This is a genomic window from Nitrospira sp. ND1 (genome assembly GCF_900170025.1).
Lineage (GTDB): Bacteria > Nitrospirota > Nitrospiria > Nitrospirales > Nitrospiraceae > Nitrospira_A.
Map to the genome: position 1 here is coordinate 1,198,938 of NZ_FWEX01000006.1, position 57,671 is coordinate 1,256,608.

Annotated in this window: 60 protein-coding genes and 1 pseudogene (2 of these 61 cut by a window edge); 16 read left to right on the top strand and 45 right to left on the bottom strand. The window is 58.2% G+C overall.

The features are described from left to right. The 11 genes from NSND_RS10325 to NSND_RS10375 all read right to left on the bottom strand — a co-directional run. On the bottom strand, nt 1–618 hold the 5' portion of the coding sequence (locus tag NSND_RS10325; protein ID WP_159450742.1) for a glycosyltransferase family 4 protein. 588 nt of this gene lie to the left of the window's left edge; only the first 618 of its 1,206 coding nucleotides appear in the window; its start codon is at nt 616–618; its stop codon lies beyond the left edge, outside the window. A 20-nt stretch (nt 619–638) separates the two neighbouring features. Continuing rightward, complete coding sequence (locus NSND_RS10330; protein WP_080878925.1) at nt 639–1,550, bottom strand: glycosyltransferase family 2 protein; 912 nt, start codon at nt 1,548–1,550, stop codon at nt 639–641. Beyond that, on the bottom strand, nt 1,547–2,443 hold the full coding sequence (locus tag NSND_RS10335; protein WP_080878926.1) for a glycosyltransferase family 2 protein: 897 nt from the start codon (nt 2,441–2,443) through the stop codon (nt 1,547–1,549). Before NSND_RS10335 ends, NSND_RS10330 begins: the two co-directional genes overlap by 4 nt. 29 nt (nt 2,444–2,472) lie before the next feature. After that, nucleotides 2,473–3,387: a glycosyltransferase family 2 protein gene (locus NSND_RS10340; protein WP_080878927.1), complete on the bottom strand. Its 915-nt coding sequence runs from the start codon at nt 3,385–3,387 to the stop codon at nt 2,473–2,475. After that, nucleotides 3,384–4,298 (bottom strand): glycosyltransferase, encoded by a 915-nt coding sequence (locus NSND_RS10345; protein ID WP_080878928.1) that lies wholly within the window; start codon nt 4,296–4,298, stop codon nt 3,384–3,386. The genes NSND_RS10340 and NSND_RS10345 overlap by 4 nt, the downstream gene beginning before the upstream one ends. Continuing rightward, entirely contained in the window at nt 4,298–5,353 is a 1,056-nt protein-coding gene (locus NSND_RS10350; protein WP_159450744.1) for a Gfo/Idh/MocA family protein, read from the bottom strand. The genes NSND_RS10345 and NSND_RS10350 overlap by 1 nt, the downstream gene beginning before the upstream one ends. Before the next feature lie 40 nt (nt 5,354–5,393). Then, entirely contained in the window at nt 5,394–6,497 is a 1,104-nt protein-coding gene (locus tag NSND_RS10355; RefSeq protein WP_080878930.1) for a Gfo/Idh/MocA family protein, read from the bottom strand. After that, nucleotides 6,494–7,942 (bottom strand): glycoside hydrolase, encoded by a 1,449-nt coding sequence (locus tag NSND_RS10360; protein WP_159450745.1) that lies wholly within the window; start codon nt 7,940–7,942, stop codon nt 6,494–6,496. The genes NSND_RS10355 and NSND_RS10360 overlap by 4 nt, the downstream gene beginning before the upstream one ends. Nucleotides 7,943–8,277: 335 nt before the next feature. After that, complete coding sequence (locus NSND_RS10365; RefSeq protein ID WP_080878932.1) at nt 8,278–9,750, bottom strand: MATE family efflux transporter; 1,473 nt, start codon at nt 9,748–9,750, stop codon at nt 8,278–8,280. A gap of 52 nt (nt 9,751–9,802) precedes the next feature. Beyond that, the gene (locus tag NSND_RS10370) at nt 9,803–10,939 is read right to left on the bottom strand and encodes a glycosyltransferase family 4 protein (protein ID WP_080878933.1); all 1,137 of its coding nucleotides are present in this window, start codon (nt 10,937–10,939) and stop codon (nt 9,803–9,805) included. A gap of 253 nt (nt 10,940–11,192) precedes the next feature. Further along, a complete protein-coding gene (locus NSND_RS10375; protein ID WP_143833501.1) occupies nt 11,193–11,864 on the bottom strand; it encodes a hypothetical protein in 672 nt (223 codons plus the stop codon). 328 nt (nt 11,865–12,192) lie between these two features. On the opposite strand from NSND_RS10375, the pseudogene NSND_RS10385 reads away from it, so the two are divergent. Next, nucleotides 12,193–12,642: pseudogene (locus tag NSND_RS10385) on the top strand (IS5 family transposase); the annotation flags it as partial. A gap of 38 nt (nt 12,643–12,680) precedes the next feature. Here the strand turns inward: NSND_RS10385 and NSND_RS10390 are convergent. The 7 genes from NSND_RS10390 to NSND_RS10420 all read right to left on the bottom strand — a co-directional run bounded on the left by NSND_RS10390 (nt 12,681) and on the right by NSND_RS10420 (nt 18,386). After that, entirely contained in the window at nt 12,681–13,613 is a 933-nt protein-coding gene (locus tag NSND_RS10390; protein WP_080878937.1) for a class I SAM-dependent methyltransferase, read from the bottom strand. Between the two features lie 25 nt (nt 13,614–13,638). Continuing rightward, on the bottom strand, nt 13,639–14,682 hold the full coding sequence (locus tag NSND_RS10395) for a Gfo/Idh/MocA family protein (RefSeq protein ID WP_159450746.1): 1,044 nt from the start codon (nt 14,680–14,682) through the stop codon (nt 13,639–13,641). Nucleotides 14,683–14,690: 8 nt separating this feature from the next. Next, nucleotides 14,691–15,029, bottom strand: coding sequence for a hypothetical protein (locus NSND_RS10400; RefSeq protein WP_080878939.1), 339 nt, complete (start codon nt 15,027–15,029; stop codon nt 14,691–14,693). Nucleotides 15,030–15,056: 27 nt separating this feature from the next. Further along, entirely contained in the window at nt 15,057–16,916 is a 1,860-nt protein-coding gene (locus NSND_RS10405) for an NAD(P)/FAD-dependent oxidoreductase (protein WP_080878940.1), read from the bottom strand. A 31-nt stretch (nt 16,917–16,947) separates the two neighbouring features. Further along, nucleotides 16,948–17,484, bottom strand: a complete 537-nt coding sequence (locus tag NSND_RS22130) for a glycosyltransferase family A protein (protein WP_080878941.1) — start codon at nt 17,482–17,484, stop codon at nt 16,948–16,950. Between the two features lie 66 nt (nt 17,485–17,550). Next, entirely contained in the window at nt 17,551–18,141 is a 591-nt protein-coding gene (locus tag NSND_RS10415; RefSeq protein WP_080878942.1) for a transposase, read from the bottom strand. Further along, nucleotides 18,138–18,386 (bottom strand): hypothetical protein, encoded by a 249-nt coding sequence (locus NSND_RS10420; protein WP_080878943.1) that lies wholly within the window; start codon nt 18,384–18,386, stop codon nt 18,138–18,140. The genes NSND_RS10415 and NSND_RS10420 overlap by 4 nt, the downstream gene beginning before the upstream one ends. A gap of 96 nt (nt 18,387–18,482) precedes the next feature. On the opposite strand from NSND_RS10420, the gene NSND_RS10425 reads away from it, so the two are divergent. After that, a protein-coding gene (locus NSND_RS10425; protein ID WP_143833502.1) for an IS630 family transposase occupies nt 18,483–19,422 on the top strand; the annotation gives its coding sequence in 2 pieces (ribosomal slippage) (nt 18,483–18,824 and nt 18,826–19,422; 939 coding nt in all). Between the two features lie 556 nt (nt 19,423–19,978). Here NSND_RS10425 and NSND_RS10430 read toward each other — a convergent pair. The 6 genes from NSND_RS10430 to NSND_RS10455 form a co-directional block, all read right to left on the bottom strand. After that, entirely contained in the window at nt 19,979–20,986 is a 1,008-nt protein-coding gene (locus NSND_RS10430; RefSeq protein WP_080878944.1) for a lysylphosphatidylglycerol synthase transmembrane domain-containing protein, read from the bottom strand. Continuing rightward, nucleotides 20,979–22,430 (bottom strand): CDP-alcohol phosphatidyltransferase family protein, encoded by a 1,452-nt coding sequence (locus NSND_RS10435; RefSeq protein ID WP_080878945.1) that lies wholly within the window; start codon nt 22,428–22,430, stop codon nt 20,979–20,981. Before NSND_RS10435 ends, NSND_RS10430 begins: the two co-directional genes overlap by 8 nt. Before the next feature lie 114 nt (nt 22,431–22,544). After that, complete coding sequence (locus NSND_RS10440) at nt 22,545–23,264, bottom strand: phosphocholine cytidylyltransferase family protein (protein ID WP_080878946.1); 720 nt, start codon at nt 23,262–23,264, stop codon at nt 22,545–22,547. Then, nucleotides 23,261–24,355, bottom strand: a complete 1,095-nt coding sequence (locus NSND_RS10445) for a pyridoxal-phosphate-dependent aminotransferase family protein (protein ID WP_080878947.1) — start codon at nt 24,353–24,355, stop codon at nt 23,261–23,263. Before NSND_RS10445 ends, NSND_RS10440 begins: the two co-directional genes overlap by 4 nt. Before the next feature lie 69 nt (nt 24,356–24,424). After that, the gene (locus NSND_RS10450) at nt 24,425–25,003 is read right to left on the bottom strand and encodes a thiamine pyrophosphate-dependent enzyme (RefSeq protein WP_080878948.1); all 579 of its coding nucleotides are present in this window, start codon (nt 25,001–25,003) and stop codon (nt 24,425–24,427) included. After that, complete coding sequence (locus tag NSND_RS10455) at nt 25,000–25,497, bottom strand: thiamine pyrophosphate-binding protein (RefSeq protein ID WP_080878949.1); 498 nt, start codon at nt 25,495–25,497, stop codon at nt 25,000–25,002. Before NSND_RS10455 ends, NSND_RS10450 begins: the two co-directional genes overlap by 4 nt. Nucleotides 25,498–25,606: 109 nt before the next feature. Here NSND_RS10455 and NSND_RS10460 point away from each other — a divergent pair, with 109 nt between their 5' ends. From NSND_RS10460 to NSND_RS10480, 5 genes are all read left to right on the top strand, one after another. After that, nucleotides 25,607–26,182 (top strand): hypothetical protein, encoded by a 576-nt coding sequence (locus tag NSND_RS10460; protein ID WP_143833504.1) that lies wholly within the window; start codon nt 25,607–25,609, stop codon nt 26,180–26,182. A 1-nt stretch (nt 26,183) separates the two neighbouring features. Beyond that, the gene (locus NSND_RS10465; protein ID WP_080878951.1) at nt 26,184–26,723 is read left to right on the top strand and encodes a hypothetical protein; all 540 of its coding nucleotides are present in this window, start codon (nt 26,184–26,186) and stop codon (nt 26,721–26,723) included. 127 nt (nt 26,724–26,850) lie between these two features. Next, on the top strand, nt 26,851–27,498 hold the full coding sequence (locus tag NSND_RS10470) for a TetR/AcrR family transcriptional regulator (protein WP_080878952.1): 648 nt from the start codon (nt 26,851–26,853) through the stop codon (nt 27,496–27,498). After that, nucleotides 27,488–28,681 carry an efflux RND transporter periplasmic adaptor subunit gene (locus tag NSND_RS10475; protein ID WP_080878953.1) on the top strand — a complete coding sequence of 398 codons (1,194 nt, stop codon included), beginning with the start codon at nt 27,488–27,490 and terminating at the stop codon, nt 28,679–28,681. Before NSND_RS10470 ends, NSND_RS10475 begins: the two co-directional genes overlap by 11 nt. An 84-nt stretch (nt 28,682–28,765) precedes the next feature. Then, complete coding sequence (locus NSND_RS10480; RefSeq protein ID WP_080878954.1) at nt 28,766–31,945, top strand: efflux RND transporter permease subunit; 3,180 nt, start codon at nt 28,766–28,768, stop codon at nt 31,943–31,945. A gap of 313 nt (nt 31,946–32,258) precedes the next feature. On the opposite strand, the gene NSND_RS10485 is transcribed toward NSND_RS10480, so the two are convergent. Next, nucleotides 32,259–32,603: an SCP2 sterol-binding domain-containing protein gene (locus tag NSND_RS10485; RefSeq protein WP_080878955.1), complete on the bottom strand. Its 345-nt coding sequence runs from the start codon at nt 32,601–32,603 to the stop codon at nt 32,259–32,261. Nucleotides 32,604–32,665: 62 nt separating this feature from the next. Beyond that, nucleotides 32,666–33,109 (bottom strand): S-adenosylmethionine decarboxylase, encoded by a 444-nt coding sequence (gene speD, locus NSND_RS10490; protein ID WP_013247318.1) that lies wholly within the window; start codon nt 33,107–33,109, stop codon nt 32,666–32,668. Nucleotides 33,110–33,262: 153 nt separating this feature from the next. On the opposite strand from speD, the gene NSND_RS20960 reads away from it, so the two are divergent. Then, complete coding sequence (locus NSND_RS20960; protein ID WP_143833505.1) at nt 33,263–33,448, top strand: hypothetical protein; 186 nt, start codon at nt 33,263–33,265, stop codon at nt 33,446–33,448. 151 nt (nt 33,449–33,599) lie between these two features. Here NSND_RS20960 and NSND_RS10495 read toward each other — a convergent pair whose 3' ends face one another. The 17 genes from NSND_RS10495 to NSND_RS10575 all read right to left on the bottom strand — a co-directional run bounded on the left by NSND_RS10495 (nt 33,600) and on the right by NSND_RS10575 (nt 47,997). Next, a complete protein-coding gene (locus NSND_RS10495) occupies nt 33,600–34,307 on the bottom strand; it encodes an FAD-binding oxidoreductase (RefSeq protein WP_080878956.1) in 708 nt (235 codons plus the stop codon). Nucleotides 34,308–34,333: 26 nt separating this feature from the next. After that, complete coding sequence (locus NSND_RS10500; RefSeq protein WP_080878957.1) at nt 34,334–35,044, bottom strand: site-2 protease family protein; 711 nt, start codon at nt 35,042–35,044, stop codon at nt 34,334–34,336. Further along, a complete protein-coding gene (locus tag NSND_RS10505) occupies nt 35,041–35,910 on the bottom strand; it encodes a DUF2167 domain-containing protein (RefSeq protein WP_159450747.1) in 870 nt (289 codons plus the stop codon). Before NSND_RS10505 ends, NSND_RS10500 begins: the two co-directional genes overlap by 4 nt. Before the next feature lie 260 nt (nt 35,911–36,170). Further along, nucleotides 36,171–37,271: a DUF2914 domain-containing protein gene (locus NSND_RS10510; protein WP_235000225.1), complete on the bottom strand. Its 1,101-nt coding sequence runs from the start codon at nt 37,269–37,271 to the stop codon at nt 36,171–36,173. Between the two features lie 252 nt (nt 37,272–37,523). Beyond that, on the bottom strand, nt 37,524–38,585 hold the full coding sequence (locus tag NSND_RS10515; protein WP_080878960.1) for a hypothetical protein: 1,062 nt from the start codon (nt 38,583–38,585) through the stop codon (nt 37,524–37,526). A gap of 45 nt (nt 38,586–38,630) precedes the next feature. Continuing rightward, complete coding sequence (locus NSND_RS10520; RefSeq protein ID WP_143833506.1) at nt 38,631–39,281, bottom strand: hypothetical protein; 651 nt, start codon at nt 39,279–39,281, stop codon at nt 38,631–38,633. A gap of 169 nt (nt 39,282–39,450) precedes the next feature. Further along, nucleotides 39,451–40,080 carry a hypothetical protein gene (locus tag NSND_RS10525; protein ID WP_080878962.1) on the bottom strand — a complete coding sequence of 210 codons (630 nt, stop codon included), beginning with the start codon at nt 40,078–40,080 and terminating at the stop codon, nt 39,451–39,453. Nucleotides 40,081–40,371: 291 nt separating this feature from the next. After that, nucleotides 40,372–40,746, bottom strand: coding sequence for a hypothetical protein (locus NSND_RS10530; protein ID WP_080878963.1), 375 nt, complete (start codon nt 40,744–40,746; stop codon nt 40,372–40,374). 171 nt (nt 40,747–40,917) lie between these two features. Beyond that, the gene (locus NSND_RS10535; protein WP_080878964.1) at nt 40,918–41,253 is read right to left on the bottom strand and encodes a hypothetical protein; all 336 of its coding nucleotides are present in this window, start codon (nt 41,251–41,253) and stop codon (nt 40,918–40,920) included. Then, the gene (locus NSND_RS10540; protein ID WP_143833507.1) at nt 41,250–41,540 is read right to left on the bottom strand and encodes a hypothetical protein; all 291 of its coding nucleotides are present in this window, start codon (nt 41,538–41,540) and stop codon (nt 41,250–41,252) included. The genes NSND_RS10535 and NSND_RS10540 overlap by 4 nt, the downstream gene beginning before the upstream one ends. 51 nt (nt 41,541–41,591) lie before the next feature. Beyond that, complete coding sequence (locus NSND_RS10545) at nt 41,592–41,891, bottom strand: type II toxin-antitoxin system RelE/ParE family toxin (protein ID WP_080878966.1); 300 nt, start codon at nt 41,889–41,891, stop codon at nt 41,592–41,594. Beyond that, nucleotides 41,888–42,121, bottom strand: coding sequence for an addiction module protein (locus tag NSND_RS10550; RefSeq protein ID WP_080878967.1), 234 nt, complete (start codon nt 42,119–42,121; stop codon nt 41,888–41,890). Before NSND_RS10550 ends, NSND_RS10545 begins: the two co-directional genes overlap by 4 nt. 116 nt (nt 42,122–42,237) lie before the next feature. After that, nucleotides 42,238–44,916, bottom strand: a complete 2,679-nt coding sequence (locus tag NSND_RS10555; protein WP_080878968.1) for a DEAD/DEAH box helicase — start codon at nt 44,914–44,916, stop codon at nt 42,238–42,240. Then, the gene (locus tag NSND_RS10560) at nt 44,913–45,506 is read right to left on the bottom strand and encodes an ORF6N domain-containing protein (protein ID WP_080878969.1); all 594 of its coding nucleotides are present in this window, start codon (nt 45,504–45,506) and stop codon (nt 44,913–44,915) included. The genes NSND_RS10555 and NSND_RS10560 overlap by 4 nt, the downstream gene beginning before the upstream one ends. Before the next feature lie 3 nt (nt 45,507–45,509). After that, nucleotides 45,510–47,129, bottom strand: coding sequence for a site-specific DNA-methyltransferase (locus NSND_RS10565; protein ID WP_080878970.1), 1,620 nt, complete (start codon nt 47,127–47,129; stop codon nt 45,510–45,512). 219 nt (nt 47,130–47,348) lie between these two features. Continuing rightward, the gene (locus NSND_RS10570) at nt 47,349–47,690 is read right to left on the bottom strand and encodes a HepT-like ribonuclease domain-containing protein (RefSeq protein ID WP_080878971.1); all 342 of its coding nucleotides are present in this window, start codon (nt 47,688–47,690) and stop codon (nt 47,349–47,351) included. Beyond that, a complete protein-coding gene (locus NSND_RS10575; RefSeq protein ID WP_080878972.1) occupies nt 47,680–47,997 on the bottom strand; it encodes a nucleotidyltransferase family protein in 318 nt (105 codons plus the stop codon). Before NSND_RS10575 ends, NSND_RS10570 begins: the two co-directional genes overlap by 11 nt. A gap of 318 nt (nt 47,998–48,315) precedes the next feature. On the opposite strand from NSND_RS10575, the gene NSND_RS10580 reads away from it, so the two are divergent. From NSND_RS10580 to NSND_RS10615, 8 genes are all read left to right on the top strand, one after another. Beyond that, nucleotides 48,316–49,206, top strand: a complete 891-nt coding sequence (locus NSND_RS10580; protein WP_080880855.1) for a polyprenyl synthetase family protein — start codon at nt 48,316–48,318, stop codon at nt 49,204–49,206. A 106-nt stretch (nt 49,207–49,312) separates the two neighbouring features. After that, nucleotides 49,313–50,296 carry a hopanoid-associated sugar epimerase gene (hpnA, locus tag NSND_RS10585; protein WP_080878973.1) on the top strand — a complete coding sequence of 328 codons (984 nt, stop codon included), beginning with the start codon at nt 49,313–49,315 and terminating at the stop codon, nt 50,294–50,296. A 210-nt stretch (nt 50,297–50,506) separates the two neighbouring features. Further along, nucleotides 50,507–51,319, top strand: a complete 813-nt coding sequence (locus NSND_RS10590) for a carotenoid biosynthesis protein (protein ID WP_080878974.1) — start codon at nt 50,507–50,509, stop codon at nt 51,317–51,319. Between the two features lie 107 nt (nt 51,320–51,426). After that, nucleotides 51,427–52,044 (top strand): c-type cytochrome, encoded by a 618-nt coding sequence (locus tag NSND_RS10595; RefSeq protein WP_080878975.1) that lies wholly within the window; start codon nt 51,427–51,429, stop codon nt 52,042–52,044. Between the two features lie 22 nt (nt 52,045–52,066). Next, on the top strand, nt 52,067–52,387 hold the full coding sequence (locus NSND_RS10600) for a DUF5666 domain-containing protein (RefSeq protein ID WP_080878976.1): 321 nt from the start codon (nt 52,067–52,069) through the stop codon (nt 52,385–52,387). Nucleotides 52,388–52,560: 173 nt separating this feature from the next. Continuing rightward, nucleotides 52,561–53,019, top strand: coding sequence for a phage holin family protein (locus tag NSND_RS10605; protein ID WP_080878977.1), 459 nt, complete (start codon nt 52,561–52,563; stop codon nt 53,017–53,019). 291 nt (nt 53,020–53,310) lie between these two features. Next, nucleotides 53,311–55,143 carry a GAF domain-containing sensor histidine kinase gene (locus tag NSND_RS10610; protein ID WP_080878978.1) on the top strand — a complete coding sequence of 611 codons (1,833 nt, stop codon included), beginning with the start codon at nt 53,311–53,313 and terminating at the stop codon, nt 55,141–55,143. 504 nt (nt 55,144–55,647) lie between these two features. Further along, nucleotides 55,648–56,016, top strand: a complete 369-nt coding sequence (locus tag NSND_RS10615) for a hypothetical protein (RefSeq protein ID WP_080878979.1) — start codon at nt 55,648–55,650, stop codon at nt 56,014–56,016. 76 nt (nt 56,017–56,092) lie between these two features. On the opposite strand, the gene NSND_RS10620 is transcribed toward NSND_RS10615, so the two are convergent. Together NSND_RS10620 and NSND_RS10625 are read right to left on the bottom strand one after the other, a co-directional pair. After that, nucleotides 56,093–56,662 carry a DNA-3-methyladenine glycosylase gene (locus NSND_RS10620; protein ID WP_080878980.1) on the bottom strand — a complete coding sequence of 190 codons (570 nt, stop codon included), beginning with the start codon at nt 56,660–56,662 and terminating at the stop codon, nt 56,093–56,095. Between the two features lie 174 nt (nt 56,663–56,836). Next, a protein-coding gene (locus tag NSND_RS10625; RefSeq protein ID WP_080878981.1) for a TonB-dependent receptor crosses the window boundary here: on the bottom strand, nt 56,837–57,671 show its final stretch. Its footprint extends 1,211 nt past the window's final position; only the last 835 of its 2,046 coding nucleotides appear in the window; its start codon lies beyond the right edge, outside the window; the stop codon is at nt 56,837–56,839.

The following is a 57,671-nucleotide window of genomic DNA, read 5'->3' on the forward strand; positions in this document are numbered from 1 at the left end:
CGGTAAGACCGCTGTGGCCCCTTCCAGATTCGGCAGGCGAATGAACACATCGCTCGGGCCTTCTGTCGTCGTCTCCACTCGCGTAGCAGGAACCCGGCAATACTCGACGATCTGCTGCTTGGCATGGCTTGAAACGGTTAGAATCATGTCCGATTGCCAGAGTGCAGCCTGTTGCTTGAGCTTCCAGAACAAGCGCGATTTCCGATTGGGGAAGACTCGCTCCGGATGGTGGTCGGCGATCATGTCATGGATGGTCACAATCACTTTGCACCGGTTCAGGATTGGGAAATAGGAGTATACAGCCGGAAAGTAAAACAGATCGACCGGCTCCTGCGCGACCACGCGGCTCAGCGCCCATAAATCCTTGAGCGAGCGACTCCCTGAGGCAGAGGCGGCGACGGTCGGGGAGACCTCCGTCGATGCCACCACGACTGTGACCCCTGGAGGAAACTCGCTCGCTCGCGCCGTGTCCCCATCCGCAAAGAAGATGTACTCGTGCTCCCGGTCAGTCGCGACCAGCGTCGTCAGCAATTCTCTGGTGAAACGTCCGAACCCCCGGCGATTCGACCAGCAGCAGGCATCCACGCCGATGCGCGGTTTTCTTGTGCTCGGACCCACGCCTGACGATCCAGATGCCGCTATGCCCATCGCCGCACACTCTCCCCTTCTCCACAAAGGTATCCCATAAGCTCTCCACAGGCCCAACTCGTCATAAACAGAACCAGGTACGGCATGGCGACCGTCAGCTCCCGGAGATGCCGCCGCCGGTGCAGCACCAACTGTGCAATGCGTAGCGGGAGGATCACGGGAAGAAGCGTCGAGCCGGCTGCGTAGCCAAGCCGCGTGAGGCGCGAGGCGGCAGCGACCCGTCTCCCCGCATAGTGGCGGCCATGGTGAAAGGTCTGCACGAGGACTTTACCGACTCGATAGCGCAGGGTGTGATACACCACGGCATCGGGAGCCATATAGAGGGTGCTGCCCTGCCTGCGTAGTCGCTCATGAAGGAAGGCTTCAAAAAACCCGTTACGAAACTCATCCTGGATTTCCTGTAACAATGTCCGCTTGTAAGAGACGTTGTTCCCGGACAGCGTTGCGCTCACGCCTTCTACGCAGGGAAGCATGTATTTCCCATACTCATAGAAATACACGGCCCAATCGACGGCCCGATGCGTGCCGTCTCGTTCCACAGCTCCGCCGACGATCTCTTGGGGGGCAGCATGAGCCCTTCTAATTGCGCGACACCAGGTCGGCGCCACAATGCTGTTGTCCTCAAGCAGGGCCACGATCCTCCCTGTGGCTGCCTGGATTCCCAACGTGCGCAATTCCGGCACGGTGGTACCGGGAGGTGCCTCGATCAATCGGACAAATGGAAAAGCCTCTTCGATCGAACGACCGGCACCCTCGCAACAGTTACATGCCACAATGACATCGATCTCTCCACCGCTAACCTGGTCTTTCAATGATGTCAGGCAGGCCTCCAGACCGGCTCGCGAATGAGCGGCCGCCAGGACAACGGACAACTCTATGCCTACAGCCGGTGCGTTGTTCATTCGACCTTCAGGAGGCTGTCACCAGAGCCCAAGAGATACCCTACAAATTCCCCCGCCGCATAGCTCACCATGAACGCCGCCTGCAACGGCAGCGACCAAACGAAAGCGCCGACATGCTGCTGTTTGTTCAGCACCTGGCGTGTCATTCTCCAGAGCATGAGCCCCGGAAGCAACGGCGAGGCGCAGCAGTACAAAAGCCTGCCCGGAAGCGACGTGCGTTTCCGACGCATGCCGGCGAACGATCGGGAATAGTAATAGCGCTGGGCCATAAAGTACCAGAATCCAAATTCTTTCTTATGGCTGACAATGATCGAAGACGCGGAGAGAAACGTAACCCCCTTCTTGCTGAGCTCCTGATGCAGAAAGAACTCCCAGCATTCCTTCTTCACCGATTCGTCGACACGATCGAGGATCGCCTTGCGATACGACACGTTGTTTCCGGTAACACCTGACACTTCTCCGTCGGGAATGGGCGGCATGACCCCGCTATACTCGCAGAGAAACACGGCCCAATCGATCAGGCGCTCGACGCTGCCGTTGACCACCGTCCCGCCGACCACCTGGTACCCCTTGTCATGCGCCGCGAGAATCTCACGAAACCATCCGTTCTGAACAATGCAATGGTCTTCGATGATCGAGATAATCTCCCCCGTCGCGCGTTCCATCCCGATCGCTCGCAATTCCGGAATGCCCAACCGTCTTGGGAAATGGACCAGTGTGACATCTGGAAAGTGCTTGGCAACGTGCGCGGCCGTGCCATCCTGGCAACAGCAGAGCACCAGGATCTCCACCTGAAAGTTCTTCCGTTCTCGTTCCAGGGCGATCAAACAATCATGAATCGACGGCAGCCTATTGACGCAAGCGATAACGACAGAGATTGATCGATTACCCATGGTTCGCCGCTACTCCGGTGGTGATGATGTTATTGAATGAACTCACAACTCCGTCCTGGCCCTGCCAGATACCCGCAGAACTCACCCCACGACCAACTGACGACTGCCAAGATCGAAACGGGCAATGAACACATAAACTGCGGAAGATAGCGTCGCTTCTGCATGATCGGCCCAGCAATCCTCCTCATGAACAGAACAGGCAATAGCGGAGTCCCGAGCGCATACAGGACGCGTATGACCGGCGGCACCTGCGTAATCCTCATACCGGCGAAACAGCGGCCGTGATGATATCGTCTGACCAGAAATGGGAGCAGCCGATAGGACTTCCTATCATAGACCACCATAGAAGGCACCGACCGAAGCTGAACCCCTTCCTGCTGTAGCGCCCGACACCAATAGGTCTTCCAGAACCTCTGCTCGACGAATTGTGTTCCCTTGTCTAACGCCGCTCGCTTGAACGCAATGTTATTGCCAGGAAGTTCTGAAACATCCCCCCCTGTGAGAGGCAACATGAACTGCCCATACTCGCAAAAGTAGGCAGCCCAATCGACCAGACTTCGCTGGGGCATCGGGTCAACCGCACCACCGACGATCAGATCCGACGACTCGTGAGCAGCCTGGGTGGACAAGACCCACCGTCTATCCGGGACGGAGCAGGCATCAGTGACGGCGATAATCGCGCCACGAGACTGTCTGATCCCGGCGCCCCAGAGGGCGGGAAGTGGAGTCCCCCGTGGAAATCGAAGCGTCAGCACTCCCTCGTCCTGAACTATTGATTGGTTTGCTGCCTCATCGCCAGAACTATCCACGACAATGATTTCGAGACCGTCCGCCCCTTCCTGGCCGCGGAGAGACGAGAGGACAAGCTCGAGATCTAGCCGGGAATGTGTACAGGCCACAATGACAGAGAGTCGAGGGTTTTTCAGGGACTCCTGGCCGATCATGCCTGATGGCCTGTGGGCGCCAGGTACCCTATAACTTGACCGGTCGTCCAACTCGCAAGGAACAGCAGAAGTACGGGTGTCGCAAGAAGCAAGTGCGTGATGTGCTGCCGCCTGCGAAATACTTGGCAAGCGATTCGTGTCAGCATGAGGAACGGGACGAGTGGTGCCGCGACAATGTGGGCCAGTCGGACTGCGGTGGACAGTCGCATGGCACGGGATGAACCGAATTGCCGGCCATGCCAAAATCGCTGTCGCATGAACTTAATGAACGTAAACGATCGTAGATGGCGTACGCCAATCCGTGGCGTCATGAACAATTGATAGCCCTCCGCCGTAAGCTTGGCATGGATGTCGGGCTCCCAAAATCCTCGGGCGCGCACATCCGTACAACTATCCAACGCCCATCGTTTATAGGACGCATTATCCGCAGGAATGTCGCGAATGACATAGGGAGCAAAGGGTCTCATGTACCTCGCATACCGGCACAGGTAAACCGCCCAATCGGTGATACTTGCCGACGCATCGTTCTCAATGGCTCCTCCGATTCCGACATAGGCGCTGCCATGGTGCGCTGCGAGGACTTCCTTCATCCAATCGTCATCGGGGACACAATGAGCTGTGGTCAGGGCTACGATAGAACCCCGGCTCGCTCTGATGCCGGCTTCCCATAACTCAGGAATCCACTGCTCAGGGGAAGTACACATGAGCGCTACGTCGGGAAACTGCGCCGCGACAATGGCGGCTGTTCCATCCGTCGAATTATCCACCACAATGATTTCTGCGCGGCACCCGTTGCGTTGCTTCTGCAACGCACCAAGACATGCAGCCACACTGGTCCTGGCATTATGAGACCCTATCACGACCGAAAGTTCAGGAAGATCCTGTGCGCTCGCACCCGGCGATGTGGCCATTATGAATGACTCACGGCTGTGTAACCGTCACGGCTCATACCCTCCACCAGGATGTCTCGAACCCGAGCGATATTCAGCATCGCCTCAGTGGTAAAGGGGGCGCACTGCCCGGTCCGTATGGCTGCATAAAATTCGGCAACCAGCCGCGTGAGGCCAGGATAGGCTCGCTCCCTGGAGAGGGCCCTCTTGGCCAGGTTGATCGATGCCGCAGCCAATCTCCTGGCAGCCAAATCAAAAGGCCGCAGAATTTTTCTTTCTTTCGACACAGCCCCCGGCTCGATGAACGCATACCCATGAAAGAGGTCGAGATGAATGGTTCCAGCGGCGCCAAAGATCTTCAACGTACATTGGGTGGGACGAGCCTGAAGACTGATCATCACAGACACCGTCACGCCGCTCACTTCTGCCATCGCTCGAAATTCTCCCACGCGCGGACGGAGACGCATCCAGGTGTCCGGAACCATTCCGCCCGGGAGAAAGACCTGTGCAAGGGAAAGCGGATGGGGCAGAATCTCGGCGACGACGGAGTCGAGTTCGCTCTCCTGGCGTCCCACGCCCCCTGCCGTGCAAAAGATTGCTTCCAGGTGCAGCACATGCCCGATGCGATCAAGGAGCCGCCGAGCCTTCATCACACCCTGCTGAAACACAAATTGATGGACCGGGCAAATAAGAACCCCACGGCGAGCCGCCAGCTGGATTAACCGTTGTGTTCCTTCGGCATCAGGCGTCGCAGGCTTTTCGATCAGCACGTGTTTGCCGGCTTCAAGCGCAGTCCCGGCGATCTGTTCATGCGTGGCAATCGGGGTGCAGATGTGGACAAGATCGCAGGAGGTCCGGCTCAATAGTTCCTCGATATCGACACAGGCCTCGACGCCTTGAAACGTCCTCGCCAGCCGGCTGGCGGCTTCGAGATTGCAATCAGCAATGGCAACGAGATTTCCCTGTGCCTTCCTGGCCTCATAAGCATGCCACTGTCCCATAAGACCAGCACCGACGATCCCGACCCGAAGCCGTCTGTTCTCTATGGCAAGACTTTCGATCGGTCCAGTTGCCATAATTACCTGAGCACGCAACATTGCCAAGAAACGGCGTCCCTCACGAAAGGTCCTTTCGCGTGGCAGCTCCGGATAGATAGGGTGCAATGGCGACGACCTTCCTTGACTCCGCCGCATCATAGGCAGCCAAAGTCAAAGCAAGGGTCGCCTTGTGATCTTCCGCTGTCCCGGACGGAACACGGCCATCCTCAATCGCCGAAAGAAAATTGCCAAAATGGACGGCGGTCGCGGAGGCAAATGGATTCATGCCATCTGTTCCTATCACCGTCGCCCGCTCAGCCTGTTGCAACACCGCTTGTCCACCTTTCACGACATGCAGTCCCATGAACGGTTTTCGCTGACGCGTGTGAAGCCCGACCTCAAACCGCAGCTCCCCTCCTATTGACGTGTGAACGGCGGCATGCTCCCCGTCGAGTCTCATCTCCAAGTAGCGTTCAGGCCCCTTGCTCACACGATCCAAGAGAATGGATGCCGCCCGTCCATCCGGAAATTCCATCGCGATGATATTGAGCGATTCGGTGTTGGATGCACGAATTGGTCGTGGCATGTGCGCCCAAAGCGTGGACGGCGTCGCATCGAAAAAGTGTCGGATCAGCTCGAAGACGTGCACGCCGAACTCGAAACACAATCTACGCTGCATGTTCGCGCGCCACCCCCCTTCCGTATCGGCCGTCGGCCGAAAGGTTTGCCAGGCATGCAAGAAGAGCAGCCGCCCAAACTCCGGAGAGCCGATCTGTTTCTTGGCGGCCGTATATATGTTCATATTCGGGAATTGACTGTTGACCACGACCGACCGCATGCATCGCGACGATGCGAGAATAATCTCGTCGGCATGCGCCAAACTTTCCGCCAGTGGCTTCTCGCAGAAGACATGACAGTCACGCTCAAGCGCATCGAGGCATTGCTGGTGATGCAAAAACGGCGGAGTACAAATACTCACAACATCGGGCTTCGCCTTGTCAAGCATCTCCTCGTGGCTGTCGTAGATCCTTTTGAAAAGACCGGTCTTTTCCATCGCCGCCCTCGTCGCAAGATCCACATCACAACCGGCGACGAGAGTCACGCGACCCTTGAGCCGGCGATAGGCCGGGAGATGAATATTTCTCGTGACCGCTCCCAACCCGATGACGGCAAGACGAATCATTGTGCGCTCTTCTTTATGCCGACACCGGAGAGGGTACCGGCCGAATCAATTGATCCACCGCGATATGTGGTGACGCTCTGTGCAGGCAGTGCGACATTGAAGGTGGATGTATCCGATGCGATCGGTTCTAATTCGCTCCAGAATTCCCGGACGGTGGTCCGGATCGCCGAGAAATGAAGCGGCGCCACGGCGTCTGTGACCGTCACATTTACGCGGCGGTCCTCCTGACCGGCATTGATCGCCACGATCACCGACTGTGCCCCTGACTTGTATGCCGTCACCAACAGATCTTGGCTCGATGAATGCGTTTCGACTCGAACCTGTCCCGGACGCACGAATTTCGAGAACTGCCCTGTCAAATAGTAGAGCGGTCCGACATGGTGTTGCACGTATTTCCCGTCTAAAAACTCGATGCTCAGGATTGTGTGGTTCCTTTCCCAAGCTCCGAAGAATCCCCACATATAATCCACAGCGCTGACATCGTACGTTGCCACGAGCTTATGGATGATTTTCATCCACTCCATGGCACCGGAAAAAGTCATGTCGTTGGGAACGCTAAACTCCGTCATCCAGATGGGGATTCCGTATTCGGCCGCGAGATTCCGCATGTGCGCAAGGTCGTGCGCGAGTTCGGTCTCCTTGGTATCGTACAAGTGGTAGGCCAGCGCGCCCACGTATCGGCGGGCTTTGGAGTCACGAAGCACGACGGACGCTCGTTTGTAGGCTTCGGCGGGATTCAGATCGTCCGGAATGACCAACATGGTTCGAAACCCTTCCTGCCGCATTCTGGCCCCCAACCGCTTCACAACCGTTCTCATCCATTCAGCCGACCAAATCCCGCTGCGCTTATACCCAGGTTCATTGATGATCGAGAAATACGGTAATTCCACTCCTCTATCGCGCCACCTCAGCATGATCGCCAAGGCCCATTCGACGTACTCATCGGGATTGTCCTCCGTCATCCACGCCTCAAGCGTAACTGGTGAAACAAAGAATGTCGTCATCCCTTTTGCTCGAGCTTGCTCCACGAGGCTAATATGTGCATCGGTCCGTTTCCATTCAAAATGGAATTTTGTCCAGTCAAAGGCCGCCGGATCCACATTGTCGTTGATCGGTTCCACCCCTCCGTCCAACACCGGTCGCATGCGCGTGAGGCCTAAATCTGTGTACAGGAGAGTCAGGACATTCTCCTGTGCCGCAGCGGGCACCGAAGTGGAGCCCGCATTACTTACATGCGGATCGTCCCACACTCGACTTGATGCTCCAAATCCCTCCATCGTCTGACGAGGCTCCTGAGGGAAGATCGTCACTTCGACCATTGTTGGCATGCTATCGCGCCCGAGGTTGACCGACGCACAGGCCGGCATCGCCACGAGCAAGACACCATTCAGCAGGACGACAGAAATCTTTTTCGCGACTTCTTGGAAGCGGTTATTACTGTTCAAGCGAAATTCTCCTGGCGTGCAGCTCAGCATCGACCATCCGATGGACACAGATGATCGTAGGCGTTATTTGTTGGTGACCATTCGACCCCGTGGATGCCTGGGTCATAGTTCAAGACCCCATTATGTCGATTACGCCGCCAGATTTTGTGACAACTAACCTACTCGTCGCTGACTCACGAATGGCATATTCATCAACTATGGGGATATGTCCTGCGGAACTCCGGCAGCAGGGTCAGGCGTGCAGCGTCCACGATGCTCCCCAACCGAATGACCGCAAGCCAAACCATCAGAACCCTCCACTGGAAATTGAGAATGCTGCATTCGCTCCCCGCGAGCTACCACGGGCCCGATCGCACCTTTTGAAAGAAGCTCACCAATGCGAGCTTGTCATTCCTGCTCAAAAATAACAACAGGCCGATGACGGTGGCCAGCGCCGCTGCAGCTTTCGCCAGTAGGGTTGAACCGTGCCACGCGCCGTAATGCCGAAAGATGCTGCCGAGCACCAGCGTGACCAACAGGCTATACCCCATCAGGAAGACAAGATTCCTCGGCAAGGCAAACCCGTGCCAGAGCTTGAGCCTAACAAAGGTGCCGAGCAACACCAGCGAACTCGCTATCACGAAGCCGACCGCCGCCCCGATGCCCCCATAATGCGGCACAAGAACCACCGCGGAACAGGCGGCCAGGACGTTCCCCGAGCATGTGATGGCCGTATACGAGATCATGTCGTCCAGTCCAATCAAGAGAGCTTGGCAGACGCCGGAAAGCAGGGCGAAACTTTGCCACAGCATAAACACGAACATATATTGCGCGGCGCCTAAAAACTTCGTGGAGAATGCCAGATCAAGCACGAGGTGAGGGAAGAGGATGGCAGGGAGCGAAAATATCGTCACGATCATGGTCAGTTGCTTCAGGAATTCCATGGCAACTTGAAACTTTTCTTCCTTTGGTCCGACCCGGGTGACTCTTGGTGTAAAAAATAATTCAGTGAGCGGCATCAGAACCATGTTCATGAGAAGGGCAACAGACATACCGGCATGCAGAAGCCCGGCCCCGGCCTCGCCAAGATTCTCAAGTACGGAATACCGTGTGATTAAGAATGCTCCTTGATAGGTGAAAGCTGCGGCATAGAACAAAATGCTGAAAGAGACGACATTGCCTAGCCTGCGAAAACCAGCCGCAATGCCAACAGCGCACTGAGTAATCGACCATCCCATCACGCGACGAAGATATTCGACGACCACAATGGCCCACACCGTTACAATGAGCACCGTCGCGACATAGAAACCTAAAATCCCTCCTGCAAGGAGCCCGAATGTGCTTGCCAATGCCATGACGAGGCCCGTCAAAGCGGTCAACCGCGCCGATCCGGAGGAATACTGGGCCGCCGCTAGTGCATTGGGGATAAATGAGGCCAACGCCATCCCCGGAATACCTAGTAACCCCACCAGAAGCAAGATTTTATACGGTGCTATTACGGCGGGGAGGAGATCGATTCTGAACAGCACTAGACTTGTTGTCACCAGCGCACCGACTGTGCCGAGCACAAGTAACGCTTTCAGAACCACGGCATACCCATCACAAAAGGCATCGCCTCCCTCGCTATGGGCTTTGGAAAGGAACTTCACCGTCGAACGGGAAAAATTTAGGGTGCAGAGGTTCGCCACAAACTGGATAGTTTGATCGATGATGCTGATGACTCCGATGCCTTCAGGGCCGACCAACACCGCGGCAACCTTCGTTCGAGCAAAGTTCACCAGTACAGCAAGAGCCTGGGGGGCCCCGATTCCCAGAAGAATTTTAAGCATCAACGATCCGATCTATCTGGCTCATGTCGGCCATCTAGCCATCCTCTTCTGTTTAGCAATATCCATTCCGATCCTCTTTGTCCGCCACACGATCCAAGATACGCATGGTTTCCCGTGCCACCATCTCCCATGAAAACCGCTTAGCCCGCTCACGGCCCTGTTCGGCATACTTGCGACGGACTGCCCCATCCAGCAAGAACGTCGAAAGTCCCTCGACCAAATCTTCTACTGACGGAGTCGGCATGGCCAGCGCCGCATCTCCTGCGCCCTCTTCCAATGTCGGGTGCTTCACCGTCAACACAGCGGCACCGCTGGCCATAGCCTCGAACATGGTATAGGAGATCCCTTCGTAGATGGTGGGCAGGGCGTACACATCCGCGCCGGCGTACAGCCGTGCCAACGGCTCAAGCTCCGCATAAGGGCGATACACCACGGCATCCCCGACCCCATGCTGTTGCGCGATCTCAGCAATCGGGACATTCGTGGTGTTCGGTCCGACGATTAACAGAGCGTGGGGCAAGTTATGTTGTCGGCGGACGATGGCGAAGGCTTCGATGAGATTCGGAACATGCCGCCTCTTCGCAAGCTTCCCGACAAAAATAACATAAGGAACCTCTTTGCCCAGCGCACGAATAACTTCTTCTTTGATCGCCGCCGGATCGTGGCGTTGGAAGTAGTAATCGTGTGCGGCCGGATAAATCGTGTCGATCTTCTCCGGTGGAATGCCAAAAAATCGCACGAGATCGGCTTTTGTGGCAAGAGAGTTCGCGATCACGCGTTCGGCACACTTCGCACTGTACCGTTGCAGCGTCGTCGCACGGAGGCGGGTGAACCAGGAAAACTCGCCTGGTAGGGCTTCATAGAAGCCATGATTTGCCAACACCATGCGCCCACGATGCAACAAGGGACAGATGTAGGAGGGGCAAAACAATATCGCAGCACCTTTTGCCGCTCTGTGGAAACATACCTGTTCCCAAATGGCGGCTGGATATTGTCCCCCGAACACCTTGACCTCAACGGAAGTGACGCGATCGAATCCACTCATCTCTATGTTCTTCGGGCTCATCAACACCACTCGATCGAACGGGATCTTCATCCGGCTCCATTGCTGTGCCACGAACTCGATATAGCGGCCTATCCCGGTTCGCTGCTGAGCCATTCTGAAGGCGTTGACGACAAGTGTTCTCATTCTTTCCTCCTCCGTGGCCTGTAACAGACGATTGTAGACTACCTTATCCGGCTCTGGCGCGATGGGGGCAGCCTAAAAACATCCATCTTAACCGCAGGCTCAGTACATAATCTGCTGTTACAGGCCACTAGTCATGCCCTGATAACACTCATCACAACGGACACGCGCGCATAGCATCACGCCGTCCAATTCCTCGATCGATGCGGAGCAACGGATTCAATTTGATAGCAAAAAACTGAACGCTATGAAATGACTACCTGTCAGAACTCATGACGGAAGGTTGCCCGCCAGGATTCTTCTGCTGAAGAACTTTGCGATAGCCTGCAGTTTGCAGCGCTCCCACAAGAAGAATTGCCGCAGCAAATACGAGTACAAATCCCGCCATTCTCTTTTCAAGCAGCTGATAGACCGCCCCGTGCACGATCAAGAGTGCAAATCCCGCGTAATTCCATCGTTGCAACGTTTTCCATCGGTGAGAGCCGAGCTTGGTCAATGCTGCGTTGTTCGACAAACCCAATAAGAGCGCCAGCACGAGGGAAATTCCGAGACCGGAATAATTTGCCAAACCGAAGAGGTCGTATCGCAAGGGAACGAGATGGCTCTCTTCACGCGGGTAGAGAAAATAGAGCCAGAACCGTCCTGCCATATGAACCTGCAAGCCCACGACCGTATGCACGAGGCCTATAATGCCACCCCAAATGCCGACGTCGCGACGCAAACTGGTGTTGAGCGGGTTAGAGCACCCACGCAAAACATTGATGGGACCAATGATAAGCGAGAGCCCGATGAGTGCCAACCCGACATATGCCGTGGCCATGCTCCAGCGGAAGGTCGCGTCCTTCGAATCCACGGCAACGAACAATCCTACCGTCAGCACTCCGCTGATTGCCGCAATACAGAGCTGCCGGATGACCCTCTTGCTCATGAATGCCATAGCGCTTCTCTGCAGCCCGAGATTCCGTTTATTTACTAGGGGCTGCTCACAAATGACAAAGTTCTATACATTCTCGCTTTTGGGAGTTTGCGAGAATAGACCGAAAGATGTTGCGCGACGATCAATGGAAGCATTGTGGATCGCCCGCACGGGCTCGCCGTGGCGCGACCTGCCCCCAGCACTTCGGAGCGTGGCACACAGCGTATATGCGCTTTTCCCGCTGGAGCAAGAAAGGGGTTTGGGCGCGGATGGCCGAGGCACTCAAGCGTGACGCCGATCTAGAGCAGTTGTTTGTCGACTCGACCATCGTGCGAGTTCACCAGCACGCTACCGGCGTCCCCCCAAAATGAGCGATCAAGCCATCGGACGCAGCCGGGGGGGCCTGAGCACCAAAATTCATGCGACTGTCGAAGCCTTGGGCAATCCCGTGCGCATACGCCTGACCGGCGGGCAAGCGGCCGACATAACCGAAGCGGCGGCCCTTATCAAGGGGATTGAGGCGCAATGCGTCATCGCCGACAAGGGCTACGATGCCGATGCATTCGTCGATCTCATTGAAACCCAGGGCGCACAGGTGGTGAATCCACCACGCAGTCATCGTCTGACTCAGCGTGTCTATGATCGTCACCTTTATAAAGACCGCAACCTCGTCGAACGCTTCTTCTGCCGACTCAAGCCGTTCAGGCGCACCGCCACACGATACGAGAAGCTTTCGCAGAACTTCATGTCCATGCTCAGTCTGGCTTGTGCCTGTATCTGGCTGGCATGATCGCTACAATTCAATTGTCATCACGCCCTAAGGGCGTGTCATGCGCGGCGACCGGACACCAGCAACGCTCCAGTTGGATACACCAATTCCCCGCCGCGAGACAGGACCTCGCGACAGGTGTTCATAAAGTCCTGCCGCACACGCGCAACGACCTCAGATGACACTGTGGCGAGACGTTTTCTGGACAGGGAAGAAAACGTTGTTTGCAGCTCCCAAAACTCTTCTGGCGTATTGATGATGGACTGTTGCCCCTGCCACTCCGAGCGAATATTCTGAAATCCGGCTGCTCGAATAAATGCCGGTACCGATTGCTGCATATGCGTATGTTCATGCGTCCAACCTGCCTCTTCGCTCTTGCCTGAGGACGGGACATAGGCCGCGACCATCCCGTCCAAAAACTTGCATGCCACGAGTTGCTTACCCTGAAAACGGCGCACAACGTGCGGTAGGAGCTTCAGCCGATGGACCAATCCCACGAGAGAGAGCCAGGGTGCGCCGCTCCCGACAGCCAACACCAACCGGCCTCCAGGACGAAGCACGCGATGCATTTCCTGTAAGGCCGTCTCAGGATGAGGAAAATGACGCAAGGCGAACAAGGAGACTACCGCGTCGAACGATCCATCCTTGCAGTCCAGCGACTCCGCATCCATCTTGCGAAATTCGACACGATCTGCGAGGCCTCGCCCTCGCGCGTTCTGCCTGGCAACCTCCAGCATGCCGTCGGACAAGTCGATGCCGACAACCCTGCCCGATGGCCCCATCTCTGCAACCGCACGAAGCGCGACTATTCCCGTCCCTGCACCGACATCCAGAACGTGATTGTCTGGCGCGAGCCCGGCAAGCGCGACGAGACGGGCAGCGACCGGAGCAGACAATTGAGTCACGAACCGGTCGAAGCTCTGCGCGACTGGGTTGTAACTTGCCGCGTCTTGGGTCTTGAACTCTGCATGGTTAGGGTTAACGGTTGTCATGGTGCATCCACGGCTACAGCAAGATTTAGATATTCCCGGCCAACCGAATCGCGATGTGTTCTTTACTGCTGCGATACACGGCGTTGGCAATTTCCACCGCTCGAAGACCGGCAACGCCGTCCGCAATCGCGCTCTCTTTCCCCCGAGTCAGGCGGACGAAATCTGTGAACTCCTGCCGGAACATCTGAATGACCGACGATTGCCACCCGATGAATTTCTCCCGGAGCATCGTCATGGGATAGAAGCGAACCGTCCGCTTCCGGCGTCCACCCGGCTTGTCCTGTGTGATCAGAAGATTCATCATGGGTGCATAGTAGGCGCGCACCATGCCCTTAGTGCCGTAGGCTTCGAGATAGAACCGATAGCCCTTCCACTCCGTCCACGTGGCCTGCAACACGGCATATTTTCCCTGGGGATTTCGCAACAGGGCAATACCATTGTCCTCCGATGCGCCCAGATTCCAGACACGGTTGGACGTGAAGCCGTAGACCTCATCCACCTCACCCAGCACATACCGCGTGAGGTCGATGATATGAATCCCGACATCCATCAAAGCGCCACCACCGATACCATTTATATCGTATTCCCACGAGTTCCGAAATTCAGAGAGACCCGTGTGCCCGGCAAAGGCTCGGACATGGTCCAACTCTCCGATGAGCCCTGTGTCGATGGCTTGCTTGAGATATTGGATTTGCGGGAAGTAGCGATGATTAAACCCAGTTGCAAGCACCTTCCCGCTTGCCCGTGCCGCGTCGACCATGCGCCTGCAAGCCTCCACCGAATTCGCCAGCGGTTTTTCGCAGAGGACATGTTTCCCGGCTTTGAACGCACTGACGACAAGATCCTCGTGAAACTGAGGTGGTGTCGACACAATCACGGCATCCAGATTTGCCTGCGGGAGCATCTCCTGAACATCTTTGAATATCTTGACGTCTGAAGATGACGCCATGGCTCGTGCCCGCACCGGATCGACGTCGACAATCGCCGACAACACACAGCCTTCAACCTGAGCCAAGGCTTTGGCCCGAAGCTGACCGATACATCCGGCGCCGATGAGTCCGAATTTCATAGGAACACTCATGAGGCTGAGTTTCTAAGTTGAACAAGTTTATTGTAAATGATGCCGATCGAAGCCCCCGCCAGGGTCCCGCAAGCAAACCCATAGGCAAATCCAACGAAACTGCCAACGAAAGAGACGGAATAGCCGATAAAAAACTGACTCAGTAACTGCAAATGCGGCCCGACGATGTAATGACCGGTTTCGTCGGTATATCCCCCTTTGAAGACGAGCCAATTGGTGGCAATGAAGATCGCCAATCCCATCAAGAGACCCAAGATGAGCCCGAACATTTTACTATTGATACGGAGGATCGCGCTAAAGAGTTTCTCGTCTTCGAGCTGCATCATGGTCGGCATGGTCATACTCCTCTGGCATCAAATAGATCAATAGCGATCCAGGAATTGTCTGAATGACATCAGCTCGGCCTCTCGTCTGGCGCGGTAGATCACGAAGCCCAACGCGAAGTTTCTGAGATAGGCAAACAGCCAGCCCCAGAGGAAGACGGACGTAAAGCTGTAGGCAAACCCGACGAGCGCACCCGACACCGTCACCGTGTATCCTTGGAAGAACTGTCCCAACATTTGCAGATTCTGCCCGGCTCGCTCTCCGCCTTTGACTGCTATCCACAAGGTAGCGATCGCCACAATCAGACCGGAGACGGTTCCCAGGGCGGTCGCAAAGGCCAACTTATCGAGTTTGGCGAATGCCAGAACGAGACTCTGACTGGCGGCCGGCGTCATCGGTTGCGGGACTTGCGGCTGCGTGGCCGCAAGCTGGCCAAGTTGCACCTTGGCGTCGGCTTCGCGGCTGGTCGTTTCTTCGTGGTACTCTTGCTCCGCGTTCACTTGCCATAGATCATGCCTTGCGCCTTGAATATTGTCTACTGCCAGCATGGCCGTCAGCATCGAGTGGTCCTGATTGTTGTACCGATGCATACCGTTTCGCCCTACGACTTGCAGGTTTTGGAAGCCGTCCAGAAATTCCCGGATACAGGTGAGAGCCTCTTGATAGTCCGCATCGTACACAGGATAGGCTTTCGGCATTCGCACAATCGACCCGTCTTCGACATCCTCCGCCTTCGCAATGCCGATCAATTCGAGTTCGCGCATTCCAAGTTCGATGAGGTCCTTGTCGCTCATCGTCCATAACCCATCCCCCTCGAAGCAAAAATACTCCAACCCCAAACAGGTCTTGTTCTGGTCCGGAACCATATAGGGACTCCAGTTCTTGAAGTTCTGAATCCGTCCGACCTTGACCTGCGAGTCGTGAATATAGATCCAATTGTCGGGAAACAAGTCCTTCTTATTCACGATCAGTGCGACGGTCAGAAAGTCCCGGTACCTCAGTCGGTCAGCTGCGGCGATGACTTCCTTGGGTGCAGGCGGATTCATTTTATGAATCAGTTCTCTGATCGGCATGCTGCTGATATAGTGCGTGCCTGTCAGAGATTCATTTCGACCCTGCATCGAGACATCCATCCCATCAATTCGATTGCCTGCCCAACGAATCCTGTCAACCGAGGCGCCGAGATGCACCTGACTGCCATCCTTTTTCACTAACTCTCCCACGATTTCCCACATCATCCCGGGGCCGCGTTTGGGATAATCGAACGCGTCGATCAGGGTCTTGACGACCGCCCCCTTCTCCGTCGATTGTTGTTTGATCAGCGCATTTTTGACGGCCACCAGCAGTGACAACCCTTTAATCCGCTGCGCCGCCCAATCAGCTGCAATCGTGTTAGCCGGCATGCCCCAGACTTTTTCCGTGTAGGTCTTGAAAAAGGTTTTGTAGAGCCGCTTGCCGAATCGATTGGAGACCCAGGACTCAAAATTATCCTCCGGTTTCTGGGGAAAGAGTTGCGCCCAGACATAACTCATCAGGATGAGCAGACTGTTGAAAACTCCTAGCCCGAACAAGGCATTGACTGGCTTAAGGGGGTAGAAGAAAAAATTTCTATTATAGTAGATCCTGGACAACCGCTGGCAATGCAGGAAGTCGCCCTCGGGAAGCACCTCTCTCCACATCTTGTCCACGACGGAAACCTTCGTGAAAAAACGGTGGCCGCCGATGTCAAAATGGTAGCCTTTATACTCCACCGTTCTGGAAATGCCGCCGAGGATCGCATCTTTCTCGAGGACCACGGACTTCGCACCGACCTTCGACAGCTGGTAGGCCGCCGTGAGTCCCGCCGGTCCCCCTCCGATGATCACGACCTTCTGGTCTCGCGGATTAACTGCTGGCATTATCGTGCTCCATAGTTGAGGATAAACAGGATCAGCCCCATGACAACGGTCTCAACCAGAAACACCGGCTGCCAGGGGGGACAGCAACAGTACACCAAGAACTCCGCACGCCACACCATAGGTACCCCAAAACGTGGACGCCTCCTCGCGACCGTTCTGATGAACAGAATAATGCACCAACTTCCGGTACTGAGAAAGAAAATTTCGACTCCCCCGGTTGATCATCATACGACCCGATCATTGCCGCAACGTCAGAATCTCGGGCAAAGAGGTCTCTCACCCGATCGATCACATTTTCGGGAACTGTCCCAGCGACATCGACTGACAAGAGCAGTTCCGACATCGCCTTCGACGCGCCAAGGTTTCTGGCGCGGCTAGGCCCTTTCGGCGTAGGAAAGCGATACACGGTTATACCGGCTGCTTCTGCAAACTGGGAGGATCCGTCAGTGTCGCCATCGCCGATCACGATGACTTCATCTGGCGGAGGCTCGGCACGCCTGATTGAATCCATATTCGCGTGAAATCGTTCGCCCCCGTTGTGAACTGGAACGATCACTACGACGGCCATGGCAAACGATTCACCGGAATTATCCTCCTACTGGCTTAGACCCGCGACTGATGTTCGAGCGAGTCATCAAGGGGCACACCCTGCTGACTCTCCCCTCCTGCATGCCTGCGGCATCTGTCGAGAGACTTGAGGCAAGCATAGAGGGGACGAGGCCACTGCTGTCCAAAATAATCCGCCCCTCTGTGTGTCTCCTGCATGAATGCTGCGTTTGAGACGACTTCGGCGCCTGTTCTCGAAGGAGGTTGTCTGGTCTGGGTGCTGTCCAAGATTATGCGGCAAAAAGCCCTGTTTGCAAGGGCATCGGAGTGATCGCGGATGCTTAAAGGGCGCATTGAGCCACGTCCACAGGTCTCGATACGTCAACAGATTGAAGCGGAGCAAGGCCGCGAGGTTCGAGAGACTCCAGGGCCAGGTGGACTTGAGCCGGAGATATTTCAACAGCACCATGGCAATCAACGCAATCCAGATCTGGACCTGCACGGCGTTCTCACTGGTGCCGACAAACGTCTTGATCTTGAGGTGTTGCTTCAAAGCTTTGAAGAGGAGTTCGATCTGCCAGCGCTCCTTATAGATGGCGGCAATCGTACTGGCGGCCAGATGCATGAGGTTCGTCAGGAAGGTGAGCCGTCTCTGCTGCGTCTCGTCCCAGATGGTCACCTGCCGCAAAGGGACGGGACAGCGGCCTGCAGGCCGGTGAGGCGAATCACCTCATCGGCCACCATCGGGCCTCGCATGGGAACTGGCCGCCGCTCCAGGACTTCGTGCAGCATGTTCGTCCGTGGACGCGTCACAAACCCCACCTCGGCGAGCGTCCAGCGATGATATAGGACATAGTCGAGATACCCCCGATCCATCGCCACTATGGTGCCTGGTGGAAATGTGAGTTGGTGGGCGATGCGCACGTCGTTAGTATCCCCGTCGGTCACTAGAGAATTTTTGATTTAAGTGCATACACTCTGTAGAATGCCCTCCATTGGTTTCTTGATGGAGGCAACAGGATGGATGCCTATTCGCAGGATCTACGGGACCGTGTGTTGAGAGCATTGGAACGTGGGGAGCGTCCGACAGCCATTGCCGCCCGATTTGAAGTCAGTCGGGTCTGGGTGTATCAGGTGCGGAACCGGCTCACGCAGACGGGGCAGCGGAGCAGTCTCCCAATTGGAGGCCATCGGCAGTCCCGATTGGTCGGGATGGAGCCGACACTGCGGGCGTGGTTGAAGGAAACAGGTGATCTGACCCTTGCGGAGATGTGTGCCCGATTAGCGGCACACGGGATTGCGATGAAGGTCCCCGCCTTGTGGCATCAACTCGACAAATGGAAGCTCACACGTAAAAAAACCCCTACACGCCAGCGAGCAAGATCGCGCCGACGTGCACGCCGCACGGCGTGAGTGGCAGGCAGCCCAACCCGCTCTGGACATCACGAAGCTGGTCTTTCTGGATGAAACAGGGGCTTCGACGAACATGGCACGGCGCTACGGACGCGCCCCGCGTGGTGAACGGTGCGTCGCCTCTGTCCCGCACGGACATGGGCATACCACCACCTTCGTTGCCGGGCTGCGTCATGATGACATCTCCGCTCCGATGGTGGCGGATGGGGCCATGACCGGCACCCTGTTCCTCAAATATGTCCAGGAGTTCTTATGCCCGACGCTCCACCCCGGCGATATCGTCATCGCCGACAACTTACGCAGTCACAAAGTGGCGGGCGTCAAAGAGGCGCTTGAGGCGGTGGGGGCACACATTCGCTATCTCCCGCCGTATTCCCCCGATCTCAATCCCATTGAAAAACTGTTTGCCAAACTCAACGCGCTGCTCCGCAAAGCCGCCCCTCGAACCGTGGATGCGCTCTGGGCTGAGATCGGCATGCTGCTCGACCGCTTCACACCCGCTGAATGCACGCGCTACTTCGCGTCTTCAGGCTATGTAAAGACATAAACCAAAAACGCTCTAGAGCCCAGCAGGTACTGGATCGCACGAGCAAAGGCCGCACGATCAATCAAAGCTAAGATTTGCGCAAACAACTCGCGACGGCGACCATATGACACCTCCGGCGTGTGAGTAACACGGCGCGGATACGCCGTGAATGGATGTGGCGGAACAGCCTATCCTACTCACAGACCCCCGGCATTTTAAGAACTTATTTTGGACAAGAGTGGGACGAGGCCATTCAATAAGCCCTCCAGGTGTAGGAGGTACAAGAGTCATTACGAAAGAGAGAGCCATTGCACTTCGTCAGAAAGGCAGATTGGACTCACCTGGCGACTCATCTCTAGCAGGCTGCGGAAAAACTCGATTGTTGCGTCATACGCCGCGATCAGTTCATGTGGCGTGTTGGTATCAGAATCGGTCGCAGGATGCGCAAAAAGGCCGTCCAGCAAGGCCGCAGCGAGCGAAGAGGCGAATCGTACTCTCTGCCGTACGGTGAGCGTCTGAGCGATGCGAGAACGCCGCTGGCGGACTTTTTCCGCATCCTGCTAGAGTGAAGGGAGCGCTATCGCTGGGCGGCGGGGTCTTCAAGCGTATCATTCTGTCCTTTCCCGACCACTACTAAACACGCCAACCCGATCCCGATCCATACCAGTTCACGGAATCTTCGCAGCAGCGCGAAGGTGATACCCGTGACATCGCCATACCCGAAGGCGGTCAACAGGAACAGATTGCCGGCGTCTTGCGCGCCCAGGCTGCCGGGGATGAAAAACGTGCCGCCCTTGATAAACACCGACAGCGCGCCGATCGCAATGGCCGACAACACTGTAATGGGTTGTCCCAAGCACACAATCATGACGAACACTTCCAACGCCTCGGCCAGCCATCCGAGAAGAAAGAGGCCGGTCGATACCAAGAAGGCCGTTCGCCGGTGCGCGTAGAAGTGGGCAATCGTGCGATCGAGTTCAAGGAGTTTCTGCTCTCGCGACTCCAAATACTGCAGTCGCAGGCCGATGCGTCGAAGAAGGTTCAACATCCAGGCAAACATGCCTTGCCGTTGCACGATGACAAAGGCACCGATGCCGAACACGAGCAACCCCACACTCACCAACCCTGCCGTGATGGTCTGGCCGGCCGATCCGCCGGCGCCTAACAACCAAAACCCCAACCCGATCCCGGCCAGGATGAAGAGAATCTGGGCGATCGTCATCGTGGTCTTGGCCGTCACCACCGACGCCAACCCCTCCACGATCGGTACACCCTGTCGTTTGAGCAAAAACGCTTTGAGCGGTTCTCCACCCACGTAGGCCGTGGGAGTGGTCATGTTCACCACTTCTCCGGCGGTTCGAATCGCCAGCACTCGCCAGAAAGGCACGTCTTTCGCCCACGCGCCGAGCGTGACCAGCCATCCGTAGGCGTCCAGAATGTACATGAGCAGAGAGGGGAGGAGAATCACCAGCATCGCGGCAGGACCGAGCTGCGCCACCGCATCATAGATACGCTCGATGCCGATGTGCCAGACCAGTGCCGAGAGTGTCAGGGCCCCGAGAAGAAGGAGGGCCGCCTTAAGCACGGGCCCGTGCCGAGGGTCGGATCACCCAGACCATCATCAACCAGAAGACGGTTGAGCCGAGCGCGGCCATCCACAGAAACCAGTCCAGCTTGTCCAGCAGCGCAAAGAGGAAGACCACCACGGAAAAATCGCGACTCGCCACGTTTTTCAGAATGAAGTCGGACCAGGCCGCCTGCTTGGGCGTATTCCAGCCACGCGTGGCGCCGATTTTTTGCGCCTTCGTGACCAGCCAGAAAGACATGATATTGCCGAACACCGCTGCGCCGCCCAACGCCAACGGAACCCAGGCGCCTTCGGCACCGGCCTGCCGGAGATAGGCACCGCAGGCGATCCCGGCAAAGATGGCGATATGCACCACGTTGTCCATGGCGATATCCAGCCAGGCACCGAACGGCGATTCGGTAAACGTGAGCCGAGCCACCTCACCATCGCAACAATCGATGACCGCCGCCAATTGAAAGAGCAACGCGGCCACGATCCCGGCCGAGTACGTCCCTAAACCAAACCCCACCGCAGACAGAATCCCGACCGCCGTCGCCACCATGGTGATCACGTTGGGCGAACATTTCATCCGCAAAAACAGTCGAGTCAACAGCCGCGAGAAGGTCCGATTGAAATAGCGATCGACGAATCCCTCGGCCTCTCCCTTCAACGAACGGAAGAGGGTCCGCTCCGCCAATCCGGCGCTGGTATGATCCCATACGTCCCGGTACCACAGACCCGCATGAGCCGCAGCCGCCACCACCCGCACACGCCCTTCCACCGCCGCCCGTTCCAGCCAGCGTCGTACCGGAATCATGCCCGCCGGCTCTGCGGCACCGGATGGGGATGCGGCCGCTCCGTTCGGCGGAGTCAAAATACTGGCCGGCAACACCACCAAATCGGCGGCAACCTGGTGGCCTTCCTGTCCCGGATGATTGTGAAACGAGATCAGCCGCCCTTCCTGAAGCGCGACCGCGGGATTGCGGCGGCCCAGCGCCGGCTCAACCGGACCGGCTTCCCGCGTCACAACGAGTGCCTCGCCGTCTCGAACGGACTGCCGCAGGTGTTCGATCAAGCCCTTGGAGAACACGGCCTGCACGCCGGCGATCAGACAAAAACCTCGCACTTCGGTGGCCAGCGATTCCCAGGTCCGCGGATCGTCAAGCGGGAACTCCCTCACCGGCATCCATCGAACCGGAATCGTCACCCGGGCCCCTCGCGCCAGCGCATGTTTGAGCAACTCTTCATCGGAGCCCGCCAGGACAATCAATTGGCGAATACCCCCCCGCTGCAACGTGAGCACGGTGCGTTGAAACAGGCTCAACCCTCCGATAGAGGTCAAGGGCCCGACGTCGGTCAGGCCACGTCCCGGCCGATCCCCAAACAGACCCGCGCCCGGCAACAGAATGGCCGTGCTCAATCCCTGGAGTTCCGCTCCGCGCTGCAGTGTACTTTCACTCATCGTCGGACTCGTCGTTCGTATCTCGCAAAGAAACTGGAGATCCATAGTGATAGCGTATAGGTGCCGGATATCTTACGAGATACGCTTCACGATTCACACGAGGGGAGCCACCATTTAGAGCCGCGGCAGAACCTCCCGCTCCGCCTTCGTCACATCCTCGGGAAAATCGATTTCCGTCCACGGCAACCCGCCGATTTTCTCATGCCCGACCTTCACGTCCTGGAAATACTGCAACAACCCGTCTTCGTATTCCATGTCCCACCGGTCCTGGTCGATATACCCCTTGAGCGAGCCGACCACGTGGGCCGTATCGGCCCGTCGCACCCTGAGAAACCCGACCCCCTCACCTGCAATATCGTACCGCTCCGGCATTTTTTTGCTCAGGGCAACCACCCGATCGCCCTGCACGACGACCATACATTCCTCGCCGGTTTGCTTCACCGTGTCGTCCATCAGCAGGCAGTTCTCATAGGGGGAGGCCACCAACCGACGCAGAATTTCGCGATGAAACAAGACATCCGCATCCATGATCACCACGTCGTCGGACAATGCCGTCCTGGCGATCCACAACGACGAAATACTGCCCCGGTGGAACTCCTCGTTCACCAGATAGGAGAGATCGACCCCGTGGCAATGCGAGCCGACTGCGGCCCTGATCATTTCCTGCTTATAACCGACCACGATGGTAGCCTGCCGGATCTTGACCGATGCCAGGGATTCGAGATACCGGGATAGCAAGGTCTGCCCGCCGATCTCGATCAGGCATTTCGGTTTATGCTGGGTCACCGGCCAGAGACGCTTTCCCACTCCGGCCGCAAGGATGATCGCTTTCATGCGCGGGCAACCGCTCCTGTCACCACTTCTTCAAAGGCCGCCAGGAACCCGTCGATCTGCAACTCGGTCAAGGCGCCCATGTTGGCGATCCGGAAGATCTTGGATTCCAGTTGTCCTTGTCCTGCGTAGATGACGTAGCCGCGGGCCTTCAATTGATCGTGCAAGGTGGCATAGCTGATGCCGGGAGGCAGGTGAAAGGCCGTGATCGTATTCGAGAGCGAATCCGACGGCAACAATGTCTTGACCCCCAAGTTCGCCATTCGCTCCCGGATGCGCACCGCCATTCGCTTATAGCGTTGACACCGATTGGCGACGCCCTCTTCCAGCAACTCGTTCAAGGCCTCTTCGAAGGCATAGTAAATTTGCACGGCCGGAGTAAAGGGCACAATCCCTTTGCCCTGGTCGTCCACATAATGGGTCAAATGGAGGTACCAGGAGCGCTTCGGGTAGTTGCGCATCCGTTCCAGAAATCCCTTGCGGAGCAGGACGAACGACACGCCGGGAAAGCCCTGAATACATTTGCCGGCAGTCCCCGCCACCATATAGATGTGAGACCCGGCGATATCGATCGGTTCTCCGGCCAGGCCGCTGACTGAGTCGAGCACAAACACCCGATTCAAACTATCGACGACTTCCGCGATTTCTTTCACCGGATTGATCAATCCGGTGGTCGTCTCGTGATGCACCATTGAAACCGCATGCACCTCGGGATGCTGGCGTAGCGCCAACCGAACACGCTCCGGATCAGGCTTGATGTGCCACTCCGACTTGAGTTCGGAGACTCCGAGCCGATGCAGCCCGATCATGCTGGAAAGCCGCTCGCCATAGACGCCGTTGTTGAGCACCAACATGCGTTTGCCCATCGGCAGGCAGGACATGACGGCGGATTCCACGGCCGCCGTGCCTGACCCCGTCAACAACACGGCCACGTAGTCGGATTCGGCGCCGGGCACAAAGGCCGCCAACAGTTTTTGCTGGATACGACCCAACAGATCTGAAAACTCGGATTCGCGATGGCAGATATCCGGGCGCAACAACGCCTGCCTCACCCGTTCGCTCACGTTCACCGGACCTGGATTCAGCAGTATCATGTTCGTACCTCAGGCTGTGGATCGGAACTGAGCGGAGCGGCCCCACACATCGCACTCAGCACATCGGTGCTATTCAATCGCACTCATGAATCGAGCCGTGATGGCCGGCGGCTCATGCGCCACCCGTCCGGCATCCTCGACAAACTCGTTGACCTTGACCAGCAACATGCTGGGGCCGTCTTTTTTCAACATGTCCTTAAATTCGTAGACGAGGTCGTCCCGGTCCAGCACACGCTCGACATTGACATACCCCGCAGCCCTGGCCACTTTCTCCAACTGCACGACATTCGAGATGGTGGGCTGATTCCCCGTCGAGCCATAGACTTCGTTGTCGAAGACCACATGAATGAAATTCTTCGGCTTCAAGGCGCCCACTGTGGCCAACGTACCCATCCCCATGAGGACATTGCCGTCGCCGTCGAAGACGATCACCTGCTTGCCCGGTTTGGACAGCGCCACGCCGAGCGCAATGGCCGGCGCGTTCCCCATCGACCCGATCATGTAAAAATGGGTGGGGCGATCGGCAAGCTTGTGGGCTTCCCGCGAGGGAAATCCGTTGCAAATGATGACCGGCTGATCGGCCAGCAATTCGAGCAGCGCCGCCATGGCCTGCGCCCGGCTCTGCATGGTGCCTTGTTCGGGCCTCATGGATGCAACCCCTTGATAATGCCCTTCTTGATCAGGAGCGCGACCGGGACCCGCTGCTTCATCACGGTCTGCCCCACCCACCGGAGGTCGTCCATCATCGTCGGTTCCGACAGCGTCCGGTGCGGAATTCTCATCGTATCGAGTAACTGCGGCATGGTCTCGCCCATCACCAGATGTTCCGGGGCGTCTTTGCCCTCGAACCCCCGCCAGGACACCAGAAGGATGCAGGGCTGGCGATACATCATGTTCAGCGAAATCAGCGTATTCAACGACGTCCCGAGCCCGGAATTCTGCATGAGTACGGCGGGAACTTTTCCGGCCATGTAGGCGCCCGCCGCCATGGCGACCGCTTCATCCTCACGCACCGCAGGGGTGTAGAGCTTGCGCGTCAACAATTCTTCGATAATACCGCCCAGCAACGAATCCGGCACACCCGTGAAAAAATTCACGCCCAGATTCTCGAGCGCTTGCACAAACACATCGCTCTCGATCATGAACCCTGCTCCTCTTGTCTCACCGGCCCGGGCACAAGAGGCGCATTATAGCCAAGGGGTCCTCCATTCACAAGAACAGCGCCGACGAGTTGCCGTCACCGCGAGAACCGTGATAGCGTTTATTGAGAAACGATTGAAGGCCATGCCCTACGCGTTTTCGAAATGCTCCCCCCTCCGCATGGCGAGCCGCCTGGGACTTCTCGTTGTGCTCATCTTCATCCTGACCGTGCCCGCATTGGCCATCACAATGGCGAATGACCCGCATGGCTTCGACCATCTCACCTGGGGTGTGCCCCTCATCGACATCCCGGAACTGACGGTGACCCGATCCAACTCGCACACGATCGATTACCAATTTCGCGATCGTCCGCCGGTCTATGCGGATATTCCGGTTGAGAGCGTTCACCTCTCAACCGTCGATGACCAGTTTGCGCGGGTGACCATTCGCTACAGTGGCGCGAAAGCCCATGCGCAGGTGTTGCAATTTCTCGAACGGTCCTATGGCAAGATCGAGCGGCTGCCCGGGCAAATGATGCGTGGCCTGAACCAGCAATACACCTGGCGGGGACCGGATACCGAGATCAGTCTCACCTATGAGGCCAACCGGGACCGGGGCTTTATCTTTATCGAAAGTCGCAACCTCGCGCCGAGATTTCAAGACCGGATGTCGGATACGGCGGAATAACATGGCTCAGCACCTCTGCATCACTCCTCAACGGTGGTCCACAGCCTTCACCACGTTCATCGCCACGCTGCTCCTGCCGGTCGCTCTGGCGCTGGCCGTCCCCATGCAGAACGACCCGAACGGGTTCGAAGGCATTCCCTGGGGTGCGTCGTTCTCGGAATCCGACAGGTTCGTCAAGGTCGAAGACACGGGCCGGGTACAGACCTATGAACTGAACACCACCGGCCGGACATTGGGGCCGGCGACGGTCGATTCCATGAAGTTCAGCACGGTCGATGGGAACTTCGCGCGAGTCATGGTGCGATACAGCGGCAAAGAGGCCCACGACCGGATACTGAGTTACCTGCAGGAACGATTCGGCCCGCTCGACCAGACTCCCGGCCAAGTCGCGGGCGGCGCCGTGAAGTTCTTCAACTGGCAAGGAAACGAGAGCGAAATCATCCTCCGCTATGACCTGCGCACCAGCCAAGGCGTCATCTTCTTCGAGAGCGAAGCGTTTCGCGCGAAGTTCAACGAGGGCAATTCGCCCTCGACGTTTTGACGCCCCCTCTACCGGTTGCCCAGCCGTCACAGCCGCAGGACGGAATGCTCGACATCCTTGTCTTGTTTCGCCGGCACATGATAGCCTGACAGGTGAGTAACCACTCACTCACCTGATTGCCGATCGTATGAAGCCGACGAACGCCCTATCCCGCAATCCGGGCCAAGACCGCCAGGCCAGCCTGATCTCCTCCGCCGCCAGTCTGTTTGCGGCCAAGGGCTTCAAGGGCACGACTACCAAGGCCATCGCGCGCGCCGCCGGCGTCAGCGAAGCCCTGGTGTTCAAATATTTCCCGACCAAGCGGGCGCTGTACACTGCGATCCTCGCCGAAAAGGCCCCGCTCAGCGAGCTCCTACACGCCGTCGAGGAAGTGGCCCGTAAGCGCGACGATCAACGGGTCTTCACACTCATCGCCGGATACCGCATACGTCCCGGCGCCGACCCCACCATGCTGCGACTCCTGCTCTTCAGCGCGTTGGAGGGCCACGAACTGGCCGACATGTTTTTCGGCAAGCAGCACCGCGTCTTCTACGACTACCTGGCGGGATACATTCGGACCAGGATTGAAGAGGGCGCGTTCCGCGAGATCGATCCGCTGTTGGCCGCACGCGCCTTCATCGGGATGGTCGTGCACCACCGCCTGCTGCACGAGATTTTCGACGTGCCGTTGCATTGCCCGCACAAGGAGATCGTCTCCACCTACGTGGAGCTGTTCCTGAACGGATTGCGGCATTCGTCCACACCCAGGAAGCGGGGGCTGTCGCGTGTCCGCTAATCTCATCAGACGGCATCCGATCGTGACCCTCGGCATCATGCTCTTTGTGGCCGTGCTGGCGCTGGTCGCGCTCCGTCTGAGCAGCGGAGCCAAGAGCGATCCCCGGAAAAACCGCATCCTCACCGTCGGCACGATGAGCCCCATCAAGCAGGACCTGGACGTACGATTAACCTACACCGCCGACCTCATCCCCAACCAGCTGGTGAATATCTTCTCGCGCGTGGACGGCTACATCGCCAAGATCTATGTGGATAAAGGCGACCTGGTGAAGGCCAATCAACTGCTCGTCGAAATCGATCACACCGACTATGTGCACGCGGTGAATCAGGCTAAGGCCAATCTCCTGTCGGCCAAGGCGAAGGTCGTGCAGCAGGAGGCGGCCGTGCGTAACGCCGCCCTCACGCTCGACCGCATGCAGGCCCTAATCAAGGACCAGTTTGTCTCACAGCAGGATCTGGATACCGCGCTGGTGAACCGCGACGCGGCGCTGGCCTTGCAGGACTCCTTGCGCGCACAGGTGCAACAGATGGATGTCGCGTTAGCCCAGGCCGTCACCAATCTGGCCTACGCCTCCATCCGCGCCCCGTTTGCCGGCTATATCGCGGAGCGTAATCTGGATCCCGGCGCGTATGTGAGCGGCACCACCGCCAGCACGTCCACGATGTCGCGCGGTATTTTGAGTGTGCATGACGTCGAAACCGTCCGCACCCTGATCGAAGTCGTGGAGAAGGATGTGCCGCTGGTGAAGGTCGGGCAGCGCGCGGATGTGCGCGCCGAAGCCTACCCGAACGAAGTCTTTGAAGGCACGGTGACCCGCATCGTGCAGGCCCTCAATCGCGCCACCCGCACTATGACCGTCGAGGTCGACCTCCCGAATAAGGATCATCGTCTGAAAGGCGGCATGTTCGCCCGCGTCGAGGTCCTGGTGGGAAAGCATCCCCAGGCGATTCAGATTCCCCTGGATGCGGTGAGCCGGCTCGAAGAGTCGCAATACGTCTATGTCGTCAAGGACGGGAAGGCCCATCAGGTGCCGGTTGAGCTGGGAGCCCGCGCGGAGAATCGCGTCGAAGTGGTGAAGGGCCTCGCGGGAGACGAACAGGTGATTGTCTCCGGCAAAGACCTGGTGAGCGAAGGCGCGGCTGTTCAAACGCAGCCGATGGATACCGTGAAACGTGAGTCGTAAAAGGTAACATGTGAAGGGACCTCCTGCGTTGACGGTGTGCTCACTTCGTTTCACATCTAACGTTTCACCTCTCACGTCTCAATCATGTGGCTGACACTGCTCGCATTGCGCAATCGCATCGGCATCCTGATGCTGTCCCTGGCCATGGTGATCCTGGGGGCCACCTCCCTCGAACGGCTCCCGGTCGATCTCTTCCCCAACATTCAAGTTCCGGTCGCGTTTGTCGGCGTCATCTATAAGGGTGCGCCCCCGCTCGATATCGAACAGAGCGTGGTCTATCCCATCGAGAAGGCCGTCAGTTCGGCCTCGAACGTCGAACATGTCGAGTCCTTCGCCAAACAAGGCATCGGCGCGGTGCAGGTCTGGTTCAACTGGGGCGCTGACATCAACGTCGGCCAGATGGAGGTGATGCAGCGCATCACCCAGATTCTGAACAGCCTGCCGCCCGGCATTCTGCAACCGTTCATCGTCAAGTTCGATGTCTCGAACATTCCCGTCGCCTTCGTGACGGCCTCCGGTGGCGACCTGGATGAGCGAGCCCTCTACGACCTGGCCTACAACACGATCGCCCCGCAGATCGAACAGATCTCCAACGTGGCAGCGGCCACGGTCGAAGGCGGCAAGATCCGGCAGATCAACATCAATCTCGACCCGGCCCTGCTCCAGGCGCGCGGCCTCTCCATTCTGGACGTGGTCAAAGCCGTCAAGGCCTCCAATCTCATTCTGCCGTCGGGCGACATCAAAGCCGGGAACCTCGACTACAACGTGTTCACCAACACGCAGTTCAAGACGGTGGAGCCCATCAACGACGTCGTCGTGAAAATCGACCAACGGGGTAACCCGGTGCGCGTGCGTGATGTCGGCGTGCTCAGCGACTCGTCGGACATTCAAACCAACGTGGTCCGCACGGACGGCAAACGCTCCGTCTACCTGCGGGTGAACAAGCAACCGATTGCGAACACGGTGGAGGTCGTCGATGCCTTGCGGAAGGCGATCCCCAAAATGATCGGCATTCCGCCGGGCGTGCAGTTGGGCATCTCCTTCGACCAATCGATCTATATCCGGCAATCGATCAAGAACCTCATCGAGCAGGCCCTCCATGGCTCGCTGCTCGCGGCGGCGGTCATTCTGCTGTTTCTGAGGAACCTGACCAGCACGCTGATCATCTCCGTCGCCATTCCGCTGTCGATTCTCGTGACCTTTATCGTGCTGTATTTCACCAACCAGACCCTGAACGTCTTCACCATGGGAGGCCTGGCCCTGGGCATCGGTCGTTTAGTGGACGATTCCATCGTCGAATTGGAGAACATTCAACGCCATTTGAACGTCGACCGGAACCGGTGGGACGCCATCGTCAACGCCGCCCGCGAAGTCGCCATGCCGATCTTCGCCTCCACGGTCACCACCGTCGTCGTCTTCCTGCCCATGTTTTTCATCGTGGGTATCGCGCGGCTCCTGCTCATTCCGTTGACCCTCACGATCGCCATCGCCCTGTTCACCTCGTTTTTCGTCTCCCGCACGGTGACCCCCGCGCTCTGTTATCGCTTCTTGAAGTCGGAACAGGAGGCGCACCGTTCCTTGCCCTCCTGGTTCGTGAGCATCATGCAGTGGAGCCAGCGCCGGTACGACGCGCTCGATGAAGGATACGAACGCAGCCTGCGCTGGGTGCTGACCCACCGGCGCACCTTGCTGGTGTCAGTGGTCACGATTTTCGTCGGATCGCTGATGCTGCTGCCCTTCATCGGGACCGAGTTTCTTCCGGTCTCGGACGAAAGCCAGTTCCGGATCGTGCTTCGCGGGCCGGTCGGGCAGCGGGTGGAAAAAACCGTCGATCAGGTCGCCGAAGTCGAGCGTGTGCTACGGGAAAAGATTCCACCGGATGAACTGGAAGCGATCGCCTCCAGCACCGGGGTCCTGGCGCAGGGGCGTTCGTCCCTGTTCAATCCCAACACCGGCCCGCACACCTCGGTCATTTCCGTCTATTTGTCGTCTCCCGACAAGCGTCGGCGGAACCAGGTCGAAATCATGAATGCGGTGAGACCCGCGATCCTCAAGCTCTTCCCCGGCGTCGCGATGTTCTTCGATCCGGGAGGCCTGGTCAAACGGGTCACCAGCTTCGGTTCGCAGAAATCCATCGATGTCGAAATTTACGGGTACGACTTCGAAAAGGCCCGCACCGTCATCCACCAGGTGCAGGACCTCATGCACAAGATTCCGGGCATGGCCGACATCGAGGTCAGCCGGGAGGAAAACTATCCCGAGGTCAACGTCGTCGTGGATCGGGAAAAGGCCGCGCTGCTGGGGATCAGCGAAACAGACGTGGCCAACGCCGTCCTGTTTTCCCTGAATGGCAACGGCCAGACCGACCCGATCATCTTCACCGACCCCCAGAACGGCAATGAATACTACATCAGCGCCTGGCTCGCGGAGGAACATCGCAAGGACCTGTCGGCCATCGAAAATGTGCTGTTGACGACAAAAAACGGAGAGCCGGTGCTCCTCAAGAACCTGGCTACGCTGAAACTGAACGCCGGTCCCGTGAAGATCGAGCGCAAATACTTCCAGCGCGTCGTCCACATTACCGCCAACCCTGTCGGCCGCGACCTCGGCTCGATCGCCCAGGACCTGGAGTCGGCGTTCGCCCAGATGCAGCTGCCGCCGGGATTCAGCATCCGGCTCGCCGGACAAATCCAACAACAACGCGAGACGTTCGAGGGCCTCACCTATGCCAGCGTCCTGGCATTGATCCTGGTCTACATGGTGATGGCCGCACAGTTCAAATCGTTGATCGACCCCTTCATCATCATGTTTTCCGTGCCGATGGGAATTCCCGGCGTGATCGTGATTCTCTATTTGACCAACACCACCATCTCCACCTCCTCGCTGATGGGCATCATCATGATGCTCGGCATCGTCGTCTCCAACGGTGTCCTGCTGGTGGACTACACCAATGTGCTGCGACGCCGCGGCCTGGACCTCGCCACCGCCGTCGTCACGGCCTCGCGCACCAGACTGCGCCCCATTCTCATGACCTCACTGGCCACCGTGGTCGGGCTGATGCCCATGGCCCTTGGGCTCGGCACCGGCAGCGAGACCAATGCCCCGCTCGCACGCGCCGTCGTGGGAGGGCTCACCGTCTCGACGATCCTGACCCTGTTTCTCGTGCCGACCGTCTATACCATGCTAGAAGAGCGCTTTCCGCGTCGGGCGGATCAGCTGGGAGAAGAGCGGGTTCAGAGTGAGTTAGTGAGTCAACAAGCCTAGAAAATGTCTTCGCACAAGAGAACGGTCTAAGGCGGGGGTTGAGGATTTTTTCGCACCGAGAACGACGCAGATGCCGGCAGCTCATTTGCCGCAGCAGAATGGCATGACTCGGATAGACTCTTAGCCCGCACTATTCATGACGGTTCGTCGCGAAAGTGCGAAGTCGCACAGCGAGACGGGCGTGCGGAGCCGTGAGGGAGGAAGGCATCCTTGAACAGGGTGTCGACCGACCGAGCGGCGAGCCCGCCCGCCGACAGGCTAGTCGCAGCTGCGAATCCGCGATTGCAGCAGAAACGCTCATGAATAATACGGGTTAGGGACGGAGACTGGGAAAGAGAGAGGCCAGCTGCATGGCCAGGCCCATATCACCACTGATACGCAGCCGCCCGGTCATGGCCACCATGGTGCCGCTCACCTGACCGTTCAACACCTTCAGACAATCCTCCCCCGACATCGCCAGGGTCACATGCGGATCCGGGTGGGTGCCTTCGGAAACCTGACAGGCCCCGTCCCGGATCTGCAGTTGGTACTGTCCTCCATCGGCGCCGTTCAGGTTGAACTGGTAGACCGCATCCAGTCCTTCGGCTGCTTCAGGATCCAGTTTACCGGCGAGTGTGGAGAAAAACGCCCGCACGGTTTTGGGTGGTGTCGGATTCATCGGATATAGTTCCGGCAAGACAACGCCTCCTGCCGGAAACCGAAAGTATCTGTGCCCTTGGCCTAGTACCGCAACATGGCCCGATGGCTCGAACGACGGGCGCCGAAGAAGGCCTTGGAGAATTCTTCGACGACGGCCGGCTCATAGCCCTTGCAACTGAAAATGTCGAGATAGGCGCTGTTGGTATCGTTGGCGAAGTGGCCGCTGATCAAGGAGGTCTCGATCAACTGCACCATGCTGTAGCCCGCCACGCGGCCTTCTCCGAAATTCACGATCTGGCAGGCACCATACCGCTTCATTTCGATCAGTTCGCAGAGCTGCACAACGTAGGCTTCGATTTGTTTGGCGTCGCGAATGCGTTCGGGGATGCAATCGTGGAGGTCAACGGAGGTGCAAATGCCCCAGGCTTTGCCGGGTCCGACAGAGTCCGGATGGACTGCGGAGTCAGCAACCCTGGCTGAAGATGATGAGATGTCGTCGGAGGTGGCACCTTCTGCGTTGTGCATATGCGATACGACCTTTCTGTTGGGAATGGTGGGAGTGAGAACACATGGTTGCAATATACTGAACGTTTGAAACCCTGTAAATATTTATCTCCGAAATTTCTCGTGCTACTCGCACATTGACAAACTCTCGACCCCTTAGCGAGAATGCCGACCATGGCTGACACGTCGACACCCCAATCCAATCCTTCCGCATCAACCGCCGAATTGCCGGAACGTCTCTGTACCTGGTGCAAGGTCTCCATGACCAAGCGTCTGGTCGCAGGCGGCCAGTTCATCCACTACACTTGCCCAAAGTGCGTGTTTCAGCATACCACCAAGCGCGCCCCCAAGACTGAGTAGGTCACCTGCCTCGGAAGGGGAGAGACCTCCAGGCTGATCAAAGAGGTCGCGAACAAGGCCGCAGCGAGCGAACGACTGAGGCATACTGTTCCGGTATGTCGAAGGAGTGAGCGACGCGAGAACGCCGTTGGCGGCCTCTTTCATCGGCCTGCTAGTCGTAATACTTCTCGCGATAGATAGGACACAGCCCTTTGGCATTGAGCCTGGCCGTCACGTCCTTGATCATCCCGCTCCCCCCACACAGATAGACGGCGAGATTCCCGGCGGAGGAGACCTGCGCATCGATCAACGCCGTCACTCGCCCGCTCGCCCCTTCCCACCCCGGGTCCGGCCTGGACAGTGTCGTCACAAAAGAAAAATTGGGATGGTCCGCCGCCAGCGCCGTCAGTTCCTCCTGCCAATAGAGATCTCGCTGACTGCGGAGTCCCCAGAACAGAGTGACGGATCGCGACTCCCCACGCTCCAATTGCGCCAGGATCATGCTGCGGAGCGGAGCAATCCCGGTTCCCGTCGCGACGAACAACAGGTCTCTCACCCCCTCGTCCCGCAGATAGAAGGCACCGGCCGGCCCCTTGAAAGAAGCTCGCTCTCCTTCCCGTAAGCCGAACAGATAACTCGACCCCGGTCCACCCTGAACGAGATTCAGCACAAGCAGAATCCGGTCCCGCTGACCCGGCGGCGAAGCGATGGAATAGGGCCTGGTTACCGGTCGAGGCTGCCCTTCCTTCGGCACTTCAAATGACACGAACTGCCCGGCCTTAAACGCGATACTGGATGGCTCCAGGAGGCGCAACTCGATCGCGCGCACGTCGTGCGTGAGGTCCTGAATACGACTCACTTCAGCGCTGAACGTGTGCACAGAAACCTAACTCGTGGTGCTGTCGGTTAATTGCGGGAAGGGAGCAGGAGATGCGTCTCATAACTCATGATACCAAGAAACGCCGCCAGCCCGAGGTAGTACAGGCCGTAACTCACCCTGGTTGAGAGCGGCACATCGTAGTACCGTTCCGGCAGGCCGTGGGGGCCGCCCCGGAAGGTGGCCATCAGATGGGGAATGGCCATGATCGCAATCAATAAGAGCATGGGGCTGTGGTTCATGACAAAGAGGCCGATAAGGATCGGCACGCCCAGCCACCAGACCTTCGGCGAGATGATGGCTGTGATACGTCCACCATCAAGCGGTGAGAGGGGAATGAGGTTGAACAGATTGATCATGAATCCGGCATAGGCCAGGGCCAGCATCAACTGACTGTGCGTATATTCCGCCACATAGTAGCAGGCCATCGCGGCAAAGGTTCCCGCCACCGGACCGGCGATGCCGACATAGGCCTCGGTTTCGACATCCATCGGCTGTTCCTTCAGCTGAATCCAGGCCCCGACGAAAGGAATGAACGTCGGTGCGCCGACGTTCAGGTTGCGCTGCTTGGCGGCAGCGTAGTGCCCCAGCTCGTGGAACAGGATCAACAGCACGAACCCCACCGCATACCACCAGCCGAAGATGAAACTATAGACCACCATCGACAGCAGCATGGTCCCGCCGGTAAGCGCAATCTTGCCCAGCTTGAGACCACCGAGGAGCAGGAGGAGAATTTTCACGACGACAGCCCTCCGCCCCCGCCCGCCTGCTCTGGCTTGGGTTTCTTGTTGAAATACTTGGCGGCCAACCCGCCGAGCGCGATCACCAGCAGCATCAACAACTTCTTTCCTGCGATCACCAGGGGAATGATGAACGCCCAGAGCTTGGCTAACAGGCCGGACTTAATCGCCGCGCCGGCGATGAGCGCCGACAGGCCGACCGCGGCCACCTTGTCGGTCGTACTATCGAAATCGGTATACCGTTTCCCCTCGATAAACTCCACATTGGACAACAGAAGGCCGACGTGCGGCTTCAGCACCGGCAACTGCTCCAGGGACCCAACCATGTTCATGCTGAGGTACCCCTGCCGCCCCAGTGCCAGGGTGTTGTAATTCACCCCCACGGTTTCCCGTTCCTGCGCCGAGATGGCCCAGACCACTTTGCTCGCCGCCTTATCGTAATGCGGCTTTTCCTCCCAACCACGAATGACCAGCGGGGGAAAACCCTGCGCCTGGCGAGTCTTGTTATCCTCGTCCGTTCCCTCTTTGATGGAGGTCATCAGCGCATCGGCGTCCCAATTGGCCGCCTCATCGTCTTTCACATAACCCGCATCGATGTACCGGACCACCATGAACCACTGCTCATTTTCTGCTGTCGCGGTAATCAGGCCCAGCTCGGCACCGGAGGGGAAATTCCCCATCTGCTTGAGCAGGCGTTGGGTTTCCTGACCCCCGAGAAACCGATACCCCTTCGGCAGCTTCAGGACGGCCTGATCTCCTAACTTGGCCTCACCAGGTCCGACCTGCCATGCAAGCGCCTGCTGCGGCGGCTCCTCTGCGATGGCGGGCAGCGCCCAAGCAGCCAGTACCAGAACAATAACCGCCATGAGCCTCAGCCGATACCTGACCATAACCGGACCTCCCTATGCCGCCTGTTCTTTATCATGGCGTGCGGAAAACCAAGACAAACACATCACCGCTGCCGAGATTTTTAAGATCACGACTCGATCATCTTAGCGTATTCGCCGCACATGCCCATTCAAAACTTGTTGAAGCCGTCTGAATATTGAGCCCAAGCGTCAACCTTTCCTGTTTATCGAGGAGTTCCAGCCCCTTGATCCGGCGCATGTGCGACTCCAGTTGCCGGTCAGTACACAATCGTCGTCAACGACCGCGATGCATCGTCCCGTTTCTCTACGTGCACCGGCACCCGGCCGATCACACGCCCGTCTTCGGTTTCCACATCCACCCGCCAGTCGCCGGGATCCAGCCCCTGCTTAAACGTGTAGGCACGATACCCGCCTTCACGCCCTCCGGAAATTTTGAGGGGTATCTTATCGGCATGGCTGAAGGGCTTGCTCTTGTCGCTGCGGTAGTACCAGTGGTGATAGACCGTGGTTTTCAGCGTCACGGGCGCAAACACCGCGGTGAAGCAATAGATCGGTTCGTCGGCGGCCACGGTCGTATTCGATCGCTGCCACACCTGAAACCACTGCTTTTCGTACGACAGTTCGAAATGGTCGCCGGCGCGCTTGACCTCGTGATACATCCCCCCGAACTTCATCGAGAGCGGCACGGGCGGAATCCAGTTCAGAAAGTAGAACCCGACCAACAGGCCGATCAGCGCCAGCGCGGGCGCGCCGGCCAGCAGCGCCTCGCGATTGGTGCGAGCCGGGTTTCGCCAATAGATCAGCTGCACGACGCGCAGGACGACCAACACGGTCAGCGCGGCCCCGGCAAGAAAAATGGCCTGGTTCATCAAGCCGGTCATGACGGGCAGGAAAAACGTGAAGAATCCGAAGCAGACCAGGGCATAGAGGCCGACCAGCAACTGCACGTTCGAGAGCCGGTCGCGTAGGAATTCGTTGGCGACCAGGAATCCCACCAACAGGCAGAAAAAGACCGCGGTCCCCGTAAAGGTCGCGCTCTTGGAATAGAAAATCGTGTAGGCGCTGAAGAGGCCTCCCAGCAGGAATTGAATCGCCATCGGCGCATAGGGCTTGGCCTGCACGATCCATCTCATAAGCCGTGGCGCATCCGGCGGGAGATCCTCGACCGTCGCCTCATTCGTGCCCAACCGGCCGGTCAGCACAATGAGAAAGCCCAACAGAGCGAGATAGAACAGCAGCAACAGATTGTCCTGCAGGCGGTCGATACGCGTCAGCGTGACCGTGTCATAGGTCACGCCACTGAAGAAAAACAGCGGCGGAAGGTAGGGCTTCCCCAACACCGATTGGAAGCGTTGCATCGAAACCATGGGCTAGATTTCAGGAGAAGCGGACGATTGTCAAACGAAGAGAGGAATTGGTCGCATCAATCAGCGAGTGGATCAATTCAATGACGGGTCACGAGCACCCGCTTTGATCAACGACAACCGGCAGCTCAACATGGTCATCCAACGAGGCCGCAGGGGAGAAAGAACCGGAGGCGTACCCTCTGCGGCAGGTTGAGGATTCTTTCGAAACGAGAACGAAGTTGGGGGCCATGTTCAGCTGCCGGATTACATGAAGGGTGGGAGCGGCGCATACGTCACATCGTATCCCAACAGACGTTCCAGCCACGCAGCCATATGTTCTTCAGGCAAGGGAGCGCGATTCAAACGCACCTCCAACTGGAATCCACCGGCGGTGCCGACGATCCCGATAATGGCCGACGCATCGTCCCCTTCCGGCATCAACTCCTGTGTTTGAAATTCGCACAGCGTGCTATAGAGGCGTCCCTGCGGCTCGATCGTGGCGAGCACTTCCGGCAATTCGCCCAGTGCGCAATGCACGGAACAGCGATACACCGAACGGGCGCCTGGCTGTACCGCCGCAAATGCGTCCAGCGCCGGCTCCGAAAAACCCGTCAGGTAGGCGCGCACACCGGCCGGCTGCGGCGCAAAGGTGGCCGCCAACCGGCTCGCCGGCACGAGAAACTCGTAGGCATCCAAGGAGTTGTATTCGAACTGACAGGGGCCGAAGGCATCCGGCCAGGAACAGAAAAACGGCGTCGCCGGATCCGCCGGCCTCAACACCAGGCCGCCCTTCTCCACGGAAGTTTCCACCGGCAGGTCCAACGTCCCGATGGCGTCGAGAAAGATCGCCCGCCGTTCATCGATCCATTCCACCCGCCGCGCGTCCTCACGCGTTTCCCCGGGCGTCACCACCTCCTGGGTATGCAGGCGCACGCGGATAAAGGCATGGTTATGCCGGAAGCCCAGCCAGAACATGCACGTGGGATGATGAAACCGCAGCCCGGGTTTCGTGCGCCAGGGATGGCTGATGGAGCAGTAGGTACCGACGTCCTGAAACCGCTGGTAAACCGTGTGGTAGCCGCCTGCGAGTAGAAAAAAATCGCCTTGCCACGCCTCGCGGATATGCAGAAGCGTGACGTCCTCCGTCGCCCAGTGATCGAGTTGATCGAACGCGTCGGGAGAATCGACCGCCCAATCCTCCACGTAGCAAATCACATCCTTGGCGGGATGCGCGGGCTTCAGTCCCAGAGTCGCCAGCCGCTCGCCGACCGCCAGCACCTCGCGAAAGGTCAATCGGCCCGAGGTCTCCCACCGCCGTTCACGCACAACCACCCTCCGCACTCGCCACGCGACGGCCGAAACCGGACCGCTTCATTTGGCTGACTTCAGCGTGCGGCCCTCGATTTTGGTATCGGTGATAAACCGCTCAATCCCGTCTTGCAGGAGGCCGGACATGAGGGTTTCGACATCTTCGCTGGTGAACCAGAACACCAGCTTGGTCTGTTCGCCCTGAATGTTGCGCACGGTGCTGCTGTCGTCCGCGAGATTCCTGGCCTTGATGACCAACCGGCTCTCGCCGGTCAATTTGGTATTGAAGACCCGGCTCTTTGCGTTCGTCGAGAAGTCACGGATTTCTCCCCCGATCACGATATCCGCGCCTGACACTCCGACGCCCGCCTGTACGACGCGCGCGTCCCAACCGCGGCGGTTCCATCCCCGCTGGCGCAGCGTTTCGGCCAGCGCCTCGGCAATCGTCACTCCCGGCGCGCCTCCGTTGACGTTGAAATTCGTGACCCCACCGCCCAAATGGGTACGTTGGCCGATTTTCGACCGGTCGGTTCGCAAATCTTCAAACGGTTCGATCACAATCTTCAACGGCTCAGTCTGGCTGCTCTGCGCGAACGGCTGTTGCGTCTGAAGATTCAGCGAGACCATTTCTCCCGTACCGGCACAGCCCAGCAGCAACGCCAGGCCCACTGCGACACAACACTGACCCACCATGCGACATCCCTGTGCAATCACACATGCCTCCCTGTCAGTAAGTGACGTTCCCCAAAGACGCGCACAGTCTACCCAACTCGCAGCCGGATGACAAACGGGAAGGAGGCCTGGAAGAAACGCGTCGGCGCGGCTCGCTGAATGCCGATGACGGAGAACACGCACGGCCGGAACAAGTCGAATGCAGGGCCGATCAGGGGGTCAGGAGCGGCAGGAGGCTCCGGAAAGTCTCACGGCCCACCTCCGACAGTCGGCCTTCGGACATAGCGGGCTGATCCAACGGTACGAACCGGGCAATCTTGAACCAGGCCCGACCGGACAAGACGGCCGCCAATTGAGCCTTGCGGTCATGGGTGATCGGCAGGGTGTAACCTTCGCCCCGCTTCCATTCCCAAAGCGTGGGAGCGAGGGACAGCTCCAGCCCCTGACCGGCCAGCTGGTGGAATCGATCGAAGAAGTTCTTCTTGCACTGTTTGACCTGCCCCCCTTCCACAATTATGGCAAAGACCAGATGGTGGCCCCACCAGCAGAGCGAGCGAAAGGTGAACTTGTCGTCCCCGAGGAAATGTTTGGGGTAATCCAGGTATTGATAGGGGCACTCTTCGAGCCGCTCGCCCTTCACAACCTGCATTTTTGATGGATCGAACCCGGGCGGCACCAGCAGCGTGGTCCGGCCCAAGTCTTCCTGTAACCCGGCCTGAAGTTCGGTGAGCAGATCGCGCACCTTGAGAATGATACGTTCCTTGGCACGAAACAGCTCCCCGTCCGCGACCAAGGTAAGTTCAGCAGGTGTCAGCGAGGAGTCTTGTGACGGAGAAGCCATCGTTCGTGATCCGAGACGGGTCGGGTCCGACAAGGTACGTTTCACGTTTTACATTTCACGTTTCACGGCTGTTGCGCGAGATGCCAGCGGACTTTTTCAGCACCGGCGAGGAGTCTGTCCGAGTCATCCTTCGTTGCGAGGCGAAGGAACTGCCGGTAGATGCGAGGCCGCAGGCGCGAAAAAACCGGAGGCGTATTCGCTGGAATACGTTGAGGATTTTTTCGAGTCGAGAACGACGCAGATGCCAGCAGCTCGTTTGCCGAAGCAGAATGGCATGACTCGGACAGACTCCTAGGATTTCTGGTGGGATTCGAACACCGACACTTGCAAATCGAATATCCGGCGACAGTCGGCGCAACGCAGGCCTACGCTGTCCCGGATCACATCCAGTTCGCGAATGGTGACGGACACGGGATGCGCCAGAAGGCAGGCCTCTAGCAGTTCCTTCGCCGTCGGGAGCGCCTTGGCACCCGACATGTCGCCGTCAACCGGCACAGCCGCCACCCGCGCCACCACCTGGTCCGCTGCCATGTGGTGCATCATGCGGCAGGACGTGCAGGCGATGATCAGCCGCCCCGTCTCGTCGATTCGCTTCAACGACAGGCACAAGGGATGGACGGCGAAACACTGTTGCACGAAGGCGCCGCTTTGAAATCGTTGCCCCATAACCACCTGATAGAAGAGCCAAAAGAGGCTATGGCGTATAGCTTATAGCGGAAGGCAAGAAATCGAGAGTGGGACTACTTGCTATCAGCTACAGGCTATCAACCATACGCTCTTAATCCCCTGAGATACGCTTCACGTCTTACGTTTCACGTTTTACGCTTCAACATGCCGCTACAGTTTTGCCAACCCCAGCATCATGAGCACCCCGAGGGCGTAGGGGATCATACAGGAATACAGCACGGCGTTGAAGGCTCGCTCCGGCGAAGTCGATCGGACGGTGTGATCTTTGTAAATGAACTCGTAGGCGAGAATCAGCAGCGTGAGGGTCAGCACGAAGACCCGACTCGTGCGAGGCCAGGTGTAGTGCCCGCTCACGATGAAATTGGCCGTAAAGAAGCCGCTGGAGATAAACAGAAGCGGCGCAAGCACATAGCGAAGGGTGTGGGAAAAGTAGACGTGCCAGACGGGTCTGGTAGATCGTTGCTGCGGATCGAGTAAGAGGGTCATGACCCGACTGGTGCGGGTTGGCTGGAAGGCGGCGGAGAGGCTTGCTTCGCCTGTTCCTCGGCGGTCCGGCAGGTTTTGCAGATGCGCGGACGCTGCTTGAGGAAGCTGATCTTCCCGCTGGCGAGACAACTATAGTGCACAAACTCATCGCACACCGCGCAACGCGACCAGCCGCCGCGCAACATCGTCTTATCACGGTAGAGACCCTGCTGACAGACTTTGCAGTTGCGGGGCTCGATCCCCAGCAGCATAGGTTCCCACTCACCGGCGGCTTTACGAATACTCATAGCGCGGAAGTATAGCGAAGGGGTCCAAGAAAAAACAAGGAGCCCCCCGACTCATGAAAGCTTGTTTCGGGATGCCCAGTAACCTGGTTTGCGCTTCACGTGCATCACCGCAGCCACATAGATTGTCCGCCCTTCGACGGCATAGATCACGCCATAGGGGAATTGCTGGACCAGATAACGCCGGAATCTTCCCTTGAGAGTTCGCCAAAGAGTGGGATATTTCCGGATTTGGTCGAATGCCGCCTCAACGGCAACCAAAAACTCTTCGCCCAGGCCGTGGCGGCAATCCTCATAGTAGAGGGCTGCCTGGCTCAATTCGGCTTTCGCTGCCGGATCAAAAAGCAGCCTCAACGACGGAGATCCTTGCGGATGTCGCGCAACGACTTGGCGACCGAAAGCGGCTTGGTAAGTTTTCGCTTCCAGGCGGAAAATCGTTGTTCTGCCTCTGCGACCCAGGCTTCATCCACTGAGGTCAGGCGTTCGCCGTTCATCCCTGCCATGAGTCGCGCAGCCAACCGTTCACGCTCAGTCGGCGAAAGCTTCCGAGCCTGTTTTTCAATAGTCAGGGCAAGGGTCGTCATCGGCTCCACTCCTTGAAAAATGTCTCAGAGCCCCTACGCTGCTTTGTGAAACTCTACAACCTGCTGGAATTCTCTGCAACCCATGACCCTCCTGAGACCGGTATCGTGATCGTGGGTTATGCGTCCAGCATCTTACGAATCGTTGAAAAATCGCCGGCCGTCGGCATCACGAAGAGACAGCGGCCACCGCTCCGGGAGGCCCATATCTCTCCAACCGCTCGTTTATCTTCGGCATCGACACCGTCGAAGAGATGTTTTCCCTTATATTCGACCGCCAGCGTACGGCCGTCCGTCAGTTGACACAGAAAATCAGGATAGAACCAGTCCTTGGATGTTTGCAGCCGGAAGGAAGTCGATTTGCGTGCAAGATTTCTCACCCAGAATCTCACCTGCGGCAGTCCATCGAGAAACTGCGCACATTGAAACTCTTCTGTGATCCGCCCTTCGGCCGTCTTTTCCGTCAACTCACCGGGCTTGGGTCCGAAGTAATGCTTCTGAAACTGAAAGCCGCCCTCATACACACGGCTCGGCTCATAGCCCATGGTCTTGAAGTTAATCGTTCGCTCTTCGGTCACAGTGAGCGGTGAGTCGGAATGAAGCAGCATCTGAAAAGACGCCTTCCGCTCACCTTCTCGATGGTCCTGAATACGCGCCGCAATTTCATCGCGGAGCCGGAATCGATCGAGCGCCAGAGTACCGATGTCCGCAATCTCATACTTCGCCGTCAGCCCACGAATGACCTTTCGAAGAAACTCTGCCGATTCCCCGACGGGAATGTCGTGATGATCGATCTCCCGATCCAGCCAGGCGACGAGCCTTTCTACGGACCAGTCATCTTGCCCGCTGAAGTGAAACATCTGCTGGTGCAGCGTGCCGACAAAATCGGCATCGCCTGTATCGCCCAGCAGCGTCGTCTGGACGTCGCCCTTCTGTCCGACATCGATCACCCCAACCTTCCCATACGGACGAGCCAGCGGGTTATACGCCGCAGGCAACGACGCATCTTTCTCGCTCAGCTTCCAGGGGTGGTCGAGCAAAAAGGTGCTTTCGAACTCGTACAGCATGCCGTTCTCGGCAAAGCAGAGCAGCGGCACAAGAAAGTCCAATTGCTGCTCATACGGCGACGGCTTTCTCGGCTTTCCGCTTCCGCCGAAGGCTTGCTCCGCCTGACGAACCATCTCCGCGGCTTCCGCGAGCCTGGCTTTGGCGTCCGGAGTCGTGACACAGCTTTGCACCTTTTCCAGGTCCTCGCGGTCGAGCGGCACGACGATGGTAATGGCGCCGCTGGCGGCATCGATCCGCACCTTTCCGCCAAGCGCGGGCTCCTGGACCTGGACGACGGTGGGATCGATTTCGGCAGGACCAACGGTCACAGTCTGCGGCTGCACACCGAGCGGCAGCGTGCCTTGCGGCACGGAAAGGATGATCCGTTCGGCCTCTGCCTTTGTGAACCCATTGTGTTCCAACGCCTCGCGCAGTTCCGCCAATACCGCCGTAATCGAATCCGAGACAGAGAAGGCATAGGCGCAATTCAGGTCAGGATGTTGCTTCGCCTGCGCATTCGGCAGCCGAAGAATACGCCCGACGATTTGCTCGATTGCGGTGGCTGACCAGGTTTCCTTCAAGCTGCAGAGCACATAGGCAAAGGGGCAGTCCCATCCTTCGCGCAGCTTTTCCACCGTGATGATCACCCGGACCGGACATTTCGTCGAGGCGATGTCCCTCACCCCTTTGAGTTCGTCGAGCCTACCGACAGAGATCTTCACCTCGTCTTTTGAAAGACCGAACTCGCGCACCAACCGGTCACGCAGCGGTTCACAGGCATCGACCCGCTCAGCCTGAATCAAGAGAATGGGGCGGATATATTCGGCCGTCTGCTGCCCTTCCAGGACGGCGAGCCGTTCCAGATCGGCTCGAAGCGTGATGGCTTCCGCCAGCAGTTGGTCCCGCTGACTCGGGTGTCGCGTGACGACCCGCAACGGCAGCTTCACCATCTGCGCCGTTTTTAGTTCCGCCGCCGAGACACGATGCAGCACGTTAGAAGGCGTCTTTTCCCGCGCCGGCGTCGCCGTAAACTCGACGATGCACGAGGGCAGGACGTTGCCGAGCGTCGCAAAGGACAGATCGGTCCGGGCATTGTGCGCCTCATCCACGATGACGATCGGCCGCCGAAGCCGTAGCGCGTTGACTAACGACGGTTTAGGCTTCCCGTCCGCACCGGGGAAGAGGTCTGCAAGGCGGTCAGGAGGCACATTCAGTACATGTTCGGAGAACGCGCCGTTCTGGTCATAGACCCTGCGCCCGGTCGTGTCCTCGACACGAAACGATTGGATGGTGGACACGATCACCACTGTTTGCCCGTCGATGGTTGCACGCGACAAGCGCAACGCCTCGTCGATGGTCATCACTTCGACCGCCCCGCAAGCCAATTCCAGCGCACGGCGGTACGGATGGCGTGGATCGCGCAATGCATCCGCCGTTTGATCTAGAATCGTATTGCTCGGCACCAGCCAGAGCACCACCGCTCGCTCGGCCCGCATGAACTGGCGCTGAGCCAATCCAGCCGCATAGCAGGCCAGTAAGGTCTTGCCGCCCCCGGTCGGCACGCGCAAGCAGACATAGGGCATGTCCGGCCCGAGCCCTGCAGCCGAGACCGGAAAGTACGGCGCTGCCTCACCGAATCGACGCGTGACCTCCCGGAAGGCGACCTCCGGCGTTTTGGTCTGGGCAGTGCAGCGGAAGAAGTCGCCTAACGACTCCAACACCCGCTCCTGATAGTCTTTGAGCGTAATCACGACTTGCCCTTCGAATGGAAGCCAATCCGCCGTGTGGGAGCAGCCGGAGGCGGCTGCAACAGCGGTAACAGCTTCTCGTAGACGTCCAACAAGGCCGTGTCGTGCTCGAGCAACGTGCGATCGATTTCGGCCAAACGTTTCAGAATGGCGTGATTCGCGGCAACATGCTCGCGCAGGCGGACAAACGCCCGCACCACAAACACACTCATCTGGACCGCCCGCTCGCTGCGAAGAATGTTCGCGGCCATCACGGCACCATGTTCCGTGAAAGCCCAGGGGCAATACCGACGCCCGCCGTGGGAGGTGGTCACAATCTGTGACCACCTCGGATGAACCTCCGTCGATTCAGCATGTTGCAAACTTGAGGTCGCAAATTGCGACCTCAAATTGCCGAACTCAGTAGTCGTCAGTTGAAAGGCGAAATCATGCGGGAACCGCTGTCGGTTCCGTTTGAATGCCTCATTGAATCGTTTTGTTGTCACCCCGTAGAGACGAGCCAAGTCTGCATCAAGAATCACGCGCTGATTCCTGATGACAAAAATCAACGGCTCTAGGGGGCCATGTGAGGGCGATTTCTTGCGAGTAGCCATGCGTCAACTCACCTTGATCTCGTAGGGCGTCTGCCTGACCAGAATCCGCTCCGCTTGTAACCGGTCCTTTCCCAGTAGACACCCGGCACAATAAATCACCTTCTGCCCGTCGTACGTCGGGAGCTGTGCCAAGACAGAACGCGTGAGCACGTTACCGCCATTCGCCGTCTTGTCGTTCAGAATGCCGTTATAGAGCAGATACACCCCCACGCCACGACACTCGCCGAGCAACGGCGATTTGGTCACGCGTCCACGCGGCAAGGGCTCACCTGTTTCGGTGAAATAGACATGCCTTGCCAAATCGGCAAAGCTCACGGTCTCACGGATCTTCCCGCTCTCATCGAACAACGACTCGCCTAACTCGCAATAGCGGAACCCACCGCCGAGACCTTCCACCTTGCCACCATTCGTATTTGCATAGCCGGACGCAGCGCGCCGCACACGCTCAGCAGTAACTTGTCTTGCGATCTTCGCTTCTATCTCGACGAGGATAAAGCGGCGCGGCGCCTGATCCACCATGGCTTGATTAAGCTTCAGAACTGCATGGCCGGTTGTGCCAGAACCAGCGAAGGAGTCGAGGACCAAATCTCCTGGGCTAGTAGCAATTTGGACTATTCGCTCGATCAATCGCGTGGGCTTTGGTGTGACAAAAACAGATTCTGAATCAGAAAACTCGACGAGCTGTAGCAGCTCTTTCTTTGCATCCTGAGTGTGGCCAACATCACCGTAGAACCACATCGTTTGCGGGACAACGCCTTGTTTGACTTCAGACAGGAATCGCTTCAATTGTGGAATTGAGTCACCTTTCCTCCCCCACCAGATTCTTTTCTCGGAATCGAATGCAGCAAACTTCTCCTTCGATATTGTCCAATAACGACCTTTGGGTGGCCCAGCGATGATTCGGCCAGACGGGCATGTAACCGAGTAAAGCCCCTCGCTGTAGGGATTACGCCCGGAAAGATCGCTGGTCTTCCAAGCCCCTCGTGGGTCGTTGTCGCGATTTATATATGCAGAGTCCTGCTCTTCGCTTCGAGGGACGAGGTTCGGCCTCCACACTTCTGCCTTCTTAGCATAAACGACTATATAGTCGTGATCTTCAGAGAAGTGTCGCGCCGAGTTCTTCGGCGAATACACCTTCTGCCACAACACAGTAGTGATGAAGTTGTCGGGACCAAAGATTTCATCCATTGCATAGCGCAATGCATGAATCTCGTTGTCGTCGAGACTGATAAAAATCGCGCCATCTTCTCGAAGAAACTGCCGCAGCAACGCCAGCCTTGGATACATCATGCAGAGCCAGCGGTCATGGCGATCGAGCGTTTCGCCCTCTTTGCCGACAACCTTGCCAAGCCATTCGCGCATCAAAGGACTGTTCACGTTGTCGTTGTAGACCCAGTTCTCGTTGCCGGTATTGTAGGGCGGGTCGATGTAAATACACTTCACCTGGCCCGCGTAATAGGGGAGTAACGCTTTTAGGGCTACCAGGTTGTCACCCTGCACAATAAGGTTGCCCTCACCCGGCTCGCCGCACGCGAGATCGGGGACATCCTTCAGCAAGTGAAACGGCACTTGCTGATGGTGATTGACCACCGCTTCTTTTCCGATCCAGTTGAGTGTAGGCATGCGAGTTTCCGATGAGTAGACGCCGCTGAGGGATACCCCTTTCCCGTGAGGGAAATCAACTGCCTGGCAGGGCTTTCCCAATCATCCGGAGATCTGAATCCAGCGAAGACCTTCTGATGCCGGGGTGCGCGTGCAGAAAGATGAGGGGCACCGGCCCCATTTCAGTCTGGGTCGAGTGATCGAAGAGGTGAGAGGAGCTATCGCTGAGAATAACCGATATCAGGGGTGTTCCGGAGGAACATGGGGTTCGATTGCCGAGATCAAAGCCGGAACGTCATGCACTGCAATCTCCCAGACCCTTAGCAGATCCAGCCGAAAATAGTCATGCGCAATGCGATGACGCATGGCAATTACCTGCTTCCACGGTATGGTAGACAGCCGGGCTCTAGTTTCTTCGGAAATCTTCCCGGCAGCCTCACCGATGTTTTCGAGCGCTTTCGCAATCGCATGCTGATGCAGGCCGCTCTGTCGAAACTGCTCCCATGTAAGATCGGCGCGGAATTCGAGGACGCGCCTGGCCCCGATGAGCATATCGAGCAGATACGCATCATCACGCCACATAGATGGGTTCCATGTGGGTCAGGATATGTTTGCGTCGTATGTAGTTCGGGCTTTCGTCGATCAGTCGCTTTTCGACCAAATCCACCGTCCGCCCGATGAGAGATTCGAGTTCACCCTTCATTTCAAGCAAATGCTCGAATTTCCAGTCGGCCTGCGGCGCAAACGTGACCAACACGTCCACATCGCTGTCCGGCCTGAAATCCCTCCGCAGCACGGAGCCGAAAAGGGCCAGCTGGTGAATGCGCCATTTCTCACAAAACGCAGCAATCTGCTGTTTCGGCAATTCAATGCCTATCGTTCCACCCATGCAGCACTTCTCCGGCTCACATCAATTGAGGGGTACCCTTTTTCCATATTGCCACAGGGGGCGGTGTCCAGCAATCCTCAACTGCGCGCAACCTTCTTACCCGCCCAACCCACTAGCACGCCGAGACGTGCCATTCACCCAAGCGAGGCACTTCCTAGGGTGCGCGTTCTGCGAGCAAGAGGATGCGGAACGCTGGCCCTCTCTTCTCCTCCGTTTGACACTCCCCGAACCCCTTTGTTACTCTCTCGCGCACATGACAACGTACAGCTTCCGAGTGACGTCCGCATGAGCCCCACGAGCCAACTTTCCCCGACCGGCCTGGATATCCGTCAGTACCTCGAACGGAAACGCGAGGAGGTGGATCAGTATCTGCAATCGGTCATTCCGAGCGCCGAGACCATGCCCACGACGCTGCATGAGAGCATGCGGTACAGCCTGTTCGCGGGCGGGAAGCGGGTCCGGCCCATTCTGGCGATCGCCGCCGCCGAAGCGGTGGGCCACGCAGGGAAGGCCGTCTTGCCCGTTGCGTCCTCGCTGGAATTGATCCACACCTATTCCCTCATTCACGACGATCTCCCGGCGATGGACAATGACGACTTTCGCCGCGGGAAACCGACCAACCACAAGGTCTACGGCGAAGCGATGGCGATCCTGGCCGGCGACGCGCTGCTGACCATGGCCTTCGAACTCTGCGCCCGCGCGAATGCCGAGCACAGTCTCGATGCCGCGCGCCAGGTCCAACTGATCCGCGAACTGGCCGTCGGGTCCGGCAACCTCGGCATGGTCGGCGGGCAAGTCCTCGACATTCAGGCCGAAAACAAGGACATCGACCTCGCCACGTTGCAGTCCATCCACAAGCACAAGACCGGCATGCTGATTCGAGCCGCCGTGCGGATGGGCGCGATCACCGCCGGGGCGATGCCCGCACAACTCGACGACCTGACCTTCTATGCCGAGCAAATCGGCCTGGCCTTCCAAATCGCCGACGATGTGTTAAACGTCACCGGTACGCGCGAGGAACTCGGCAAGAATCCCAACACCGACGCCCAACGCGGCAAAAAAACCTACCCGACGTTTTATGGCGTCGAGGGAGCCAAGCAACTGGCGGAAGAGTGCGTCACCCGAGCCAACGACCGGCTCGCCTCCTTCGGTTCGAAAGCCGATCCTCTCCGCGAACTGGCCCGGTATATCACCTCGCGGAAAAATTAACCGTGAGGCGTGAAACGTAAGACGTGAAACGCGACCCCCTCCTCCAGACCATCATCTCTCCCAACATACCTTTCACCTTTCACGTTTCTCCTTTTACGTCTTCCCCATGAAGGCTCTCGTCACCGGCGCAACGGGGTTTGTCGGCGGGGCTGTGGCGCGCGCCCTGGTCAAGACAGGCATCGAGGTTCGCGTGCTCTCGCGGAAGGGCGCAGACCTCCAGAACCTGGCCGGGCTCCCGGTCGAACAGGTTGATGGAGACCTACGCAACCCCGAGTCGCTCCGGCGTGCCCTCACCGGTTGCCGGCAGCTCTATCACGTGGCGGCGCATTACGCCCTTTGGGCGAAAGACCCTTCGATCTTCTACGACATCAACGTCACCGGCACGCGCACCCTGCTGGAGGCAGCGCGCGAGGTCGGCATCGAACGGACCGTCTACTGCAGCACCATCGGCGCGATCGGCCTACCGCCGGGCGGAGGACCAGGGACGGAAGAAACACCGGTGTCGCTGGAACAGATGGCCGGCCATTACAAGCGTTCAAAATATCTGGCCGAGCAGGAAGTGCTGAAACTCGCGCGCGAAGGCTTACCAGTCGTCATCGTGAACCCCAGCGCGCCGGTCGGGGAAGCCGATGTGAAGCCCACCCCCACCGGTCAAATCATCGTGGACTTCATGAAGGGCCGCATGCCCGCCTACATCGAAACCGGCATGAACCTGATCGACGTGGACGACGTGGCCCAAGGCCACCTGCTCGCAATGCAGAAGGGCCGGCAGGGCGAACGCTACATCCTCGGCAACAAGAATCTGCTCCTCAATGACGTGTTCCAGATCCTCAGCCGGATCACCGGGGTGAAGGCCCCGACCATCAAACTACCGCGCCTCGCCATTCTGCCCCTGGCCTATGCGAATCAGTGGATCTCGAACCTCACGGGTGTGCCCCCGCGCATTCCGCTCGAAGGCGTGAAGATGGCCAAATACAAGATGCATTACGATTGCAGTAAAGCGATCCGGGAACTCGGCCTGCCCCAAACACCGGTCGAGGTGGCGCTTGAAAAGGCGGTGCGATGGTTTCGTTCACATGGCTACGCTTAGTCGGATGCTGGAAAAGGCCTCCACCTGCATTCTCCGCTCGACAGGCTCCTCAACATATCCACGGAGAAAGAGCTGTCCCGGCAGCTCGGGGTGGGTGGGTAAGAACTGGCACGCCTCCGGTCTTGTCGTCGCCTGGGGCAGGGCCGTGTCTTGACGCGCCGTGGTGGACGGGTAAGAACGTGATTTTTTTGAGCATCCGTTGATCCCCCGATGGAAATCCTTCTCCTTTTCTTTAAAACCATTCTGCTCCGCCCCTACGTTTTTGCCTTCCTCGCCGCGTTTCTGGTTTCAGCCATTGCGTTGATCGGCTGGCCGCGGACCTGGCGCTTCTGGCTCATCAGCTGGATCACCGCCTTCGTCTGTGAATTTTCTTCGACGCGCAACGGCATTCCCTTCGGCTGGTACTTTTACAACGGTTCCACGGTCGGGCAGGAACTGTACTTCTCCAACATCCCCTTCATGGACTCGATTTCGTTCTCGTTCCTGCTGTTCGCCAGTTATTGCCTGGCTCTATTATTGCTGCTGCCGGTCCAATCGAGTTCATGCGCCGACACTACGTCACGGCTTCCCGATCTGAAGTTCGATCTGCCGCTCCGGACAAGTTGGCCGGTCTTTGCCTTAACCATCCTGCTCTTCGCGTTCATCGATATGGTCATCGATCCGGTCGCGTTGCGAGGTGACCGTTGGTTTCTGGGAAAGATTTATTACTACCCGGATCCCGGCGTGCATTTCGGCGTCCCGATGGCGAACTACGTGGGCTGGGCGGTCGTCGGCGCGATCTCCCTCTTGATCTATTTCCCCCTGGACCGACGACTCCAACACCCCTTGCCGGATCACCGTCCTTCAACCACCCATCGCCTGCTGCTGGGCGGCGGACTCTATTACGGAGTGCTCGCCTTTAACCTGGCCATGACGTTCTGGATCGGCGAAACACTCCAAGGCACCACCGGCCTGCTGATGTATGTGCCGGTGACGGCCATCCTGTTGCTACGCCTGCTCGCGCCTGCAACACAATCTGCGTAAACACACCCGAAGCAGGGCCGCTGCGAACGCGCCATCATTGGCATTCATTCAATCGAGTCTGTATATTGTTCTATGGCGTTGCGCCTGAACTGGAAGGTGTGTCCCCGATGAAAAAAATCTGTGGACTGCTGATGCTGGGCTTCCTCGCCACCCTGGGAATCCTCGGGTGGTTCGGGTATCAGTCCTATAGCACCGGCTTTAGCGCCAAGGCCGAACCGAACGAGCTGGAGGTGCTGATCGCCAGACAACTCCGCCACCTGGCCATTCCGTATGAGAATCGGCAACTCCGCAATCCCCTGCCCGTCACGCAGGAACTGATGAAGGAAGCCCGGGCCCATTTCGCCGACCATTGCGCCTCGTGCCATGCCAACAACGGGAGCGGAGAGACCGTGATCGGCAAGAACGTTTACCCCAAAGCGCCGGACCTTCGCCTGCGGGAGACGCAAACCATGTCCGACGGAGAATTGTTCTTCATTATTCAGAACGGCATACGCTTCACCGCCATGCCCGGCTGGGGGACCGGCGATCCGGCCAAGGACAGCGGCAGCTGGCAACTCGTGCATTTCATCCGCCATCTTCCCAGCCTGACCGAGGAAGAATTGCAGGAGATGGCCGGCTTGAATCCAAAGACCAAGAAAGAACTCCAGGAAGAAGCCCTGTTCGACCAGTTTCTGGGCGGTGACGACGCCGCAGCCTCCAAGGCCGCCGGCTCGCATCATCATTAATTCGTCAACGAAAGGACGACCCGTGACATTCCTTCGACTCTTCATTGCCGCGTTCCTTCTGATCTGCGCCCCGGCCGTGGTGGCCGCCCATGGGAGCGGGCAGCACGTGCTCGGCGTCGTAGCCGCCATCGACGCGACCCACATCGAGGTCAAAACCCCCAAGGGCCAGGTCGTGTCGGTGCGAATCACGGACAAGACGCAATACAAGGTGCGGAACCTTCGCCGCCCCAAGAGTCCGCCACAGGTAGGAGACCGCGTGGTCATTGAAGCCGAGAAGGGCACCGACGGCCTGACCGCTACCGAAGTGCATTACTCGGACTCCAAACCCAAAGAGGCACAATAGATAGCCAAGAGCCGCCGGTTACGGAGAGGGCGGCAATGGTAGGGGATGTTCAAAACGGCCGTTCAGCAAGGCCGCAGCGAACGAAGAGGCGAGGCGTACACTTCGGTACGTTGAGCCTCTGAATGATGCGAGAACGAAGCTGGCGGACGTTTTCAACATCCTGAGAGAACCGTATGCGAGTCGTTCAGTTGCAGGGGAGTCAGCACAGCGCGAGCAACAGTGGCGGCCTGCGCCCTATTGTCATGCGGGTGCTGATCATGGGGCTGGCTGTCTTTCTCGCCGTGACCATCGTGCCCGGCATCGAATCGGAGAGCCTCGGTGCCGGCCTGGCAGCGGTGCTCGTGTTGACGGTGCTGAATACGCTGATTCGGCCGCTGCTCTACCTGCTGGCGCTCCCGCTGATCGTCGTCTCACTCGGCCTGTTCATGGTGGTGATTAACGCCCTGTTGCTTCAGCTGACCGCCGCCCTCGTCAAAGGTTTTACCGTGGTTGGATTCGGCGCGTCCTTCTGGGGCGCCCTCGTCATCAGCGTCGTGAGCAGCCTGCTTAACATGATCTTGGTCGTCGAACATACCCGGGTGGATAGGAGCGATCATCCTCAGCGCCCACCCACAATCATCAACCCGGATTAGCAGTGGAGAGCTGATAGCGTATGGCGTATAGCACAAACGGCAGGAGGCCCCATGGACCTTGCCATAAGCTATTGGCCATGTGCGCTTCAAATTCATGTGCTTCCTTGAGTTACCTTGATCCGGCTGCTACAATGCCGCCCGACGCTCGCTATTCACCGCCGAGAGCGCACAACCTATAACGAGCACCATGTTCCGAACATGCTGCGGGTTATGACTCACCATCTGAGTCATCCATACCGGGACAGAATCGGTAGCCCCCTGCGTAGTCGGTAGCATCCTGCATAGAGGTCGATGAGTCCTCCAGCCGAATCAGAAAAAAAAGCCGCCGCTGATACGCATCTGCAACGCACCCTGACCTCCGTCGTCAACGGCTTACCCGCCGATGCCGCCCTGGTTGCGATTTTTCACCAGGAACAGGGGCCGCTCACGACGCAGGTTCACCGCGGGTTCACGCCACGCGATGTTCAATCGATCGTCCGCACGCTGTCCTCGCAGAAGGTGCTGACCTCCGTCCCCGCCGGCAACGATCCTGAGGCCTCACGCACCATGCGCCTTCGCCTGGTCACCCCGGGGGCCAAGTCGCTGCTGGGCGTGCCGCTGCGGCACCGTCAGCGCACCTTCGGCTTCCTGGTGATCGGACGGAAAGACAATGCCGTCTATGCCAAAAAAGACAAGACGATGCTGGAGCAGGCCGGCGACGACATTACCAAGGCCCTCGAACGGGACAGCCTCTTCGATCTCAACGTCCTGCTGAGCCGTCCGCTGGTCGTGCAAGAGCCGCAGCCGGTTATCGCGACCCCGGATGTCTACAACGCGCCGACCTCCCATGCGACCCCGGAGATCCAAGAAAAAATCGTTGCGCTGCTCAACGAGCTGGGCCAGACCCTGGCCTTCGACCGCGCCTGGATCGGAGCCTATGACCCGCTCGCCGGCAACGTCGAAGTACTCGGCATCGCCGGAGAACAAAAGACCGACCCGAAAGACCAGAAGAAAGATCTCAAAGCGGGCCAACGCCTGACGCTCGACGCCTCCGCTGCCGGATGGGTGGTGCGCCACCGCAAGCCGCGTGTCGATCACGATCTCGCTTCGACTCAGGGCCGCTTCCTCGACCACAAACATCTGTACAAAGACCGGTTCCAGTCGTCGCTGGTGCTCCCCTTCTTCCTGCGCGGCCAAGTCGGCGGGACCATCACGCTGGCCTCGAAAGAAGCGGACCGTTTTGCGGTGACCGATGCGCGGTTGCTCGAGCCGATCAATCTCAAATTGGTGGACCTGCTCCAGGCTACCCCACCCGCAGCACCAGGCGCCGCCAAAGCTGAAGGCGCGCCGGATTCCGAGGCAGGTTCAGCCGCGTTGATCTCGGCGGAACCGGTGATCAGAAAACAGGAACGGCAAGCGGCCATCGGAGAGTTCAGCGCCTTTCTCGCCACTGAAATCCGCGAACCGCTGGGCTCGATTCGCGCACAGTTGGAAGAGGTCACGGCCGAGGGCATCCTCGACTTCGACCCGCAGACCCGTGTCGAGAACGCGATGCGGGACCTGATCCGCATCGAAGCGATTCTCAACGAAATCCTCGACTTCGCTAAGCCACTCGACCTCACGCGCCGGCTCTGCCGCGTTCCAGAAATGGTCGAAAACGCACTCACTGTGGTGGCCACAGAGCTGGAAGCGACCCGCATTCAAGTGGTCAAGGAGTATGCAGGGCTCCTCGCCCCGGTCCGGGCCGACGAAGCCAAAATGCAGCAGGTCTTCCTCAGCATTTTCAAAAATGCGATCGAAGCCATGACCCCGGGCGGCATCCTGACCATCTCCATGAGCAACCAGCGGGCAGGACGACATCTGGAAGTCCAGATCCTGATCAAGAACAACGGGGCGCCGATTCCCCCCGAACATGTGGACAAGGTGTTCGAGCCGTTCTTTACGACGAAGCGGTCCGGCACCGGCCTGGGCCTCGCCACCGTGAAGAAAATCGTCGAGGAACATCAGGGCAGTATCGGCATTTCCGGGACACCCGGCGAAGGGACCACAGTGACGATCCGTCTGCCCGGTGTCAGCCGAGGTCCAGCCCATCGGTATCGAGGGCGCGGACGCCGTCCGCCACGCCGCCCGACCGCCGCATCCTAGGCCCTTGTTTCCTGTCCCGGTCTGATCAATCAGGTCAGGCCTCGCGAGGCTACCTTATTAAGCCGCGCCACTTTGTCCCAGCGCTCACACGATTCCTCGTGTGAATGTCCTCCATGGCCGGCCATAGATCGTGTCCGTCTGTTTTCTTTCTCCCAACCGTGGTCGCTTGAGCTAGCTGTTCTCTTTTTCCTACAACCATTTATGCTCTGGTCCTGAGTGCCATCCATCGGCGCGCATCGGCCGAGCACATCGACGTGATTCGCCCTCAACAGGACTGGCGTGGCGAGCCTCCTCCTGCGCGCGTCCAACGAGGGGCTTCTAGGGCCGCGCTTCTCGTAGCGAATCGCCATACACACCTGTGGGTGGTCATTGAGGCCATCCGCTCCCTTCCCCCCTTTATCCTTGACACGGCTTCTTCAGATAGCTAAGATTCCCGCACTCATCAGGCTTTTAACGTCTATAATCGACCACCATACTTTCACATTCTTTCAAAGGAGTAGGGGTATGAAATTCGTGATCGGCAGCGTCGCGACCCTTGCAGGTGTATTGTTTATGTGTTCGATGGCCTCCGCGAATCCGGCCCTGTTGCCGAAGCACGAAGGTTATCCGATGAAGAACGACGGCAGCCCGGTGAACGGACAGCCGACAGCTAATGACCCAGGCCAGAAGGCTGGGGGCGGCGAGTCCACCCTGCTCAAGTCTGCTGATTCCTCCAGCAAGCATGCCGAACAGAAATTGGTGAAGTCGGACAACGCGCGAATCACCGAAGGCCAGGGCGCCGGCCGGTTACCGAACGTCCAGGGCCCGCAGATCAAGATTGAGCCGCCGGTGACCTCTGCCACGAAAATCACTGGCGACCGTAAGATCGATTAGTTTCTATTCGATAGAACGAAAACGGGGCCGTTGTCGTGAGACAACGGCCCCGTTTCTTTTTGTCCCATGATCGCGCCTACCGCTTCGTTCGACTTGAGCCGGCCTCCGTCTGCAATCGAAACCTCCACGGTTTCGTCGCCCATTCCCCGGCATAGTCCACACCGATCCGCGGATAGGTCTTGAGGGCGTCTTGTGGCAACGCGTCGCCGCGATCCTCAAACCAGAGCCTGTCCCCGGCCGTGAGATCCCACCGATTCAATCGGCGATCGATGCCGAACGCACGGGTCAGCCGGCCCGGCCCATCGATGAGCGACCCGTCGCACTCCACCGCCCGCAAGAGGACGGCCGCCGGATAGCCGTCCTGCTCGGTTACAACGTTCAACATCTCGTGCATCCCGTAGCAGAGATACACATAGGCAATTCCTGGCGGACCGAACAGCACCTCCGTCCTGGCCGTTCGTCCTTTCGACGCATGGCAGGCCTTGTCCTCCGGACCGACATAGGCCTCGACCTCGATGATCTTTCCGGCCATCAACCCTGCCCCATTGTTCCGTACAAGATACTTGCCGATCAACGACCGCGCGACTTCGACGGTTGAACAGCTAAAGTAGGAACGATCCAGGATCTTCCGGTTCAGTCGACTCATTGGCAATCCTTTATGTTCCCCCCATGTTAGTTGACGCCGATCGGATAGCAGGCGGCTCAAAAAGCCCGTTCAGCAAGGCCGCAGCCGAAGGTACCGCCGGAGGCGTAGCCCATTGGCTACGTTGAGGACGGTACCGAGGCGAGAACGACGCTGGCGGGCTTTTTCAGCAGCCTGCTAAAAATACCATGCGACGCCCCCCATCACCATCCTCGGATTCCCCGGCACGAAGTGGATGTCCGTGACACCCGTTGCCTCATTCCTGAGCCTCGACTCAAAGGCAAAGACCGCTTGTTCCCACTTCGTATTGAGCAGATTCTGTACGAACAAAAACGCTTCGAGTCGCCCATGCGCCAGCTTGATCGGAATCTGGTACCGTTCGGACAAGTCGATATCGATCCAGGAGGGCGCGCGGATGCTGCGATCCTCCGTCAGCGGGCGAACACCGAGATACGTCGCTTGCAGCTGGGAGGTTAGTCCTTCCGGCCACCGCAGCAGCAGCGCGCCATACGCCGTCACTTCCGGCGCCAGGGGAATGGCATCGCCGTTACGGAACTCCGCCTTGGTCCAGGTGATGCTGCCGTTAAAATACACCGGCCCCCAGACCTGCCCGCGCGCCCCGACCTCCATACCGCGCCGACGGGATGCGCCACGAATTTCTGTCGTCCCTTCGTCACCGACAAACACCAGTTCCTGCTTCATGTCCAGCGCCCACACCGTGGCCGTCAGCTCGATACCGTCCGAACCCCACGGTCTCGATCGAAGTCCGACCTCATAACTCTTGGCTCTCGCCAGCGGCGAGGCGGCCGGAGTCACCGCCGAGCGCGCATCGTTGCTGTGATATCCCTCGCCATAGTTCAGAAAGAATTCCGTTCTCAACCAGGGCCCCAGAGTCAGGTTCGCCTTGGGCAACACCAGACCGGAATCGGCGGTCCCGGATGCTTGCGCTACGCAGGTCTGACAGCGATTGCGCACATCGAAGGTAAACACCTCGCTCCGTACGCCGCCGGCC

Bases quoted from the DNA above. Each gene is read 5' to 3' on its own strand.
- NSND_RS10510 (WP_235000225.1), bottom strand. From the start codon at position 37,271: ATGCAACGCTTCCAATCGGTGTTGGGGAAGCCCTACCTTCCGCCGCTG.
- NSND_RS10605 (WP_080878977.1), top strand. From the start codon at position 52,561: ATGCGAGTCGTTCAGTTGCAGGGGAGTCAGCACAGCGCGAGCAACAGT.
- NSND_RS10435 (WP_080878945.1), bottom strand. From the start codon at position 22,430: ATGAGTGAAAGTACACTGCAGCGCGGAGCGGAACTCCAGGGATTGAGC.
- NSND_RS10440 (WP_080878946.1), bottom strand. From the start codon at position 23,264: ATGAAAGCGATCATCCTTGCGGCCGGAGTGGGAAAGCGTCTCTGGCCG.
- NSND_RS10405 (WP_080878940.1), bottom strand. From the start codon at position 16,916: ATGCCAGCAGTTAATCCGCGAGACCAGAAGGTCGTGATCATCGGAGGG.
- NSND_RS10540 (WP_143833507.1), bottom strand. From the start codon at position 41,540: ATGAGTATTCGTAAAGCCGCCGGTGAGTGGGAACCTATGCTGCTGGGG.
- NSND_RS10350 (WP_159450744.1), bottom strand. From the start codon at position 5,353: ATGGCAACTGGACCGATCGAAAGTCTTGCCATAGAGAACAGACGGCTT.
- NSND_RS10395 (WP_159450746.1), bottom strand. From the start codon at position 14,682: ATGAAATTCGGACTCATCGGCGCCGGATGTATCGGTCAGCTTCGGGCC.
- NSND_RS20960 (WP_143833505.1), top strand. From the start codon at position 33,263: ATGGCTGACACGTCGACACCCCAATCCAATCCTTCCGCATCAACCGCC.
- NSND_RS10390 (WP_080878937.1), bottom strand. From the start codon at position 13,613: ATGACAACCGTTAACCCTAACCATGCAGAGTTCAAGACCCAAGACGCG.
- NSND_RS10530 (WP_080878963.1), bottom strand. From the start codon at position 40,746: ATGGGGCAACGATTTCAAAGCGGCGCCTTCGTGCAACAGTGTTTCGCC.
- NSND_RS10400 (WP_080878939.1), bottom strand. From the start codon at position 15,029: ATGCCGACCATGATGCAGCTCGAAGACGAGAAACTCTTTAGCGCGATC.
- NSND_RS10470 (WP_080878952.1), top strand. From the start codon at position 26,851: ATGAAGCCGACGAACGCCCTATCCCGCAATCCGGGCCAAGACCGCCAG.
- NSND_RS10345 (WP_080878928.1), bottom strand. From the start codon at position 4,298: ATGGCCACATCGCCGGGTGCGAGCGCACAGGATCTTCCTGAACTTTCG.
- NSND_RS10465 (WP_080878951.1), top strand. From the start codon at position 26,184: ATGGCTCAGCACCTCTGCATCACTCCTCAACGGTGGTCCACAGCCTTC.
- hpnA (WP_080878973.1), top strand. From the start codon at position 49,313: ATGAAGGCTCTCGTCACCGGCGCAACGGGGTTTGTCGGCGGGGCTGTG.
- NSND_RS10365 (WP_080878932.1), bottom strand. From the start codon at position 9,750: ATGCTTAAAATTCTTCTGGGAATCGGGGCCCCCCAGGCTCTTGCTGTA.
- NSND_RS22130 (WP_080878941.1), bottom strand. From the start codon at position 17,484: ATGGCCGTCGTAGTGATCGTTCCAGTTCACAACGGGGGCGAACGATTT.
- NSND_RS10485 (WP_080878955.1), bottom strand. From the start codon at position 32,603: ATGAATCCGACACCACCCAAAACCGTGCGGGCGTTTTTCTCCACACTC.
- NSND_RS10335 (WP_080878926.1), bottom strand. From the start codon at position 2,443: ATGGGTAATCGATCAATCTCTGTCGTTATCGCTTGCGTCAATAGGCTG.
- NSND_RS10340 (WP_080878927.1), bottom strand. From the start codon at position 3,387: ATGATCGGCCAGGAGTCCCTGAAAAACCCTCGACTCTCTGTCATTGTG.
- NSND_RS10480 (WP_080878954.1), top strand. From the start codon at position 28,766: ATGTGGCTGACACTGCTCGCATTGCGCAATCGCATCGGCATCCTGATG.
- speD (WP_013247318.1), bottom strand. From the start codon at position 33,109: ATGCACAACGCAGAAGGTGCCACCTCCGACGACATCTCATCATCTTCA.
- NSND_RS10535 (WP_080878964.1), bottom strand. From the start codon at position 41,253: ATGACCCTCTTACTCGATCCGCAGCAACGATCTACCAGACCCGTCTGG.
- NSND_RS10620 (WP_080878980.1), bottom strand. From the start codon at position 56,662: ATGAGTCGACTGAACCGGAAGATCCTGGATCGTTCCTACTTTAGCTGT.
- NSND_RS10565 (WP_080878970.1), bottom strand. From the start codon at position 47,129: ATGCCTACACTCAACTGGATCGGAAAAGAAGCGGTGGTCAATCACCAT.
- NSND_RS10595 (WP_080878975.1), top strand. From the start codon at position 51,427: ATGAAAAAAATCTGTGGACTGCTGATGCTGGGCTTCCTCGCCACCCTG.
- NSND_RS10550 (WP_080878967.1), bottom strand. From the start codon at position 42,121: ATGACGACCCTTGCCCTGACTATTGAAAAACAGGCTCGGAAGCTTTCG.
- NSND_RS10615 (WP_080878979.1), top strand. From the start codon at position 55,648: ATGAAATTCGTGATCGGCAGCGTCGCGACCCTTGCAGGTGTATTGTTT.
- NSND_RS10445 (WP_080878947.1), bottom strand. From the start codon at position 24,355: ATGATACTGCTGAATCCAGGTCCGGTGAACGTGAGCGAACGGGTGAGG.
- NSND_RS10610 (WP_080878978.1), top strand. From the start codon at position 53,311: ATGAGTCCTCCAGCCGAATCAGAAAAAAAAGCCGCCGCTGATACGCAT.
- NSND_RS10455 (WP_080878949.1), bottom strand. From the start codon at position 25,497: ATGATCGAGAGCGATGTGTTTGTGCAAGCGCTCGAGAATCTGGGCGTG.
- NSND_RS10330 (WP_080878925.1), bottom strand. From the start codon at position 1,550: ATGAACAACGCACCGGCTGTAGGCATAGAGTTGTCCGTTGTCCTGGCG.
- NSND_RS10560 (WP_080878969.1), bottom strand. From the start codon at position 45,506: ATGGCTACTCGCAAGAAATCGCCCTCACATGGCCCCCTAGAGCCGTTG.
- NSND_RS10505 (WP_159450747.1), bottom strand. From the start codon at position 35,910: ATGGCGGTTATTGTTCTGGTACTGGCTGCTTGGGCGCTGCCCGCCATC.
- NSND_RS10590 (WP_080878974.1), top strand. From the start codon at position 50,507: ATGGAAATCCTTCTCCTTTTCTTTAAAACCATTCTGCTCCGCCCCTAC.
- NSND_RS10370 (WP_080878933.1), bottom strand. From the start codon at position 10,939: ATGAGAACACTTGTCGTCAACGCCTTCAGAATGGCTCAGCAGCGAACC.
- NSND_RS10575 (WP_080878972.1), bottom strand. From the start codon at position 47,997: ATGGGTGGAACGATAGGCATTGAATTGCCGAAACAGCAGATTGCTGCG.
- NSND_RS10355 (WP_080878930.1), bottom strand. From the start codon at position 6,497: ATGATTCGTCTTGCCGTCATCGGGTTGGGAGCGGTCACGAGAAATATT.
- NSND_RS10450 (WP_080878948.1), bottom strand. From the start codon at position 25,003: ATGAGGCCCGAACAAGGCACCATGCAGAGCCGGGCGCAGGCCATGGCG.
- NSND_RS10375 (WP_143833501.1), bottom strand. From the start codon at position 11,864: ATGAGCAAGAGGGTCATCCGGCAGCTCTGTATTGCGGCAATCAGCGGA.
- NSND_RS10570 (WP_080878971.1), bottom strand. From the start codon at position 47,690: ATGTGGCGTGATGATGCGTATCTGCTCGATATGCTCATCGGGGCCAGG.
- NSND_RS10525 (WP_080878962.1), bottom strand. From the start codon at position 40,080: ATGGCTTCTCCGTCACAAGACTCCTCGCTGACACCTGCTGAACTTACC.